Source organism: Streptococcus mitis (assembly GCF_047459985.1).
GTDB classification, from domain to species: Bacteria; Bacillota; Bacilli; order Lactobacillales; family Streptococcaceae; genus Streptococcus; species Streptococcus mitis_DZ.
Genome location: NZ_JASHHD010000005.1, coordinates 56,566 through 104,138, shown reverse-complemented (window position 1 = coordinate 104,138; position 47,573 = coordinate 56,566). Strand labels below are relative to the sequence as shown.

Here is a 47,573-nt window from a genome sequence, read left to right as displayed (position 1 = left end):
AAAGGGTAAGATGTTTATGTTTTGTCATAGTAGACCTCATTTCTAACTCAAACGTCTCATACTTAATTCCACCATAAAAATCCGTTTTAGACTAACTTCCACTTTGGTCAGACAAGTGGAAGTTACTTTGAGAAGTTATCACATTCGAAAAAGCCAGAAACATTTGCCTAGAGCTATTGACAAAAGTGAAAGAATCAGATAGAATAGTAAAGTATGTTTAGTAACTGATCACATTATAGCCGGCTAAACGAATACAAAATCTATGAGGAGGTATTCATCGTGAAACGTACTTATCAACCAAGTAAACTTCGTCGTGCGCGCAAACACGGATTCCGTAACCGTATGTCAACTAAAAACGGTCGTCGCGTATTGGCAGCTCGTCGTCGTAAAGGACGCAAAGTTTTGGCTGCATAATCCAAACAAACCATATCAAAAATCAGTAGGAACTCGAGTCTACTGATTTTTATTTTTGTAAAAAAGTACAAAAAGCTTTATGTTTTTGCTTGAATAGTGTATAATATTTCACATACTGTAAAATTGGAGAATAATCATGAAGAAATCAAAAGTTATGCTTTTTGGAGCTATGGCTTTGACAGCAGGTCTAGCTTTAGCAGCGTGTGGATCATCTCAATCAAGTAATGCAGACAAGACTTACTCTTATATCTTTGTCAATAACCCAGATACCTTGGATTATATTACCTCTACACGAGACTCTACATCTAGTATCACAACCAACTTGATTGATGGTTTGTTGGAAAATGACCAGTATGGCAATCTCATCCCATCTATGGCTGAGTCATGGACAGTGTCAAAAGATGGTTTGACCTACACTTATAAGATCCGTCAGGGAGCTAAATGGTACACTTCTGAAGGAGAAGAGTATGCGGACGTAACAGCTCATGACTTTGTTACTGGTCTCAAGTATGCGGCTGATAAAAAGGCTGAAAACTTGTACTTGGTACAAGACTCTATCAAGGGGCTAGCAGACTATGTTGAAGGGAAATCATCTGATTTTGGAACTGTTGGTGTTAAGGCGGTGGATGATTACACACTACAATACACCCTCAATCAACCAGAGACTTATTGGAACTCTAAAACAACAGCAAGTATCCTTAGTCCGGTAAACGAAGCCTTCTTGAAGTCTAAGGGAGATGACTTTGGAAGTGTGACGCCATCAAGTATCTTGTCAAATGGTCCTTACTTGTTTAAGTCCTTCACATCCAAATCTTTGATTGAATTTGATAAAAACCCTAACTATTGGGATAAGGACAATGTCAAAATCGAGAAAGTGAAGCTCTCTTTCTTTGACGGTTCTGACCAAGATAGTCTTGCAAGAGGATTTTTGGAAGGCAACTACACAGACGGACGTATCTTCCCAACAAGTTCAGTATTTGCTGAACTCAAGAAGGGAAATGAGGACAAGATTACCTATACACCACAAAACTCAGTTACTTTCTACTATCTTTTCAACGTTAATCGTCAAAGCTACAAGCAGACTATGAAACAGTCTGATAAGGAAAAGACAGATTCACGTGCAGCTATGCAAAATAAGGATTTCCGTCAGGCTATCAACTTTGCCTTTGACCGCCATGCCTATGCAGCGCAGACAAATGGTGAAGATGGAGCAGACCGTATTTTGCGTAACACGGTTACACCAAGTAACTTTGTTCAAGTTGGTGATAAGAACTTTGGTGACATTGTCAATGAGAAAATTGTCAACTACGGTAAAGATTGGGCAAATATCAACCTAAACGATGGTAAGCAAGCTTTCTTGAATCCTGAAAAGGCCAAAGAGAAGTTTGCGAAGGCCAAAGAAAGTCTGCAAGCTCAGGGAGTAACCTTCCCAATTCATTTGGATATGCCAGTTGACCAGACTGCTAAGTTAGATGTGCAACAGGCTGGCTCTTTCAAACAAACTGTGGAAGAAACTCTTGGTAAGGATAATGTAGTCATCGATGTTATCCAACTTTCTCCAGATGAAAAAGACCAAGCAACCTACTTTGCAGATACAGCAGAACAAAAAGACTACGATATTGACGTCTCAGGATGGGGTGGAGACTATTCAGATCCTAAGACTTACCTAGCTATCCTTGATCCAGAGACAGGTTCTCAGTTGAAAAACATGGGCTTGTCTGAAGGAAAAGATAAGGAAGTTAAGGACAAGATTGGTCTTTCTGACTATAAGAAACTATTGGATCAGGCAGATGCGGAAATCACAGATACTCAAGCTCGCTATGAAAAATATGCTGAAGCCCAAGCTTGGTTGACAGATAGCGCCCTCTTCCTACCAGTTCAAAGTGGTGGAGCCAACCCAATTTTCCGAAAGACTGTACCATTTACAGGACCATTCTCATTTGTAGGACATAAGGGTAATTCGGATAACTACAAATATGTTGAATTGCAAAAAGAGCCAGTAACTGCTAAACAGTACCAAGAACTCTATGAAAAATGGCTAAAAGAAAAAGCTGAGTCAAATAAAAAAGCTCAGGAAGATTTAGCTAACCACATTCAATAATGTTCCTAGTCATGCTTTTCAGTTAATACTCTTCGAAAATCTCTTCAAACCACGTCAACGTCGCCTTGCCGTAGGTATGGTTACTGACTTCGTCAGTTCTATCTACAACCTCAAAGCAGTGCTTTGAGCAACCTGCGGCTAGTTTCCTAGTTTGCTCTTTGATTTTCATTGAGTATAAGCATAGTGACTGGATTCAGAAAAAAGCCTTACCAGACGATTATTGGTTCTGGTAGGGCCTTTTCTTTATTCTTTTAAGTGATAAGAGTAGCTAGCGACAACGACGTCTTGGTGCCAACGAAGAGCGTATTTGAGTTTGAGACTCATCTGATTGTGTAGGATATTTTGCCAAGGTTTATTAGGGATAAACTGAGGGACGAGGACAGTGACTGTATAGTTCTTTTTCTGAGCTTCCTCGGAAATCCGTTTGACATACTTGACAGTAGGGGTGATGATGTCGCGGTAGCTGGTCTTGATGTTTTTTAGAGTAATGGTTGGGAAGTAATCGGCAAATTCTTGGAGAATTTCTTGATCTTTTTCTGCTGTCTCCTTGGTAGAAATATGCATAGCTAGGACTTCGTCACCGATACTTTGAGCGTAGTTAATGGCTCCGACGCTGACTCGGGTGACATTTCCTACTAGGACCAGAACCAGATTGCCGTCGTAAGTACGTTTTTCGATTCCTTCATAGAGTCGCAGTTGTTGGGCTACTTTTTGGTAGTGACTGTGAATTGCCAAGAAGAGTAGGGTGAGTACGAGAATAATCGGGAAGAAAGGCCAGATATCACTGAGACGGAAAAAGAGCAGGATTAGTACAATCGCATAGCAAATGATTGCCCCAATGATATTAGCAAGAGCAGGTTTTAAGAAGTTGGCCCCTTTTTCCTTTTTCCAATGACGAATCATCCCAGTCTGAGATAGGGCGAAGGGAACGAAGACCCCGATAGTATAAAGAGGAATCAAGCGTTCGGTATTGCCATTAAAAATGAGAAGAAGAATCATAGCCCCAAAAGCCAGAGTTAAAATTCCATTGGAGTAGCCTAGGCGGTCTCCTTTTTCCATAAAGAGATGGGGCATGTATTTGTTTTTAGCCATATTGTAAGCCAGCATAGGGAAGGCCGAAAAGCCAGTATTTGCAGCTACGACCAAAATCAAGGCTGTAGAGAATTGGAAGATATAATACCCAAGGTGGCCTAAGAAGGAAGTGCCAAGGATGCCTTGAGCCATCTGTGAAAGAATAGTTTCTCCGTGTTGAGGCATAATCCCCATCCAGTAGTTTAGGAAGGTGATACCAGCAAAAAGAAAACCTAAAATCAGTGACATAATGGTCAAGGTTTGAGCGGCATTCTTTTCTTTTGGAGCCTTGAAAAAGGGAACAGCATTTGAAATAGCTTCAACCCCTGTCAGAGAGGCAGATCCGCTGGTAAAAGCTCTTAGGATGAGAACGATAGACAGACTCGGAACAGCATGCCCAATAGGTGAAGTTGCCTGATAGCTGAGAGAACCAGTTACTAGTTGAAAGATTCCATAGAGCAAGAGAAAGACAGTGCTGATGATAAAGAGATAGACAGGAATCATCAGTGAACTGGCAGATTCTTTTAAGCCCCGTAAGTTCAAGAGCATGAGCAAGCAAACCAGAAAAATGGAGATGTGGAGGTTGTAAGGGTGAAGAGCAGGAAGAGCTGCTGTGATAGCGTCAGCTCCAGATGCAACGGATACCGCTACGGTCAACATATAGTCAACCAGAAGACTACCTCCAGCTATTAAGCCAAGTTCGGGAGATAGATTTTCTCGAGTAACCATATATGCCCCTCCCCCTTGAGGATAGGCATGGATGATTTGACGGTAGGAAACGGTCAGGCTAGCTAGAAGCAGGAGGACAAAGAGGCCGATAGGAAGGCTCCACCATATAGCTAGAGGAGAGAGACTAGCCAAGACGAGGACTACTTGCTCAGGCCCATAGGCGATGGAGGACAGAGCGTCGCTTGACAACATGGCTAGTGCCTGCATTTTTCCCAGTAATCCCCCTTCGCCTTCAGTTAAGGACTTAAGAGGACGACCGATAAAGGTATATTTTAATTTTGTAAGCATTTTCTTTCCTTTTCTGAAAATTTCAACAAGGGTTATTATACTGCTTTGGAAAAATAGCGTCAAGAGACGACAATGGATTTTCGAATATTTTGTACAGATGAGGAGAGAGTGCAGTTTTTTGGTATAATAGAAGATAGAAAACGAGGTTAGAAGAGATGATTTTTGATACACATACACACTTGAATGTAGAAGAATTTGCAGGTCGTGAGGCAGAAGAAGTTGCCTTAGCTGCTGAGATGGGTGTGACACAGATGAATATTGTTGGTTTTGATAAACCGACCATTGAGCGTGCCTTGGAGTTGGTAGATGAGTATGACCAACTTTACGCGACTATTGGTTGGCATCCGACAGAGGCAGGAACCTACACAGAGGAAGTTGAGAATTACCTGCTAGAAAAACTAAAACATCCAAAAGTTATTGCCTTGGGTGAGATTGGTTTGGACTATCACTGGATGACAGCGCCTAAAGAAGTGCAGGAGCAAGTTTTCCGTCGCCAGATTCAGTTATCTAAGGGCTTGGATTTGCCATTTGTTGTCCATACCCGTGATGCGCTGGAAGATACCTATGAGATTATCAAGAGCGAGGGAGTTGGTCCTCGTGGTGGCATCATGCATTCATTCTCAGGTTCTTTAGAGTGGGCTGAGAAGTTTGTGGAGCTTGGGATGACTATTTCCTTTTCTGGAGTGGTGACCTTCAAGAAGGCGACAGATATTCAGGAAGCAGCTAAAGAGTTACCTTTGGATAAGATTTTGGTAGAGACGGATGCACCTTATTTAGCCCCGGTACCCAAGCGTGGGCGTGAAAATAAGACAGCTTACACGCGCTATGTAGTAGACTTTATTGCGGACTTGCGTGGCATGACGACAGAAGAATTGGCAGCTGTGACAAGTGCTAATGCAGAACGAATCTTTGGATTGGAAAGTAAATCATGAAAGAGAAAATTTCCCAAGTCATCGTAGTCGAAGGGCGTGATGATACGGCTAATTTAAAACGCTACTTTGATGTTGAGACCTATGAGACTCGTGGATCGGCTATCAATGAACAAGATCTTGAACGAATTCAACGTCTACATGAACGTTATGGGGTGATTGTTTTTACTGATCCTGATTTTAATGGGGAACGAATTCGTCGGATGATTATGACTACCATTCCGACAGTTCAACACGCCTTTCTCAAACGTGATGAAGCAGTTCCTAAGTCCAAGACCAAGGGACGTTCCCTGGGAATTGAGCATGCCAGCTATGAAGATCTGAAAACGGCTCTAGCTCAGGTGACAGAACAATTTGAACATGAGAGTCAGTTTGACATTAGTCGTAGCGACTTGATTCGCCTTGGTTTTCTAGCAGGATCAGATAGCCGAAAACGCAGAGAATATCTAGGAGAAAGCCTTCGTATCGGCTATTCCAACGGAAAGCAATTCCTTAAACGCCTAGAGTTGTTTGGGGTTACCTTGGCAGAAGTGGAAGAAGTTATGGAAAGTTATGAGTAGGCGTGAATGTAGTCTATAAAATCACCTGAGTTTCAAAGTGTTTTTTTCGAATAAGGTATAAGAGGAGGTGTAGAATGTCAATTGGTCAAAAAATAAAAGAGACTCGGATAGAAAAAGGAATTAGTCGTCCAGATTTTTGTGGAGATGAGCAAGAACTGACGGTTCGTCAACTAGCCCGAATCGAAAGTGGCGCTTCGCAGCCAAGTCTTCCTAAGTTAGACTATATTGCTCGCCGTTTAGGAGTTCCGGCTTATAGTCTTATGCCAGACTTTACAGCCCTTCCTTCTGGTTACTTGGAGCTGAAATACCAGATTTTACGTGAACCAATCTATGGTAAAGAAGAGGAATATGATAAGAAGGAAGCATGCTTGGAAGAAATAGAGAATTTATTTTATGAGCAACTTCCTAGTGAGGAAAAAGTATGGTTTGATGCTACTAGAGCAACGATAGATGTTATTCGAAGCGGACGATCGGAATATGGGGAAACCGTGCTGGACGACTATTTTAAAATAATTTATGATAAGGAATTGTTTTTGATAAATGAATTAGAGGTTATAAATTTGTATTTTGCTACGGTGCTTACAAAAATAAAACAAGGTCACAATCAGAATTTAGAAATTGACAGAATTCATTCGTTTTTATTTCGTTTGACAAATCACGTAGAATTAATTGCACCAGAATATCTTTTTGCGTTAAGTAATACTTTGTTTTCAGGTCTAGCCTGCTTGGATAATTTATCGTCTTATGATTCGCTATCAACTTATATATCTAGCCTTAATCAGATAATGGAAAAGACACAAGATTTTCAAAAAAACCAATAGTATTAATGTTGGAGTGGAAATTATCTCTGATAATAAAGAAAGATTATGTCTCTGCTGAACAGTTCTATCAAAAATCAAAGATATTTGCTGATATAATAGAGAATTCTTATTTAGTTACCATGTTGGAAAAACAATGGCAAGAAGATTTAAAAAAATATTTATAAAAATAGTGGAATAATGACAAAAATGTCACTGTGGATATGGCAAAACAGTTCTAAAGTTCGTCTTTAGAGCTGTTTTTTTAGATATAAGATAGAAATAAAGCGAAATAGTAAGGTTTTAAGGACATTGATGTCATTGGTGTTTATTGATATAAGTTTTATAATAGATGACATAGAAATAAGGAGGAAATGATGAAACGTTTTTTTATTTTGATTTCAATGGTCTTGGTATCACTTTATATGGTGATAACTTCCGTTGACCATCGAGAAGAGATTTTATTTGGTAACTATTCCTCTGTTGATGTGACAGGAATGGTAATAAATCAACCAGTAGCTAGTCGCGAAGAGGTGACAGAGGCTTTGAGTCACTTGGCAGTAGAGCACAAAAGTCTCATCGCCCGTCGGATTGTTGAGCCAAATGAAGCTGGAGAAACACGCTTTACCTATGCCACTTATGGTCAGGGAGAGCTTCCAGAAGGTCTGACCATTTCCTCCAAGGAGAGTGCAGAAACGAGTGATTTATTAGGTTCTTACTTGATTGTGTCAGGAAGTTTGGATGGAGTGAGCTTACAGACCACCTTGAAAGAACTTGGTTATCAAGGCTTTGTTTCGAATGGAGAAGATCCATTTTCGATAGTCTTACTATTGGCGGCCACCCCTATGGTGCTACTGAGTTTAGCTATTTTTCTGCTGACCTTTATGAGTTTGACTCTGATTTATCGGATCAAGTCCCTTCGTCAAGCAGGGATTCGCTTAATAGCTGGTGAGAGCTTGTTTGGGGTTGCTCTCAGACCGGTGTTAGAAGATGTGAGACAGCTTATTTTCTCGGTACTGGTATCCAGTCTTTTGGGCTTTGGGATTCTCTGGTATCAAGGTGCCTTGTTTATGTCGATGGTGCAACTTGTCATTATTGGTCTTCTGCTTTATGGATTATCTTTGGTAGGGATTTCCATCTTGCTAAGTGTCGTCTATCTATTCGGTTTGCAGGAAAATGGCCTGATGGACTTATTGAAAGGGAAACTCCCTCTCAAACGAATGATGGCATTGATGATGGTGGGGCAACTCTTAGCCGTACTGGTGGTCGGATCGAGTGCGACTGCTCTCCTCCCCCACTACCGTGAGATGCAGGAGATGGAGAGAGCTAGCGACAAGTGGAGCCAGTCCTCAGACCGTTACCGCCTCTCATTTGGATGGTCTAGTGCATTTGCCGATGAAGAAGGGATGCGTAAGGATAATCGCGAGTGGCAGACATTTACTGAAGAACGATTAGCCCATACAGACTCTCTTTACATTATGAGCAATGTTGACAATTTCTCAAATGGAGCAGAAGTGGATCTAGATGGCAATCGTCTCAATGACTACACACCTGCAGGGAATGTCATCTATGTCTCACCGCGCTATCTAATAGAAGAAAAGATTACTGTTTCTTCAGAGTTTATGGACAAGATGCAAAACCTGTCTGAGGGAGAGTTTGGGCTGATCTTGCCTGAGAGTTTGCGAGAGCAGTCTTTCTACTATCAAAATCTCTTTGCGGCATATTTGCAAGGGTTTTCATCGGTCTCGTTTGAGGAGGCAAGCCAGAAAGCCTATAGTCCAAAGATTACAATGGCTTTTACAGAAACAGGACAGGAACGCTTTCTCTATAACGATGGATACAAAACGACCCGTCAATATCTAAAAGATCCGATTATTGTAGTCCTAACGCCACAAGCTACTGGAACAGGTCCTGTTGCAGGGATGTTATGGGGAACTACTGCTAACAGTTCCTTGAAATTAGATCAATATCAAGACAGTATCATAGCTTTAAAAGAGCAAGGTATGTATCACAAGGTCTCTTACTTGATAAAGAGCCAGCTGTTTTTTGCCAAGGTGCTAAATGACAAACGCATGGAGTTCTACTCTCTCCTTATTGGGACAATTTTAACTCTGTCTACGGCAATTTTGTTATTTGATTCCATGAACCTTCTCTATTTTGAGCAGTTCAGACGGGAGATCATGATTAAACGCCTCTCTGGTATGACAATCCATGAGCTTCATGGTAAGTATTTACTGGGGCAAGGTGGAGTTCTATTGCTTGGCCTAATCCTATCTAGTCTTTTGACGGGAGATGGCTTGCTTAGCGCTCTTGTTGTAGCTTTGTTTGCTCTTAATGCCTTGTTGATTTTAGTAAGACAGGATAAAAAAGAAGAGGCTGGCAGTATGGCCGTATTGAAAGGAAAATAAGATGATTGACATTCAAGGATTGGAAAAGAAATTTAATGACCGAGAGATTTTTTCTGGTTTGAATCTTAAACTGGAGAAGGGCAAGGTTTATGCCTTAATCGGAAAGAGTGGGAGCGGAAAGACAACCCTACTTAATATTTTAGGAAAGTTAGAAAAGATTGATGGAGGACGAGTTCTCTATCAAGGGAAAGATTTAAAAACCATTTCTACTCGAGAGTATTTTCGAGACCAGATGGGTTATCTCTTTCAAAATTTTGGCCTCTTAGAAAACCAATCTATCAAAGAAAACTTAGATTTGGGTTTTGTTGGGCAAAAAGTTTCAAAAGCAGAACGTTTGGAAAGGCAAGTGGAGGCTTTAGAGAAGGTTAATCTAGGGTATTTGGATTTAGAACAAAAAATTTATACTTTATCAGGAGGAGAGGCTCAGCGAGTTGCTCTTGCCAAGACCATTTTGAAAAATCCACCCTTAATTTTGGCAGATGAACCAACAGCAGCCCTTGATCCTGAAAATTCAGAGGAGGTTATGAATCTCTTGGTGGATTTGAAAGATGAAAACCGCATTATCATCATTGCGACCCATAATCCCTTGGTTTGGAACAAGGCAGATGAAATTATTGATATGAGGGATCTTGCTCATGTGTGAAAAAATTCGTATCCGCAGGGTGCTTGACTATCCTAGTGTTAGAGGTGGTTTAGAAGACATCCTCATCATGGAAAATATGACCAATCATCTCCTTTTGGTTCAAATCCGAGTGAATGGGTATTTGCTTGATTTTGCTAGCATTGAAGGGCAAAGGCAAAAGCATTATCGTTTGAAAAATTTACCTCAAACGGTTGAACTGACAGTGGACGATGTGGAGGAGGATGTAGATTTGACCCTACCTGAAAATCGAAGTTATCAAGAAGCTGATTTTTTCGAACGTATGTTTCAGGAGAATCAGTAAGTCAGCATTTAAAGATTGCCAAGCACTATCTTCCTTCATGAGGGAAGATAGTTTTTTAGTGTGATTTTCACCCCAAAATACCAAGGGAATATGATACAATAGAAGTAATCATATACTGGTTAACAGGAGATAAAAGGCTACTTGATAGTAAAACTTAGTCAAGAGTATTGACAACATTATTTCTTGCCTAAACTACTATGGAGTAGTAATAACAAGGAGAAAAAAATGGGCATCTTTGACTATTTGAAAAAGACCGAAGCGGAAGAAGAGTCTAAAAGCAATGCATGTGTGGGAGTTTTAGACTTTCTCCCTATGAAGGAAACGAATCAATTATTGATTGTTGGGAGTTTAGAAGGGACTCTCAAGGTTGGGGATCAGTTGCAGTTTTGCAATCCTGACCAAGGAATGGACGCTCTTGGTACTGTAGAGGTTAAAAAACTTAGTAGTCAAAACAAAGATGCAGATAGTCTAACGGATGAAGTTCTTGCGCATCTAGTGGTTGATAGGAATCCTTCTTTGGATAAATTGAAAAAGGGAAGTGTGCTCTTTAGTTCAGGTGTTGATGAAGAGCAAATATTATCTAGCTACTCAGATGCTCTGTATCGTGCTTTTGTAGCCATCCAAGAGGGTCAGTTGACCAATGAAGACTATTTGGCAGCTAGCCTTGATGATAGTGTAGAGATTTTACGTCTCTTTTTATGGAAATGCCGTCAAAATCAGGAGACTGAAAGCGAAGAAAGTTATCAAGCCAACACTCGCAAGTTGGAACGTCTAGCGGAAATCGTCAAAGACAAGTTGTTAGTAGCAGATTCTGTTTATGCAGTGTATTCGGAAAAAACGGGTGAACCTTACCTCTTTTCAACTACTTATGACAGAGGTGAGGAAGGATATCTGTGTACTGATCCTATGATCATGCTTTTGACCCCATCTTGGTATCGCCAATTCAAGGAAACCATTGACAGTCGACCAAATTCAGTCGTAAAACTGATTGAAAATACGGAAGATAAAAAAGGGATTGAAAATTTCCTTGGGACAGCCTTTTACTTAAATGGTGCCCTGGGAGCAATCTTTAATTCCAAGGAAGTCAGCATCAGTGCCTCAGCCTTGGTTCAAAAACCAGATTTTTCTGATTTGCCAGAAATACAAGTGCCTGTCATGAATCCTGACCTAGTGAGATGGATGCTCTTGATGGGGCAGATGGATCAATCGACTACAGAAGAGCAAGAACTAGTTTATGGGCTTTACTACAAGTTCTTCTCTATGGCTATGCCTAAAGCCAAGTTCTTGCTTCCATTAGATGCTACTTCAGGATTCCCCGATAATACTCAAGGAGCCAATTCCTTTGTCTTGAAAGAAGACGCTCGATTCAGCATTCCAGTCAGAGAAGGAAAAGATGGACGAAATTCCGTCCCAGTCTTTACCGATTGGAAACGTCTGAGAATGGTCTTTGATGAAAAGTGGAATGGCATGATTGAAGAAGCAGGAGGCATGATTGAAGGCTTTGACTATGCAATAAACCCAACTGAATACTATGAAGCAGGTGCTTATGTTAGTCTAACAGCTTTCAAAGAAATGCAAGAGCTCAGTTAGGAACTAGAAGGCAGAGCTAAAGATTAGAGAGTTTCTTTACATTAGGAAACTATATAGTTTTATCTACATCCTACTTGAACCACTAACCTTTTTCAAAGATTGTGAAAGGAAACGATATGGCAAATAGAAGTTATATTTACTTAAAAAACGGAGATGAAGCTCGTATCTTAACAGCAGGCATCTACACGATCCCCTATTTTTGGCAATTGTTTTGGAATGAAGAAGATTTAAGAACTCCCATTTCTCTCTGGAAAACAGCAGAAAAACTCGAAGAAGATGAAGAGCAAGCAGAAAAGTTTTACCAAGAGCAGAATTTAGATATCTTACTTCCTATTGCAAAATTCCAGCAGAATGCTCTTCAAAACCGCTCTTTTTTAGAAGAGAATGCCCCGCGCAAGCCTTGCAACTCTATGATGACTTTGTTCGTTATATTCTTGCAAATGTCAAAGACGGTGATGTGCTTGGATTTGATCTTTTGGATGTAGTTTTTATGGACCAAGTGTCTGTAGTCGCTGATAAACTGTTAAAAAATATCCGAGCTATTCAGGAAAATCAACCAAAAGATTTGGATTTTTCTCTAAAGGATAAGAACTTAATTGGCCTTGCTATGGGTTTCCCTGATTATTATGCTTCAGAATTATTACCAGATGACAATATTCTAGATTCGGTTGCCTATCAGGATGAATTGAAGAAAATGAACCCCAAAGAAGATAAAAAAGCACTTGATATGACTGGAGCTGATTCAAAAGGGAACAAACATCGTGTTCTTGCTATATTTTGGATTTTGCTGGTACTAGGATTATGTGGCTTCTATATATTATTTTTAGCTAATAATTAGAAAAGAGAATAGATGAGAATTGCAGATTATAGCGTGACCAAGGCAGTGCTGGAGCGTCACGGTTTTACTTTTAAAAAGTCCTTTGGACAAAATTTTTTGACAGATACCAATATCCTTCAAAAGATTGTCGATACAGCTGAGATTGATGATCAGGTTAATGTTATTGAAATCGGGCCAGGGATTGGTGCCTTGACTGAATTTTTGGCGGAGCGTGCGGCTGAAGTCATGGCCTTTGAGATTGACCACCGTTTGGTACCGATTTTAGCAGATACCCTGCGTGATTTTGACAATGTGACCGTAGTTAACGAGGATATTCTCAAGGTTGATTTGGTGCAGCATATTCAACGTTTCAAAAATCCTGATTTGCCAATCAAGGTAGTAGCCAACTTGCCTTACTATATCACAACCCCTATTCTCATGCACTTGATTGAAAGTGGCATTCCTTTTAGTGAGTTTGTGGTTATGATGCAAAAGGAAGTGGCTGATCGTATCTCCGCTCAACCAAATACCAAGGCTTATGGTAGTTTGTCGATTGCAGTTCAGTATTACATGACAGCTAAGGTTGCCTTTATCGTGCCTCGTACGGTCTTTGTTCCAGCGCCAAATGTGGACTCAGCTATCCTGAAAATGGTGCGCCGTCCAGAGCCAGCGGTTGCGGTAGAAGACGAGAACTTTTTCTTTAAGGTTTCCAAGGCTAGTTTCACTCATCGTCGCAAGACCTTGTGGAATAACTTGACTGGTTACTTTGGGAAGAGTGAGGAAATCAAGGACAAACTGACCAAAGCTTTGGACCAAGCTGGACTGGCACCAAGTGTACGTGGTGAAGCTCTCAGCTTGGCAGAATTTGCCAGTCTAGCAGATGCGCTTAAAGGGCAAGGATTCTAAGATGCAGGGACAAATCATTAAAGCCTTGGCTGGCTTCTACTATGTAGAGAGTGAGGGCAAGGTTTATCAGACACGCGCGCGTGGGAATTTCCGAAAAAAAGGCCATACTCCCTACGTTGGGGATTGGGTAGATTTTTCTGCGGAGGAAAATTCAGAAGGTTACATTCTCAAGATTCACGAACGAAAAAATAGTCTGGTTCGCCCACCCATTGTCAATATTGACCAAGCAGTTGTCATTATGTCAGTTAAAGAGCCTGACTTTAATAGCAATTTATTGGATCGCTTCTTGGTTCTTTTAGAACATAAGGGCATTCATCCCATCGTCTATATTTCTAAAATGGACCTCTTGTCAGATCGAGGAGAACTGGATTTTTACGAGCAGACCTATCGTGTGATTGGCTATGACTTTGTAACCAGTAAAGAGGAACTTTTGCCACTATTAACAAACAAGGTGACAGTCTTTATGGGGCAGACAGGTGTTGGTAAGTCAACCCTTCTCAATAAAATCGCACCTGACCTTAATCTAGAAACGGGAGAAATTTCTGATAGTTTAGGTCGTGGTCGCCATACTACTCGAGCTGTTAGTTTTTACAATCTCAATGGTGGGAAAATCGCAGACACGCCAGGATTTTCATCACTAGATTATGAAGTATCAACGGCGGAAGATCTTAATCAGGCCTTTCCAGAAATTGCCTCTGTTAGCCGAGACTGCAAGTTCCGTACGTGTACTCATACTCATGAGCCATCTTGCGCAGTGAAACCAGCAGTCGAAGAGGGAGCGATTGCGACCTTCCGTTTTGACAACTATTTGCAATTTCTAAGCGAGATTGAAAATCGCAGAGAAACCTATAAAAAAGTCAGCAAAAAAATTCCAAAATAAGGAGAAACCTATGTCTCAATACAAGATTGCTCCGTCAATTCTGGCAGCAGATTATGCCAACTTTGAACGTGAAATTAAACGCCTAGAAGCAACTGGGGCAGAATACGCCCATATCGATATCATGGATGGTCACTTTGTACCACAAATCAGCTTTGGTGCAGGTGTGGTCGAAAGCCTTCGCCCTCATAGCAAGATGGTTTTTGATTGCCACTTGATGGTCTCTAATCCTGAACACCATCTAGAAGACTTTGCGCGTGCAGGTGCAGACATCATTAGTATTCACGTAGAGGCAACACCTCATATCCATGGCGCTCTTCAAAAAATTCGTTCTCTAGGTGTCAAACCATCGGTTGTTATTAATCCTGGGACACCAGTTGAAGCGATTAAGCATGTCCTTCATCTAGTTGATCAAGTTTTGGTCATGACAGTTAACCCTGGTTTTGGTGGGCAAGCTTTCCTACCTGAAACCATGGATAAGATTCGTGAGTTAGTTGTCCTTCGTGAGGAAAAAGGCTTGAACTTTGAGATTGAAGTGGATGGCGGGATTGATGATAAAACGATTGCTCAAGCCAAAGAAGCTGGTGCTACAGTTTTTGTAGCAGGGTCTTATGTCTTTAAGGGAGATGTCAATGAACGAGTGCAAGCTCTCCGAAAACAACTGGACTAGAGTTGCAGTTTTTGCTGGTGGAGACCGTGGTCACTATCGGGCAGATTTTGATTGCTATGTCGGTGTGGATCGAGGCTCGCTTTGGGTACTAGAGAAAAAACTTCCTCTTGCTCTAGCAGTTGGTGATTTTGATTCTGTGACTGCAGAAGAACATCAGTTGATTCAAAAGCGTGCTCGTCACTTTGTCCAAGCCCAGCCAGAAAAAGATGATACCGATTTGGAACTAGCACTGTTAACGATTTTCGAAAAGAATCCTCAAGCTCAGGTGACCATTTTTGGTGCCCTTGGTGGTCGCATTGACCATATGCTGGCCAATGTCTTTCTTCCGAGTAATCCTAAGTTGGTACCTTATATGCGACAGATAGCGATTGAGGATGGGCAAAACTTGATTAGCTATTGCCCGGAAGGTACCAGTCGATTGGAACCGCGTTCGGACTACGATTACCTTGCCTTTATGCCCGTGAGGGACAGTCAGTTAACCATTATCGGAGCCAAGTACGAATTGACTGAGGAGAATTTTTTCTTTAAGAAAGTTTACGCTTCTAACGAATATATAGATAGGGAAGTTTCGGTGACTTGCCCAGATGGCTATGTAGTCGTGTTGCATAGTAAGGACAGGAGATAGGATGGAGATTATATTACTACTGTTATTAATAGCTAACCTAGCTGGCCTTTTTCTTATTTGGCAAAGGCAGGACAAGCAGGAGAAATATCTGACCAAGAGTTTGGAGGATCAGGCAGATAACCTATCAGACCAGCTAGATTATCGATTTGAACAAGCTCGACAAGCTAGTCAGCTGGATCAAAAAAATCTTGAAGTGGCTGTCAGTGACCGTTTGCAGGAGGTGCGGATTGAATTGCACCAAGGCTTAACTCAAGTTCGGCAGGAAATGAATGAGAACCTCCTCCAAACAAGAGATAAGACTGACCAACGCCTCCAAGCTTTGCAGGAGTCAAATGAGCAACGCTTAGAACAGATGCGCCAAACGGTCGAGGAAAAGCTAGAAAAGACCTTGCAGACACGCTTGCAGGCCTCCTTCGAGACGGTTTCTAAACAACTGGAATCTGTCAATCGAGGTCTGGGTGAAATGCAAACTGTTGCGCGAGATGTCGGTGCGCTAAATAAAGTTCTTTCTGGAACCAAGACCCGAGGAATTCTGGGTGAATTACAACTGGGACAGATTATTGAAGATATCATGACACCTGCCCAGTATGAACGAGAATTTGCAACGGTTGAAAATTCGAGTGAGCGAGTCGAGTACGCCATCAAGTTACCTGGGCAAGGTGACCAGGAATATGTTTATCTACCGATTGACTCCAAGTTTCCATTGGCGGATTATTACCGTCTGGAAGAAGCCTATGAAGCAGGTGACAAGGAGGAAATCGAGCGTTGTCGTAAGTCTCTCCTAGCAAGCGTCAAACGTTTTGCTAAGGATATTAAGAGTAAGTACCTGGCGCCACCTCGGACAACCAATTTTGGAGTCTTGTTTGTTCCGACAGAAGGTCTCTATTCGGAAATCGTTCGCAATCCGATTTTCTTTGATGATTTGAGACGGGAGGAGCAAATTATCGTTGCAGGTCCAAGTACCTTATCAGCTTTACTCAATTCTCTATCGGTTGGCTTCAAAACTCTAAATATCCAAAAGAGTGCTGACCATATCAGTAAAACCCTAGCTAGTGTCAAAACAGAATTTGGCAAGTTTGGAGGTATTCTGGTCAAGGCACAAAAACATCTCCAACATGCCTCTGGCAATATTGATGATTTATTAAACCGTCGTACTACAGCTATCGAGCGAACGCTTCGTCACATTGAGTTATCAGAAGGTGAGCCTGCGCTTGATTTGCTCCAATTCCAAGAAGATGAGGAAGAATATGAAGATTAGTCACATGAAAAAAGATGAGCTGTTTGAAGGATTTTACCTAATCAAATCAGCTGACCTGAGACAAACTCGAGCTGGGAAAAACTACCTAGCCTTTACCTTCCAAGATGATAGTGGCGAGATTGAAGGGAAGCTCTGGGATGCCCAACCTCATAACGTTGAGGCCTTTACCGCAGGTAAGGTTGTCCACATGAAAGGGCGCCGAGAAGTTTATAACAATACCCCTCAAGTCAACCAAATTACTCTACGCTTGCCTCAACCCGGTGAACCCAATGATCCAGTTGATTTCAAGGTCAAGTCGACAGTTGATGTCAAGGAAATTCGTGACTACATGTCGCAAATGATTTTCAAAATTGAAAATCCTGTCTGGCAACGGATCGTCCGAAATCTCTACACCAAGTATGACAAGGAATTTTACTCCTATCCAGCTGCCAAGACTAACCACCATGCCTTTGAAACGGGGTTAGCCTATCATACGGCAACCATGGTGCGCTTGTCAGATGCTATTAGTGAAGTTTATCCTCAGCTCAATAAGAGTCTGCTCTATGCAGGGATTATGCTGCATGATTTGGCTAAGGTCATCGAGTTGACGGGACCAGACCAGACCGAGTACACGGTCAGAGGCAATCTTCTTGGGCATATTGCTCTCATTGATAGTGAAATTACTAAGACGGTTATGGAGCTCGGCATCGATGATACCAAGGAAGAAGTCGTTTTGCTTCGTCACGTTATCCTCAGTCACCACGGCTTACTTGAGTATGGAAGCCCAGTCCGTCCACGCATTATGGAAGCAGAGATTATACATATGATTGACAATCTGGATGCAAGCATGATGATGATGTCAACAGCTCTTGCTTTGGTGGATAAAGGAGAGATGACCAATAAAATTTTCGCTATGGACAATCGTTCCTTCTATAAACCAGATTTAGATTAATAATTTAAGAAAACGAGCATTTTTTAGGATAAGAATGTTCGTTTTTTTATGTGAATATGGTATAATAGATAAAATATCAAAATTAAATGAAGTGGGAAATAGAAATGAAATTAAGAAGAAGTGATCGGATGGTTGTCATTTCCAACTATTTGATTAATAATCCTTATAAACTAACTAGTCTCAATACTTTTGCTGAAAAGTACGAATCTGCTAAATCATCCATATCAGAAGATATCGTCATTATCAAACGCGCCTTTGAAGAAATTGAAATTGGCCACATTCAAACAGTAACTGGTGCTGGTGGAGGTGTCATCTTCACACCTTCTATTTCGAGCCATGATGCCGAGGAAATGGTTGAAGACTTGCGTGCCAAGTTGTCAGAAAGTGACCGTATCTTGCCAGGTGGCTACATCTACCTGTCTGATTTGCTTAGCACACCAGCCATCTTGAAAAATATTGGTCGTATTATTGCCAAGAGCTTTATGGACCAAAAAATTGATGCGGTTATGACAGTAGCGACTAAGGGTGTTCCACTTGCAAATGCAGTTGCTAATGTCCTCAATGTTCCTTTTGTTATTGTGCGCCGTGACTTGAAAATTACCGAAGGTTCAACTGTCAGCGTCAACTATGTATCAGGTTCAAGTGGTGACCGTATCGAGAAAATGTTCCTTTCAAAACGCAGTCTCAAGGCAGGTAGCCGTGTCTTGATTGTGGATGATTTCTTGAAAGGTGGCGGAACTGTCAATGGGATGATTAGTCTCTTGCGTGAGTTCGACTCAGAACTGGCAGGTGTTGCAGTCTTTGCGGACAATGCCCAAGAAGAACGTGAAAAGCAGTTTGACTACAAGTCACTCTTGAAGGTAACTAATATTGATGTCAAGAACCAAGCCATCGACGTTGAGGTTGGCAATATCTTTGACGAAGATAAATAAGAGATAGAACTAAAGGTTGGAACGATTGTCCCAGCCTTTCTTTTCAAATAGAATAGAAGGAAGCTTATGAAAACACCATTTATTAACCGTGAGTCCTTAGAAAAAATTGTTGAGGAGTTTCCGACTCCTTTTCACCTCTATGATGAGAAGGGAATCCGCGAGAAAGCACGCGCAGTAAACGAAGCTTTTTCTTGGAATAAGGGCTTTAAAGAATACTTTGCTGTCAAGGCGACTCCGACACCAGCCATCTTGAAAATTCTTCAAGAGGAGGGATGTGGTGTGGACTGCTCTAGTTATGTAGAGCTCTTAATGAGTCATAAACTGGATTTTCCGGGTTCTGAAATCATGTTCTCTTCAAACAACACGCCAGACAAGGAATATGCCTATGCGCGTGAATTAGGAGCGACCATTAACTTGGATGCCTTTGAAGATATTGAACATCTAGAGCGTGCAGCAGGTATTCCAGAAATCATCTCATGTCGTTATAATCCTGGCGGTGTTTTTGAACTGGGGACAGACATTATGGACAATCCTGGAGAAGCCAAGTTTGGCATGACCAAGGACCAGATTTTTGAAGCCTTTGCTATTTTGAAGGAAAAAGGAGCTAAGACATTTGGGATCCATTCCTTCCTAGCGTCCAATACTGTGACCCATCTCTATTATCCAGAATTGGCCCGTCAGCTCTTTGAATTGGCTGTTGAAATCAAGGAAAAGTTGGGCATTTCGCTAGACTTTATCAATCTTTCTGGCGGTATTGGTGTCAATTATCGTCCTGAGCAGGAGCCAAATGATATTGCCTTGATTGGTGAGGGAGTTCGTAAGGTTTATGAAGAGGTTCTGACGCCAGCAGGTCTTGGTCAGGTCAAGATTTTTACCGAATTGGGCCGCTTTATGTTAGCTCCTCATGGGGCTCTAGTCACAAGAGTTACCCATAAGAAGAAAACCTACCGTACTTATCTGGGTGTGGATGCATCAGCAGTCAACCTTATGCGTCCAGCTATGTATGGAGCCTACCACCATATTACCAATCTGACTCATCCAGAAGGACCAGCTGAAGTGGTAGATGTGGTTGGTTCGCTCTGCGAAAATAATGATAAATTTGCAGTGAATCGCGAACTGCCTCATACAGAAATCGGTGATTTGCTGGTCATTCATGATACAGGTGCCCACGGATTTTCAATGGGCTATCAGTACAATGCCAAACTTCGTTCTGCGGAAATCCTCTATACCGAAGAAGGCAAAGCCCGTCAAATCCGCCGTGCAGAGCGTCCTGAGGACTATTTTGCAACCTTGTATGGCTTTGATTTTGAAAAAGAATCTGATAAGTAATTGAAAATGAAATTGAAAAACAGATTGCTTTCTAAAAAATAGGCAAAAATCTTGTTTTTCCTTCAAGTCGTGATATAATAAAACTATAAAACGTTTTCAAGGAAGGTAACGATATGTCTGAAGAAACAATTGATTATGGACAAGTGACAGGAATGGTGCATTCGACAGAAAGTTTTGGGGCGGTAGATGGCCCTGGTATTCGCTTTATTGTCTTTTTGCAGGGCTGTCAGATGCGTTGCCAATATTGCCATAACCCAGATACTTGGGCTATGGAGTCCAATAAATCACGTGAACGGACGGTAGATGATGTCTTGACAGAAGCCTTGCGCTACCGCGGTTTCTGGGGAGATAAGGGAGGAATCACTGTCAGTGGAGGAGAAGCCCTTTTGCAGATTGATTTCTTGATTGCTCTCTTTACCAAGGCAAAAGAAAAAGGGATTCACTGTACTTTGGATACTTGTGCCCTTCCATTCCGTAACAAACCACGCTATCTAGAGAAATTCAACAAGCTCATGGCTGTGACAGACTTGGTTCTCCTTGATATCAAGGAAATCAACGAAGCACAGCACAAGATTGTGACCAGTCAAACCAATAAAAATATCTTAGCTTGTGCTCAGTATCTATCAGATATTGGTAAGCCTGTATGGATTCGTCACGTTCTCGTACCTGGATTGACAGACCGCGATGAAGATTTGATTGAACTTGGGAAGTTCGTAAAAACTCTTAAAAACGTTGATAAGTTTGAAATCTTGCCTTACCACACCATGGGAGAGTTCAAATGGCGTGAACTTGGGATTCCGTATTCTCTTGAAGGAGTTAAACCTCCGACAGCAGAACGCGTCAAGAATGCTAAAAAACTCATGGATACCGAAAGTTATCAAGACTATATGAAACGTGTACATGGATAAAAGAAGCCTGATGGAAACATCGGGCTTTTAAGTTTGCACAAATCTAGATAATTAAATGAAACAAAATTTTAAATCTTTTTTACTCTTTAAATTCTGAAAAAAATCCGAAAAAGAATTTGTACGATATAGTTACTTTCAGAAATATTAAATAGAATAGGAGAACATCTATGGAACAAAGTATTGCCATTAAAAATTTATGTAAGTCATATGGTCAAACTCAAATTTTAAAAGATATTTCTTTTGAAGCAAAAGCAGGTAGAGTGACTGCTTTCCTGGGTCCAAATGGAGCTGGAAAAAGTTCAACCTTACGTATTTTATTAGGATTAGACAAAGCAACATCTGGTTTCACCAAAATTGGAGATCAAACTTATAAGGAATTAAAATGTCCTCTAAAGACTGTAGGAGCTTCATTTGACAGTGTAGGTGCTCCTGATGATCGGACTGTTTATCAGCATTTGAAAATTGTTGCTGCTAGTAATGGGATATCTAGTCAACGAATTGAGCAAGTCTTGGATATGGTGGATATTAGCCATAAGAAAAAATCTAAAATTGGGAAATTATCATTAGGAGAAGGACAACGCTTGGGGATTGCAACAGCTCTATTAGGGAATCCTCAGTATCTGATATTGGATGAACCGACAAATGGTTTGGATCCAAGAGGAATTCGGTGGTTTAGAGAGTTTATAAAAAAACAAGCTCAAGAAGGAAAGACAGTCTTGCTATCATCTCATATATTATCGGAAGTGGAAGCAGTAACGGATGATGTAGTTATCATAAATAAAGGAAAAGTTCTTATAAAAGGGACTTTACAAGAAGTGATGAAAAATCTTTCCTCACTAGAAGAAGTCTTCTTTAGTTTAACAGAGGGAGGAAAGTGACATGGCACTTATTTACTCTCTTCATTCTGAAATATTGAAATTACTTTATAAGAGAGCTACTTATGTTGTACTATTCTTGATACTGGTATTTCAAACGTTTTTAGCAAATATTGGTGCTTCTCAAATTGTTTCAGTTGGTATCCATGCTACACCAGAGACAAATCCAGAATTAGCAGAAGCTATACCTCCTATTGAATTTTTAGGTTTTGATGTCACTTTATTTGGTGTTTTTATTATGATTATCCTAGGCTCAATTTACGGAGCCGAGGAGTATAAATGCTCTGCTATTCGTACAAGCCTCCTCTCTATTACAAATCGAAGTACTTTCCTAGTTTCAAAAACATTAGTTTGGCTTGTATTTGCTTTTTTCATCTCCTTTCTATCAATATTCCTGACGATTAACATGACACATTATGTTTTAGGACAAGATGGTTTATTGCTTTTTTCACTAAATGGGACAGTTTGGTTCTATATATTTTTAGCCAGTATAGCTTGGACTTTGTTAGGACTGTTGGCCTATATTATGGCTTTGACATTTAAAACAGCCATTGTTCCTCTATTATTTTTGCTTCCTCAAGTCTACAATTTAGGAACATTCTTAGCAAACTATATATCGGTTGCAAAATTTCTTCCAGTTGCATTGGGGCAAGGATTGATTGCTACATCTCCTCAAATGTTAGAACATAATAGTTTGCAAAATATTTTATTTTTACTTTGTTGGAACTTCTCATTCTTGGCTATAGCAATTTACCGCTTACTTAAGTCAGATATCGGAGGAGGTGAATAAGTTGAAAGAACAACTTAAAAGTGAGTATCTCAAGTTTATTATGAATCCTTGGCACTGGTTGATTATAGGGGCTCTATTACTGTGTGTTCCGGCGATGGTTGTTTTTTTAAATAGTAAGCCAGACCAGTTGACTCTAGAGTTTGTTTTGGAACAGCTACTGCAAAGTCTCTATTTAGGACAGGCAGGTTTCATTAGTCTAGCGGTCCTATTTATAGGACAAGAATTTACAGGTTCTAGTCTTCGTACCAGTTTTCTTACATGTCCAAATCGTTTGAAATTTATAATATGTAAAGTAGCTATTGTATTATGTATGGAAATTGTATTATTGGTCACTGTAATATCATTGTGCATACTAATCGCCCAAGGATACTACAATATCAATCTTTTGAGCAATATTAAACATGTTCTAACAATTCTATTTCCAGCTTGTATTTCTATTCTAACCTTCGCTCTTTTAAGTGGTATTTTTGTATTTATTTCCCAGTCTTTTATCTTAGTTTTGGGAATAAGTTTATCCCTTTTATTGGGGTTGGGACAAATGTTACTACAATTTAGTTCTTTTTTTAGAAATTTGCCATTACTAGCTAGTATGAATTGTTTTTATACCTATCCATTGTCTCTTTATTATCCAGTGTGGCAAGGCTTAGGTATACAAATAGTTTGGTTATTAATTGTTTTTCTATTTGCTACACTGATACTCATAGGAAGAAATGTACGCTAAAGACAGGGGATATCCTGTCTTTTTCTCAGTTAGTGCTATAATATATTCAGGAGGGTGAGTTATGGCTTATAAAATTTTGGTGGTAGATGATGATCTTGCTATTCTTCGCCTAATAAAAAAAGTACTAGAATATGAAAAATATGAAGTAGTCATACGAAATAAGATAGAAGAGATTGATCTTTGTGATTTCACAGGATTTGACTTGATTTTATTAGATATTATGATGCCTGTTAGTGGTTTAGAAATCTGTCAGATGATTCGCGAGCAGATAACTGTTCCTATCTGTTTTATAACTGCCAAGGATATGGATGAAGATTTAGTAGCTGGAATCAATGCAGGAGCTGATGATTATATTATGAAGCCCTTTAGCATGCCAGAACTTTTAGCACGTGTTAAAATGCACTTACGTCGTGAAGAACGGATTAAAGGAAATGTTCATCAAATAAAGATTGGGAAGCTTATACTATATACGGATAGTAAGGAACTATTTGTAAACGATGATAAGATTGCCCTGACAAGGAGGGAATTTGATATAGTGAATCTTTTAGCAAGCACCCCAAGTAGAATATACTCTGTAGAGGAAATTTATAATTATCTATATCCACAAAGTTCAGAAGCTCTTTTACGTTCGGTTTCAGAGTATATTTATCAAATTCGTCAAAAGCTGAAACCTTATCAATTAAATCCAATTAAAACCTTGTACGGTGGAGGATATCAATGGGTAGAATCAAAAGTTTTAGACAATTAATTCGAGAAACCTGTTGGAGAATTATTTGGCAGTTTAGTCTTGGCTTACTAATGGTCTATCTTATCCCCTTAGCTTCAGTATCTATACAAATAAATGAAGATGGGAAACCTCTAAAAAATAGTGGTCTTCTATCAATTTTTTTCAATGTGTCATCATGGATATATATTTGTGTGTTATTGATTGTTCTAATAAGTTATCACATTGGAAAATTGTTGAAAAAACTGAGTTATGAAATGACTTTGATTTATGAAAATAGTATGTGGTTGGAGAGGGAATGTACAGAAAGTTTAACGGTTAAAGAATTTCGTGAGACAGGAAATCGGATTATTGTGATGCAAGATAGAATTCGACAATTAATAGTTGATGAGAAACAGCAGAAAGAAGATTTGATGTTTCAGGTTTCAGCAGCTTCTCATGATTTAAAGACTCCCTTAACCATTATTAGGGGGAATGTGGAATTTTTGCAGGCGATAACTGAAAACGACCAATCTCAAGAATGCTTAGCAGATATAGAAAGAGCTAGTCAACAGTTACTAGATTATTTCAATCAATTGATTCATTATTCTAAAACCTATTATGACGATGAGACAGGTTGGACGGAGTATTCCTCTTCAGATTTTATCAATGAATTAGAGAAAGAAGTCTCTTTTTTGATAAAAAATCAGATGAAGTTTTCTTTTGAACAAAATGTGAAAGGAACTGAAAACTATTATATAAATCCATCTCTTCTGATTCGTGCAATACAAAATATTTTAACAAATGCTTTGGAGTATGCAGATAAACAGAATCCTAAAATTAAAATTAGGGTAGAGCAAAAGGGGAAAGAATTAAAAATAGGTATATGGAATAATGGTTCTGAATTTCCAGAGGAAGTTTTAAATAATTTTGGAAAGCTCTTTTATCGTATGGATAAAGCTAGATCGGTTAAAGAGCAACATTATGGTATTGGACTTAGTTTTGTATGTAGAGTTGCAAAACTACACAAAGGCCGAGTTGAGCTTAGAAATAGAGACGAGGGAGCAGAAGTTTTAATAACTGTAAATTGTATTAAATCATAGTGATTTACTTGTTAATTTATGATTTAATAGTTTTATACTCTTCGAAAATCTCTTCAAACCACGTCAGCGTCGCCTTGGATTATATATGTGACTGACTTCGTCAGTTCTATCTGCAACCTCAAAGCAGTGCTTTGAGCAACCTACGGCTAGCTTCCTAGTTTGCTCTCTGATTTTCATTGAGTATTAGATGTGAGCTTTTAAACTATTTAACGTTTTTGATTAGTATAAGATGTAACAGTAGATAATAAAAACGAATGATGATATCTAGTTGATGAAAACTATTTATCATTCATTCGTTTTTTAATTATTGGATAAAATACGTAGCTTTATCTCGAACGTTGTTTTCCAGCGTTGCGATTCTTGTGTTTTTTCTTGCTTGTGATAGCAGTTGGTTGTTCAGGGGTAACGTCTTTTCGTCCGTTTGGTGTTGAGAAGGCACTTGCTTTTGGTGGATTCTTGGCTAGTTCTTCACGGACTTTTTTGCGAAGTTTTGGACGAACGATATAGTTGACGATAAACTGTTGGAGAATCATCATGAAACCACCGACAACCCAGTAAAGTGTGACACTGGCTGGTGAGAAGAGGGAGAAGACGACGATCATGAGTGGGCTCATGTAAATCATTTTCTTGATTTGTTCTCTTTGCATTTCATCTTCTACTCCGTGAAGTGAAAGGAGCGATTGAAGATAGTAAAGAACACCGGCGCAGGCAACTAAAATCATACTTGGAGAACCTAGAGGAATTCCTAGGTAGCTTGCTTGAGCAACACCTTCGGTATGTTGGGCAGCAAAGTAGATAGCAGAGAAGAAAGGCATTTGAAGGAGGACAGGGAAACATCCTACACCACCAAACATGCTGATGCCGTGCTCTTTTTGAGCGGCAAAGAGAGCTTGTTGAGCTTCGAGTTTTTCTTCTTGAGTAGTTGCTTCTTTGAGACGAGTCTGATGTGGCTCAAGAACATGCTTGAGGGCGTTCATCTTTTCAGAATGAAGCGTTGCCTTCCATGATTGGTAGATACCAAGTGGCAAGATAATCAAGCGCACGATAATGGTTACGATGATGATACCAACCCCAAAACCAAGTCCCTTGTCATTGGCGAAGTACTTGATAGCTTCAGCCATAGGAGCTCCAATCGTATTCCAAATAAATCCTGTTGGCTGACCTGTGGCTTTATCGACATTGACACAGCCAGTTAAGACTAGCAACATAGCCACTCCCATAGCTGAGAGTGCAAAACGTTTAATAGATTTCACTGTTTTTATTCCTTCTTTAAAAATTATACCTTTCTATTCTACTGTTTTTTTACAAAATATACAATAGTTCTAGAGACCTAATTTGCGATTTTAAAGTCAGGGTAAGGAGGAAAATTGCTTAGTTTGACATCTAAGTAGCTGACTTTTGAAAAAGGTGTGGGTCCTTTGCGGATTTCTTGGATAAATTTTGCCATGATAGCAGATGAGTCTGCTTGGGCTAAGATTTCCACTGTACCATCGTCGTTATTCCATACCCGACCTGTGATGCCACCAATTTCAAGCGCCAAGCTGTAAACACCCCAACGAAAGCCGACTCCCTGCACCCTACCTTGGGCAATCATTCTAACCTTTTGCATACCAAACCCCTTTGATTGTGTTATAATATTTCTATGACTATTATAACCTCAAAAGCCAATTCTGTGGTAAAAAATGCCAAGAAATTACACCAAAAAAAATATCGCAAGTCTGCTTATCTGATTGAAGGCTGGCACTTGTTTGAAGAAGCTGTTCAAGCTGGAGTGACGATTGAGAAAATCTTTGCCCTAGAAAATTACCGAGATCAGTTAGCTGCTTTTCCGCAAACTACCTGGGTGTCAGAGGATATTTTGCTAGATTTGGCGGATTCTCAGACTCCACAGGGAATTGTTGCCGTGGTTCAAAAAGAAGAAGTAGGACAAGCTGATTTGAGTCAGGGCAAGTTCTTGTTTTTGGAAGATGTGCAAGATCCTGGTAATGTGGGAACCATTATTCGGACTGCGGATGCAGCAGGTTTTACTGGAGTGATTGTTTCAGATAAATCGGCAGACATCTACAGTCTCAAGACCTTGCGTTCCATGCAGGGCAGTCATTTCCATCTGCCCATTTATCGGATGTCGAGCCAAGTGCTTCTCGATGAAGCTAAAAAGGCAGCTATCCCTGTGCTAGCAACAACTCTATCTAAAGATTCTGTTGATTACAGAGAACTGCCTCCTATGGAAAATTTTGTACTAGTCATGGGGAATGAAGGTCAAGGAATTAGTCACCTTATGACTGAAAGTGCAGATAAACTAGTTCATATCAGTATGAAGGGACAGGCAGAGAGTCTAAATGTTGCAGTCGCAGCTGGTATTTTGATTTTCCATTTAAGCTAATTTTAACTTTCTTTGTTATAATCAAGGAAAGACATTCATAGAAAAGGAGAAAAGATGAATCACACTATTATTCACGACCGCGCAGGTCTCAATCAATTTTACGCTAAGGTCTATGCCTTTGTTGGTCTGGGAATCGGACTATCCGCTTTGGTATCAGGTCTTATGTTAACTGTATTTCAGCAACAGTTGGTTTACTTTTTGATGCAAGGTCGTCTCTGGTTGACCATTGCCACTGTTGCGGAGTTGGCCTTGGTTTTCGTTGCTAGTAGCATGGCTTCAAGAAATAGTCCAGCGGCTCTTCCAGTATTTTTACTTTACTCAGTTTTAAACGGCTTTACCCTCAGTTTTGTGGTGGCCTTCTATACTCCAGGGACAGTTTTATCTGCCTTTGTATCGAGCGCCCTTCTCTTCTTTGTCATGGCGGCAGTTGGAATATTCACCAAGAAAGACTTGAGTGGGATTGGTCGGGCTATGATAGCGGCTCTTATCGGTTTGATTATTGCTATGATAGTCAATGTTTTCTTGGCTAGTGGCTTCTTTGACTATATGATCAGTGTAGCCATGGTCTTGGTCTTTTCTGGGCTGATTGCTTGGGACAACCAAAGAATTCGCCTTGCCTATGAACAATCACAAGGCCGTGTAGCGACAGGTTGGGTTGTGTCAATGGCTCTCAGTATCTATCTTGATTTTATCAATCTCTTCCTAAGTATTCTACGTATCTTCGGTCGCAATGACTAATACTCTTCGAAAATCTCTTCAAACCACGTCAACGTCGCCTTGCCGTAGATATCATAGGTATATGTAACTGACTTCGTCAGTCTTATCTACAACCTCAAAGCAGTGTTTTGAGCTGACTTCGTCAGTTCTATCTGCAACCTCAAAACAGTGTTTTGAGCAACCTGCGGCTAGTTTCCTAGTTTGCTCTTTGATTTTCATTGAGTATAAAAGGTTTAAGACATCAGTGTTCGAAGGAGCACTGATTTTTTCGTATTTGCTCTTTCCTTTTCTTGGAAATAGGTGTATAATGCTCTTAATTAATTTTTGAGGAGTAGCTTATGAAGAAAAGTTTTATCCACCAACAAGAAGAGATTTCCTTTGTCAAAAACACTTTTACCCAGTATTTGAAAGACAAGTTAGAAGTTGTAGAAGTTCAAGGTCCTATCTTGAGTAGGGTCGGCGATGGTATGCAGGACAACTTATCAGGTGTGGAGAATGCCGTATCGGTCAAGGTTCTCCAAATCCCTGATGCTACTTATGAAGTGGTACATTCACTTGCTAAATGGAAACGTCATACCTTGGCTCGTTTTGGTTTCGGTGAGGGTGAGGGTCTTTTTGTCCACATGAAGGCCCTTCGTCCAGACGAAGATTCGCTTGATGCGACTCACTCTGTTTATGTTGACCAATGGGATTGGGAAAAAGTCATTCCAAATGGACAACGCAACATTGCCTACCTAAAAGAAACAGTTGAGAAGATTTACAAGGCCATTCGCCTGACTGAGCTAGCTGTTGAAGCCCGCTATGATATCGAATCAATCTTGCCAAAACAGATTACTTTCATCCATACAGAAGAGTTGGTAGAACGCTACCCAGACTTGACACCGAAAGAGCGTGAAAATGCTATCTGTAAAGAATTTGGCGCTGTCTTCTTGATTGGTATCGGTGGGGAATTGTCAGACGGTAAACCGCACGATGGACGTGCACCAGACTATGATGACTGGACAAGCGAGTCTGAAAATGGCTACAAGGGTTTAAATGGCGATATTCTTGTCTGGAATGAGTCTCTGGGTGGAGCCTTTGAGTTGTCTTCTATGGGAATCCGTGTAGATGAAGAAACGCTTCGCCGTCAGGTTGCCATTACAGGTGATGAAGACCGCTTGGAATTGGAATGGCACAAGGCTTTGTTGAATGGCCTATTCCCATTGACAATCGGAGGAGGAATTGGACAATCTCGGATGGCCATGTTCCTACTTCGCAAGAAACATATAGGAGAAGTGCAAACAAGTGTTTGGCCTCAAGAAGTCCGCGATACTTACGAAAATATTTTGTAGAGAATCGAACCGCAAGGTTCGGTTTTCTTTCTCTTTTTGCCCATAATTTGGTATAATAAACGGTATGAAAATTGTATCAGGAATCTATGGGGGACGCCTCCTCAAGACACTAGAGGGCAAGACGACAAGACCTACTTCGGATAAGGTTAGGGGAGCCATTTTTAACATGATTGGTCCCTACTTTGAAGAGGGGAGAGTCTTGGACCTTTATGCAGGTAGTGGTGGTTTATCTATCGAGGCAGTATCGCGTGGCATGTCCAGCGCTGTTTTGGTAGAGCGAGACCGTAAGGCTCAGACCATCGTGGCTGAAAATATCCAGATGACCAAGGAAGTTGGGAAATTTCAACTTCTCAAGATGGATGCAGAGAGGGCATTGGAGCAGGTATCTGGGAAATTTGACCTCATTTTCTTAGACCCTCCTTATGCTAAGGAACAAATCGTAGCAGATATTGAAAAAATGGCTGAGAGAGACCTTTTTTCTGAAGATGTCATGGTTGTATGTGAAACGGATAAGGCCGTTGAACTTCCAGAAGAAATTGCCTGTCTGGGCATCTGGAAGGAAAAGATTTATGGAATTAGTAAGGTGACAGTCTATGTCAGATAAGATTGGCTTATTCACAGGCTCATTTGACCCTATGACAAATGGGCATCTGGATATTATTGAGCGAGCTAGCAAACTCTTTGACAAGCTCTATGTCGGTATTTTTTTTAATCCCCACAAACAAGGATTTCTCCCTATCGAAAATCGTAAACGGGGGCTAGAAAAGGCTTTGGAACATTTGGAAAATGTTGAAGTCGTGTCTTCTCATGATGAATTGGTGGTTGATGTTGCAAAAAGACTGGAGGCTACTTTCCTAGTTCGAGGTTTGAGAAATGCAACGGATTTGCAATATGAAGCCAGTTTTGATTACTACAATCATCAGCTGTCTCCTGATATAGAGACCATTTATTTACATAGTCGACCTGAACATCTCTATATCAGTTCATCTGGTGTTCGAGAACTTTTGAAGTTTGGTCAGGATATTGCCTGCTATGTTCCCAATAGTATTTTGGAGGAAATTAAGAAATGAAAAAAAAGATTAGATGGCCCTTATACGTCATTGCGGCCTTGATTGTGACTTTCTTGGCATTTGTAGTGCCCTTGCCCTATTATATAGAGGTTCCGGGTGGTTCGGAAGATATTCGCCAAGTCCTTAAAGTAAATGACACCGAAGATAAGGAAACTGGTGCCTATCAGTTCGTTACGGTTGGTGTCCAACATGCTACTTTAGCCCATATGATTTATGCTTGGTTGACACCTTTTACAGATATTCGTAGTGCTCAGGAGACTACAGGTGGTTCTTCCGATGTTGAATTTATGCGAATCAATCAATTCTACATGCAAACATCGCAAAATATGGCCAAGTATCAAGGGCTAAAAACAGCTGGTAAGGATATTGAACTCAAATACCTTGGGGTTTATGTTTTGAACGTGACAGATAATTCGACCTTTAAAGGGATTCTCAATATCTCTGACACGGTCACAGCAGTCAATGATCAGACCTTTGATAGTTCCAAAGACTTGATTGATTACGTCAATTCTCAAAAATTAGGGGATTCCGTCAAGGTCACCTATGAAGAGGATGGGCAAACCAAGTCTGCAGAAGGTAAGATTATCACCTTGGAAAATGGCAAAAATGGAATTGGAATCGGCTTGATTGACCGTACGGAAGTGACCAGTGATGTCCCTATTCGTTTTTCAACAGCTGGTATCGGCGGTCCAAGTGCGGGTCTCATGTTTAGTCTGGCCATCTATACCCAAATAGCTGACCCTGACCTTCGTAATGGTCGCATTGTTGCCGGTACAGGAACTATTGACCGTGATGGTAATGTGGGTGACATTGGAGGTATTGATAAAAAAGTTGTAGCTTCGGCTAGAGAAGGTGCCGCTATTTTCTTTGCTCCTGATAATCCTGTTAGCGAAGAAGAACAAAAAGCGCATCCAGATGCGAAAAATAATTACCAAACAGCCCTAGAAGCGGCCAAAACAATCAAGACAGATATGAAAATAGTTCCAGTTAAAACCCTACAAGATGCAATTGATTACTTGAAAAACAATCCCTAATTTTTAAGTGAGGTTTCCAAACTAGCGAACAAACAGAGAAGATGGTATAATAGTCAAATGGTTCAATTATTATTCACTCTAAGCAGTCACATGCTCTTTATTTATGTGAGTTTTTACCTTTTAAAGGATCTTGTTAGATGGGACAAGGTTTTAAAAGTGACAGCTGAGAATACAAGAAAAGTCCGTTTATTGATAGCTCTTTTTAGCATTGTAATGGGCTATATTTTGAGTTCATTCTTTATTAGCCTGTATCAGTTGTGGCAAGAAGCGCTTAGAGGATTATTATAAAATCAAATGTAAAGGAAATAAGTATGGAAAAAATTGTAGTTCAAGGTGGCGATAATCGTCTGGTAGGAAGTGTTACGATCGAAGGAGCAAAGAATGCAGTCTTGCCATTGTTGGCGGCGACTATTCTAGCAAGTGAAGGAAAAACTGTTTTGCAGAACGTTCCTATCTTGTCAGATGTTTTCACCATGAATCAGGTGGTTCGTGGTTTGAATGCTAAGGTGGATTTTGATGAAGAAGCCCATCTTGTCGAGGTGGACGCGACTGGCGATATCACTGAAGAAGCCCCTTACAAGTATGTTAGCAAGATGCGTGCATCCATCGTTGTCTTGGGGCCAATTCTTGCCCGTGTAGGTCATGCCAAGGTATCCATGCCGGGAGGTTGTACGATTGGTAGCCGCCCAATTGATCTTCATTTGAAAGGTCTGGAAGCTATGGGGGCTAAGATTAGCCAGACAGCTGGTTATATCGAAGCCAAGGCTGACCGCTTACACGGGGCTCATATCTATATGGACTTCCCAAGTGTTGGTGCGACGCAGAACTTGATGATGGCGGCGACTCTAGCTGATGGAGTTACAGTGATTGAAAATGCTGCGCGTGAGCCTGAGATTGTGGACTTAGCTATTCTCCTAAATGAAATGGGAGCCAAGGTTAAAGGTGCTGGTACAGAGACCATTACCATTACCGGTGTTGAGAAACTTCATGGTACGACTCACAATGTAGTCCAAGACCGTATCGAAGCAGGAACCTTTATGGTGGCTGCTGCCATGACTGGTGGTGATGTCTTGATTAAAGACGCTGTTTGGGAGCACAATCGTCCCTTGATTGCTAAATTGCTTGAAATGGGAGTGGAAGTGACAGAGGAGACTGAAGGAATTCGAATTCGCTCTCAACTCGAAAAGCTAAAAGCTGTGCATGTGAAAACCTTGCCCCACCCAGGATTTCCAACAGATATGCAGGCTCAATTTACAGCCTTGATGACCGTCGCAAAAGGCGAATCAAGCATGGTGGAGACAGTTTTCGAGAATCGTTTCCAACACCTAGAAGAAATGCGTCGCATGGGCTTGCATTCTGAAATTATCCGTGATACAGCTCGTATTGTTGGTGGACAACCTTTGCAGGGAGCAGAAGTTCTATCTACTGACCTTCGTGCTAGTGCAGCCTTGATTTTGACAGGTTTGGTAGCACAAGGAGAAACTGTGGTCGGTAAATTGGTTCACTTGGATAGAGGTTACTACCGTTTCCATGAGAAGTTGGCGCAGCTAGGTGCTAAGATTCAGCGGATTGAGGCAAATGATGAAGATGAATAGGAAATCAAGCTACGTAATCAAGCGTTTACTTCTAGTCATTTTGGTACTATTTTTAGGTGCTTTAGCCCTAGGTATTGGCTTAATGGTAGGTTATGGAATCTTGGGCAAGGGTCAAGATCCATGGGCTATCTTGTCTCCAGCCAAATGGCAGGAATTGATTCATAAATTTACAGGAAATTAGGCTGGAGAACCAGCCTTTTTCTAAAGATAAGGAGAAATATGAACAAAAAAACAAGACAGACACTGATCGGACTGCTAGTGTTATTACTCTTATCTGCGGGAAGCTATTATATCAAGCAGCTGCAGTCGACAGCTAATAGTCCCAAAACCAAGCTTAGTCAGAAAAAACAGGCTTCTGAAGCTCCTAGTCAAGAATTGGCAGAAAGTGTCTTAACAGATGCAGTCAAGAGTCAAATAAAAGGGAGTCTGGAGTGGAATGGCTCAGGTGCTTTTATCGTCAATGGTAATAAAACAAATCTAGATGCCAAGGTTTCAAGTAAGCCCTACGCTGATAACAAAACAAAGACAGTGGGCAAGGAAACAGTGCCAACCGTGGCTAATGCCCTCTTGTCTAAGGCTACTCGCCAGTACAAGAATCGTGAAGAAACTGGGAATGGTTCGACTTCGTGGACTCCTCCAGGCTGGCATCAGGTCAAGAATCTAAAGGGTTCCTATACTCATGCGGTTGATAGAGGTCACTTGTTAGGCTATGCCTTAATCGGCGGCTTGGATGGTTTTGATGCCTCGACAAGTAATCCTAAAAACATTGCTGTTCAGACAGCCTGGGCAAATCAGGCACAGGCCGAGGATTCGACTGGTCAAAACTACTATGAAAGCATGGTGCGTAAAGCTTTGGACCAAAACAAGCGTGTCCGTTACCGTGTAACCCTATACTACGCTTCAAACGAGGACTTAGTTCCTTCAGCTTCACAGATTGAAGCCAAGTCTTCAGACGGAGAATTGGAATTTAATGTCCTAGTTCCCAATGTTCAAAAGGGGCTTCAACTGGATTACCGAACTGGAGAAGTCACTGTTAGTCAGTAAAAGATAAAATAAACTCCTATGTCACTTGTGGATGTAGGAGTTCTTTTTTACTAGTTTAAGCAGGGATACAATAGACACTGCTACTCAATGAAAATCAAAGTGCAAACTAGGAAGCTAGTCGCAGGCTGCTCAAAGCACTGCTTTGAGGTTGCAGATAAGAGTGACGAAGTCAGCTCAAAACACTGTTTTGAGGTTGTGGATAGAACTGACGAAGTCAGTTACATATATCTACACCAAGGTGAAGCTGACGTGGTTTGAAGAGATTTTCGAAGAGTATGAGAAAAAATAATATGTACTGGACTATATTTTGTGATATAATAAAGGATAAGATACTATTTTAGGAGAAGAACTATGGAAGACCCAAGTAGTCAGAATTTGTTGCTACAATTTGTTTTATTGTTTATCTTGACGGTGTTAAATGCTTTTTTCTCAGCCACAGAAATGGCCATGGTTTCTCTTAACCGTGCGCGGGTTGAACAAAAGGCAGAAGAGGGAGATAGACGCTATATCCGTCTGCTGAAGGTATTAGAGAATCCTAACCATTTTTTATCAACTATTCAAGTAGGGATTACCCTGATTACGATCTTATCAGGGGCGAGTTTAGCTGATACTCTAGGACGTGTGATTGCATCTTGGCTTGGAAATGGCGAAACAGCTTATGCCGTTTCAAGTTTTCTATCTTTAGCATTTTTGACTTATATTTCCATCGTTTTTGGGGAATTGTATCCTAAGAGAATTGCTCTTAATCTAAAGGATGCTTTGGCAATTCGTACAGCGCCAGTTATTATTGGGCTGGGGAAACTAGTTAGTCCCTTTGTTTGGCTCTTGTCTGCATCTACCAATCTATTGAGTCGCTTGACTCCTATGTCATTTGATGATGCGGATGAAAAGATGACCCGTGATGAAATTGCCTATATGCTGACTAATAGTGAAGAAACACTAGATGCTGACGAAATTGAAATGTTGCAGGGGATTTTCTCACTAGACGAGCTCATGGCACGTGAAGTCATGGTTCCTCGAACAGATGCCTTTATGGTCGATATTCAGGATGATACTCAAACCATCATCCAAAGTATCTTGAAACAGAACTTTTCTCGTATTCCTGTTTATGATGGAGACAAGGACAATGTCATTGGTTTGGTTCACACCAAGAGCCTCCTTAAAGAAGCCTTTGTCAGTGGGTTTGACAATATCGTCTGGAAGCGAATCTTGCAAGATCCACTCTTTGTACCTGAGACGATTTTTGTAGATGATTTATTAAAAGAGTTCAGAAATACTCAAAGACAGATGGCTATCCTTCTGGATGAGTATGGTGGTATGGCAGGTCTAGTTACACTAGAGGATCTTCTTGAGGAGATTGTCGGAGAGATTGACGACGAAACTGACCGTGCTGAGGTTTACGTTCATACTATTGGTGAGAATACCTACATTGTTCAAGGTACGATGAACTTGAACGACTTCAATAGTTATTTCGATGTTGAGCTTGAAAGTGATGATGTAGATACAATCGCTGGTTATTATTTGACTGGTGTAGGGACTATTCCAACAACTGAAAAGCTTAGCTATGAATTGATCAGTCAAAACAAACAGCTTATCCTAACCAATGATAAGGTGAAAAATGGACGTGTGACCAAGGTAAGAGTCCAAATCACAGAAGTCGAAATTGAAGAAGAAACAGAGTAAACTAGAGGCTTTTGTCACCATGCGTGACGAAGCTTTTTTCAGTTGATTTCAAAAGGGAGTTGTGTCCTTGAAAAAACTCAGCCCCAAACTCACCCCAAAAGTTCTTTAAATCTATCTTTAATTATCTGAAAAAAAATAAAAAAGCCCTATTTTACGGGCTTTTTGTCTTGATAAATTCCGATAAATTCGGTATTGAAAGGCGGTAGACGGATTTGAACCGACGATCAAGCTTTTGCAGAGCCGTGCCTTACCACTTGGCTATACCGCCTTAACTTTTATTATTATACCTTGAAAATGATTTTCAGTCAATAGCTTTTTCAGATTTTTTGTATCAATAATCCTAAATATTCTGAAAATTCGTTTACTTTTCTTGAAATCTATGATATAATTGATGATAACCTATACTTTATAAGAGGAGTAAATAAATGAAAAAAAGTCAAGTGCTTGCTGTAGCGGGAGCTACCTTATTAACGTCAGGAGTTCTAGCTGCGTGTTCAAACACTAGTTCAAATAATGCTAAACTAGCAAAAGATTACCAATATGTTTATCAAACAGATCCAGAAACCTTGGATTATGTCGTTAGCAATATCGATTCAACGTCATTCATCACAACAAATGCCGTAGATGGTTTGTTGGCTAACGATAAATATGGTAATCTGGTTCCTTCTATCGCTGAATCATGGACAGTTTCAAAAGATGGTTTGACTTATACCTATAAAATCCGTAAGGATGCTAAATGGGTGACAGCAGAGGGAGAAGAATACGCTCCTGTAACTGCTAAAGACTTCGTTACTGGTTTGAAACATGCTGTAGATGGAAAATCAAAAGGACTTTCAATCGTTAGCTCTTCTATTAAGGGATTAGAAGCATATATCAAGGGTGAAACAAGCGAATTTTCAACCGTTGGTGTAAAGGCACTTGATGACCAAACACTAGAATATACCTTGAACCAGCCAGAAACTTTCTGGAATGACAAGACTACTAGTGGTGTTTTGATGCCAGTTAATGAAGAATTCTTAACTTCAAAAGGGGAAGGTTTTGGTGCCCCAACTGATGCCAACTCTATTCTTTATAACGGTCCATTTGTCTTAAAATCTGTAACTCCTAAATCATCTATCGAGATGGCTAAAAATGACGCTTACTGGGACAAAGAAAATGTAAAAATTGAGAACGTTAAGTTCACTTTCTGGGATGGTAAGGACCAAGATGTGATTGCTAAAGGTTTTGCCGATGGTCAATATAGCAAGGCTCGTATCTTCCCTACAAGTTCTACATATGAAAAATATGCAGCTGACTTCAAAGATAACATTTACTTTAATGAACCAGGTGCGGGTGTTGCAACTGTCAGCTTGAACTATGGCCGTACAACCTATAACCACACTGCCAAAACAAGTGATGCCCAAAAGACATCTACTCAGAAAGCATTGCTAAATAAAGAATTCCGTCAAGCCTTGAACTTTGCAGTCGATCGCAATTCTTATTCAGCTCAAACAAATGGTACTGATGGAGCTGCAGTAGCCATCCGTAATACATTTGCACCTTATAACCTTCAAGTTGGTAAGAAAACATTTGGTGAATTGGTACAAGATAGCTTGGCTAAGACAAATTCTTCTACTTGGTCAAACGTGTCTCTAGCAGATTCTCAAAATGGACTTTACAATGAAGAAAAAGCTAAAGAAGTCTTTGCTAAAGCTAAATCAAGCCTGCAAGTTGAGGGTGTTGAATTCCCAATCCACTTGGATGCCTTGGTTATCCAAGAATCAACAGCGGTTGTAAACCGTGTTCAATCATTGAAACAATCAATTGAAAAAGTATTGGGTTCAGATAATGTTGTTGTAGACTTGCAACAAATGACTCAAGCAGAAGCTTTACCAATTTCATTTAGCGCTCCAACAGCTAAAGAACAAGACTGGGATATCCATACCTTGACAGGATGGAACCCTGACTATCAAGATCCTTCTACTTTCTTGGATCAGTTCGTCATTAAGGGAGGAAATACTCGCCTTTATCTTGGTATTGACAAAAATACAGATGCATCAGTAGTAAGCAAACTTGGTTTAGTTGACTATGGAAAATTACTTGATGACGCAAACAGTGAAAACCAAGATGTTCAAAAACGTTATGAAAAATACGCAGTAGCACAAGCTTGGTTGACTGACAATGCTTTGACAATTCCAGTAATGGCTTCTCCTAAAGAAACAGCCGTTTCATTTGTTTCAAAAGTTCTACCATTTAGCTCTTCATATTCTGTAGCCGGCCTTAAAGGTGAAAATTCAGGATACTTGAAGTACACTGAAGTTGGTGAAAAAGCAATCACCAAAGAAGAGTATGAAAAAGCTCGTGAAAAATGGTTGAAAGAAAAGACTGAGTCAAACGAGAAAGCTCAAAAAGAATTGGCAAGTCATGTGAAGTAAATAATTTTCAATAGAACTTTCTCTCCATGAGGAGAAGGTTCTTTTGGGATTTTTAAAGGAAATGATATGAAAAAATATATTTTTATGCGTGTTTTGCGGTCATTGGTTTCTATCTTCTTAGTAACAACCTTGACTTACACGATTATCTATACAATGGTTCCTCGAAAATTGATTTTCAAACAGGATACCAACTATAACAAGATTGCGACAACTGCTGATAAACGTGATAACTATGAGAATACCGTTTATGAGCGTATGGGTTATATCGAGTACTACGATACCAAAGAGTTGCAAGAAAAAGCTAGCCAGATGGACGCCTCTGTAACCGTTGAAGCTAATGATACCAACAAGGCTATCTATGAAAAATACATCAAACAAATCGGTCATGGTTGGACCTTGGGAGAATTTACTGAAAGTGGCCAATTCTATGCGACTCGTGAAATCCCAATTTTTGAACGTGTTTTCAAATTCTATGCTAACTTGATTGACATTGACCATACAAATAAAATTCAAGACCCTGAAAACCCAGACTTGAAACGTTACCTTCGTTTCGAAAACGATCCAGCTATCGGATGGTCATTGGTCGGTTCAGGAACAAAACACAAATATCTCTTGTACTTTAACAGTCAGTTCCCGTTTGTACATCAAAACTTTGTGAACATTAATTTAGGTGATTCTTATCCAACCTATGCTAATAGCCCTGTATTACAGGTTATTACTCAGGGACAAGGTCAAACAAAAACCTCTCAAGTTCAGTTCCCAACGGGTAAGAAAACTTCTTCTGTAAATATTTACTCAAGAACTTATAAATCACCTAGTCAGGCTGATTCTCGTGAAGTAGCCAACTACGGAAAAGATGATCCTTATACAGCTACTGAAAGTAACTACCAATATCCTTCTATGATTGCCAGCTCTGCTGTCGTTGGATTGATTGGTTTGGTGATTTCTTATGCGATTGCCGTGCCACTTGGTTCAGCTATGGCTCGCTTCAAGAACACTTGGATTGATAGTTTCTCAACAGGGGCTTTGACCTTCTTGATGGCTCTCCCAACCATTGCCTTGGTTTATATCATCCGTTTGGCTGGTTCTTCAATCGGCTTGCCAGATTCATTCCCTATATTGGGTGCTGGTGATTGGCGTTCGTATGTTTTACCAGCAGTTATCCTTGGTTTGTTGGGTGCTCCTGGTACAGCGATTTGGATTCGTCGTTACATGATTGACTTGCAATCACAAGACTTTGTTCGTTTTGCTCGTGCAAAAGGTTTGTCTGAAAAAGAAATTTCAAACAAACACATCTTTAAAAATGCCATGGTTCCGCTGGTTTCAGGAATTCCTGGTGCCGTTATCGGGGTTATCGGTGGTGCAACCCTTACTGAAACAGTCTTCGCCTTCCCAGGTATGGGTAAAATGTTGATTGACTCTGTAAAAGCATCTAATAACTCTATGGTCGTTGGTCTTGTCTTCATCTTTACATGTATTTCTATCTTCTCACTTCTTTTGGGAGATATTTGGATGACAATTATTGACCCACGTATTAAATTGACTGAGAAAGGAGGCAAATAATGTCTACAATCGATAAAGAAAAATTTCAGTTCGTAAAACGTGACGATTTTGCCTCTGAAGTCATTGATGCGCCAGCTTATTCATACTGGGGTTCAGTGTTTAGACAATTTATGAAGAAAAAATCAACTGTAGTCATGTTGGGAATCTTGGTAGCCATCATTTTGATGAGTTTCATCTACCCAATGTTTTCTAAGTTTGATTTCAATGATGTCAGCAAGGTAAACGACTTTAGTGCTCGTTATATCAAGCCAAATGCTGAGCATTGGTTCGGTACTGACAGTAACGGTAAATCTCTCTTTGACGGTGTTTGGTTCGGAGCTCGTAACTCTATCCTCATATCTGTTATTGCGACAGTGATTAACTTGGTTATCGGTGTCTTTGTCGGTGGTATTTGGGGAATTTCAAAATCAGTTGACCGTGTGATGATGGAAGTTTATAACGTCATCTCAAACATCCCCTCTCTTTTGATTGTCATTGTCTTGACTTACTCAATCGGAGCTGGATTCTGGAATCTGATTTTTGCCATGAGTGTAACAACATGGATTGGAATTGCCTTCATGATCCGTGTGCAAATCTTGCGTTATCGTGACTTGGAATACAACTTGGCGTCACGTACTTTGGGAACACCAACCTTGAAGATTGTTGCCAAAAATATCATGCCTCAATTGGTATCTGTTATTGTAACAACCATGACTCAAATGCTTCCAAGCTTTATCTCATACGAAGCATTCTTATCTTTCTTCGGTCTTGGATTACCGATTACAGTACCAAGTTTGGGTCGTTTGATTTCGGATTATTCACAAAACGTTACGACCAACGCTTACTTGTTCTGGATTCCATTGACAACTCTTGTCTTGGTATCCTTGTCTCTTTTCGTAGTTGGTCAAAACTTAGCGGATGCTAGTGATCCACGTACACATAGATAGGAGTAGAAATGACAAAAGAAAAAAATGTAATTTTGACTGCTCGCGATATTGTCGTGGAATTTGACGTTCGTGACAAAGTATTGACAGCCATTCGCGGTGTTTCCCTTGAACTAGTTGAGGGAGAAGTATTAGCCTTGGTAGGTGAGTCAGGATCAGGGAAATCTGTTTTGACTAAGACTTTCACAGGTATGCTTGAAGAAAATGGTCGCATTGCTCAAGGAAGCATTGACTACCGTGGTCAGGATTTGACAGCTCTATCGTCTCACAAGGATTGGGAACAAATTCGTGGTGCTAAGATTGCGACTATCTTCCAAGACCCAATGACTAGTTTGGACCCAATTAAAACAATTGGTAGCCAGATTACAGAAGTTATTGTAAAACACCAAGGAAAAACAGCTAAAGAAGCGAAAGAATTGGCAATTGACTACATGAATAAGGTTGGGATTCCAGATGCAGATAGACGTTTTGATGAATACCCATTCCAATATTCTGGAGGAATGCGTCAACGTATCGTTATTGCGATTGCCCTTGCCTGCCGACCTGATGTCTTGATCTGTGATGAGCCAACGACTGCCTTGGATGTAACCATCCAAGCACAGATTATTGATTTGCTAAAATCTTTACAAAACGAGTACCATTTCACAACAATCTTTATCACCCACGACCTTGGTGTGGTAGCAAGCATTGCGGATAAGGTAGCGGTTATGTATGCAGGAGAAATCGTTGAGTATGGAACTGTTGAGGAAGTCTTCTATGACCCTCGCCATCCGTATACATGGAGTCTCTTGTCTAGCTTGCCTCAGCTTGCTGATGATAAAGGGGATCTTTACTCAATCCCAGGAACACCTCCGTCACTTTATACTGACCTGAAAGGGGATGCTTTTGCCTTGCGTTCTGACTATGCAATGCAGATTGACTTCGAACAAAAAGCCCCTCAATTCTCAGTATCAGAGACACATTGGGCTAAAACTTGGCTTCTTCATGAGGATGCTCCAAAAGTAGAAAAACCAGCTGTGATTGCAAATCTCCACGATAAGATCCGTGAAAAAATGGGGTTTGCCCATCTGGCAGACTAGGAGGAAGGAAATGTCTGAAAAATTAGTAGAAATCAAAGATTTAGAAATTTCCTTCGGTGAAGGAAGTAAGAAGTTTGTCGCTGTTAAAAATGCTAACTTCTTTATCAACAAGGGAGAAACTTTCTCGCTTGTAGGTGAGTCAGGAAGTGGGAAAACAACTATTGGTCGTGCCATCATCGGTTTAAATGACACAAGTAATGGGGATATCATTTTTGAAGGTCAAAAGATTAATGGTAAGAAATCGCGTGAACAAGCTGCGGAATTGATTCGTCGTATTCAGATGATTTTCCAAGACCCTGCTGCAAGTTTGAATGAACGTGCGACTGTTGATTATATTATTTCTGAAGGTCTTTACAATCATCGTTTATTTAAGGATGAAGAAGAACGTAAAGAGAAAGTTCAAAATATTATCCGTGAAGTAGGTCTTCTTGCTGAGCACTTGACTCGTTACCCTCATGAATTCTCAGGTGGTCAACGTCAACGTATCGGTATTGCCCGTGCCTTGGTCATGCAACCAGACTTTGTTATTGCGGATGAGCCAATTTCAGCCTTGGACGTTTCTGTACGTGCCCAAGTCTTGAACTTGCTCAAAAAATTCCAAAAAGAACTTGGTTTGACCTATCTCTTCATCGCTCATGATTTGTCTGTCGTTCGTTTTATTTCAGATCGTATCGCAGTTATTTACAAGGGTGTTATTGTAGAGGTTGCAGAAACAGAAGAGTTGTTTAACAATCCAATTCATCCATATACTCAAGCCTTGCTTTCAGCGGTACCGATTCCAGATCCAATCTTGGAACGTAAGAAGGTCTTGAAGGTTTACGACCCAAGTCAACACGACTATGAGACTGATAAACCATCCATGGTTGAAATCCGTCCAGGTCACTATGTTTGGGCTAACCAAGCCGAATTGGCACGTTATCAAAAAGGACTAAACTAATAATGGTTTTATAATTTCCATGTTAATTTTGTGGAAATTATAAACCTTTTTTTGTTGGACTGATTTGAAAGGCTTTTGAAAGCGCCCTGAAAGAATTTTCGAAAAATTTTAAAAAATTCTGAAATATTCTTGACAGCTAATGAAAAAGGTGGTAAGATAGGAAACATCAAAAAAGAAAGCAGAAAAAGAAATGAATAAGAGACAAGCTGTAACGATGAATCAAAACTTTTACTTTAGCTACTTTAGATAGTGTTTGTAGACATGTCACCATGGATGCAAACAGTTCAAGCAATTTGTTTGTATCTATGTGGCTAAGATTTTTGATTGTGGTCCATATAGATGAATATCTAAATGGACTAGCTAAGTTGTAACTTGTTAGATTATTTTAAGCATCCGTTTAGATAGTATCTAGGCGGTTTTTTGTTTTATCTTTTCTGAGAAGGAGTTTCATTATGAAAGTTGTTCGAAAATTACTAGCACCCCTCTTGGTAGTGGGGATTCTCTTGACCTCTCTGATCAGTTTGCATCAGTTGAAGGCAGATAAGAAAAAAGATGTGTTTCGTATCGGTATTTCGCAATTTATTACTCATCAATCTTTGGACGCTACTAGAGAAGGGTTTGTGGATGAGCTGGCCAAGCAAGGCTATGTTGAGGGGAAAAATATTGAGATTGATTTGCAAAATGCACAGGGAGAACAAAGAAATCTAAAAACCATTTCCCAGCAACTAGCAGAATCTAGTGATGTCGTTTTAGCTATCGCAACGCCTTCTGCTCAGAGCTTGGCCAATACAACACAAACGACACCTGTTATCTTTTCAGCGGTAACAGATCCTGTCAGTGCTAAGTTAGTTGAGTCAAGAGAGTATCCTGGAGGCAATGTAACTGGGACAAGCGACCAGTCATCAGATGCCATTTCAACTCAAATCAATTTGATAAAGAAAGTGTTGCCAAAGGCTAAAACGATTGGAATCCTCTATACTCAGAGCGAGCCAAACTCAGTTGTCCAAAAGGATGAAGCTAAGCGCCTTCTGGAAGAAAAAGGCTTTTCCGTTGTTGAAAAAACAATCTTGGACAGTAATAACGTCAAGGCTGCAGCAGAAAGCTTGATGGCAGAGGTAGATATGGTTTTTGTACCAACAGATAATATCATTTCATCAACCATGGAAACAGTCAAGCAGGTTTCTATTAAACACAAGGTTCCAGTATTCGGTGGTTCAACAGAAATGGTTGTGGTTGGTGGCTTGTATAACTACGGTACCAATTATGAAGAATTGGGACGTCAGACAGCTCGCATGCTGGTTCGTGTTTTAAAAGGTGAGAAGCCAGAAAATATAGCAGTTGAGTTGCCTGAAAAACTGGAATTGCATACTAATCAAGAAATGGCAGTTGCACTAGGAATTGATATTAGTAAGTTAGAAGGCAAGGAATAAGGAGATTTAAGATGAATTTTGTATTATCTAGTTTATCAGAAGGTTTGTTGTGGTCGATTATGGCGATTGGGGTCTACTTGACTTTCCGTATTTTGGATATTGCGGATATGACTGCTGAGGGAGCATTTCCTATGGGGGCGGCTGTCGTTGTATCACAGATACAGGCAGGGACAAATCCTTGGATTGCGACCTTACTAGCTTTGCTGGCAGGTATGGTAGCAGGTCTTGTATCAGGAATGCTTCACACCAAGATGAAAATTCCAGCTCTCTTGACAGGTATTGTGACCTTGACAGGGCTTTATTCCATCAATATTAAAATCATGGGAAGCGTGCCTAATCTTTCCTTGGGAGATTCTTCAACCGTCTTTAAACAATTAGCGAACTTTGGTCTGACAAATGAAGAAGCTGTGTACTCACTCAGTTTAGCCTGTCTCTTACTTGTTTGTTTGGTTTTGACCCTTTTGATGAAAACGGAGCTTGGTTTGGTCTTGCGTTCGACTGGGGATAATATTCCGATGAGTGAGGCAAATGGAGTCAATGTAGACACCATGAAGATTGTTGGTTATATGATTTCAAACGGTTTGATTGCCCTATGTGGTTCTTTATTCGCTCAAAATGATGGATTTTCAGATGTAACTTCTGGGACAGGAACTATTGTTGTTGGTTTGAGTGCGGTGATTATTGCGGAAGTCTTGATACACGACTTGACCATTGGAGGCCGCTTATTATCCATCGGAATTGGTGCTATTGTATACCGTTTGATTATTTTAAATATCTATGAAATTCCAAATCTAGATCAAAACCTGGTTCGTCTCTTTAATGCGATTTTGTTAGCCTTGGTTTTATTTGCACCAGAATTGCAAAAGAGATTAAATATTCGTGGTTTGAAACTGAGAAATGAATAGGAGGAGAAAGTTATGGCAAGTTTATTAACACTTGAAAATATTCACAAGACATTTGAAGCAGGGACGGTCAATGAGAACCATGTCCTCAAAGGATTAGATTTAGAGGTTGAAGAGGGGGATTTTATCTCTGTGATCGGTGGAAATGGAGCTGGTAAATCCACTTTGATGAATATCTTGGCTGGCAATCTATCGGTGGATGAAGGGGATCTGTTACTGGCAGGCAAATCCATTAAAAATCTGAGTGTAAGAAAGAGAGCCAAGGATATTGCCCGTGTTTTTCAAGATCCTAAGATGGGAACAGCTTCTCGTTTGACGATTGAGGAGAATATGGCTATTGCCTTGAGACGCGGGAAGAAGAGAGGGCTTGGTTGGGGCGTGAAGGAGAAGGATAGAATTCAGTTCCAAGAAGCCTTGAAAGAGTTGAATATTGGCCTTGAAAACCGCTTGAAAGTGGATACCCAATACCTCTCAGGAGGACAAAGACAGGCCTTGACCCTAGTCATGGCAGCCTTGGTGAAACCCAAACTCTTGCTTTTGGATGAACATACTGCGGCACTTGATCCGAAAACAAGTCAAATGGTGATGGACTTGACGCAAAAGATTGTGGAACACCATCAGTTGACGACTTTGATGATTACCCATGATATGAACCATGCGATTGAGTACGGAAATCGTCTCATTATGCTCTATCAAGGCAAGATAGTGGTGGATGTCAAAGGAGAGGAGAAAAAGCATTTGACGGTTGAAGATCTCATGCATCTCTTCCAGAAAAATAGTGGGCAAAGTCTAGTTAGTGATGAATTGGTTTTGGGATAAAGAAAAAGGCTGAGATAGTGCTCAATAACTTTTATGCCACAGAAGTGGAAATCGATTTACCTCTAGTCTACCAAAATGGACAGATTTTGCTTTCAAACTATGAAGATGTAGAAGTGTCTGAAAAAATTCTACTCAAACCTTCTCAAACACTGGCTATTTATGTAAATATAAAAGAGGAGGCTGGGACAAAAGTCCGACCTAAAATATAAAAAGCGAACAAAACTAGTTTTCTGGTAATCAGAATTCTAATTTGTTCGCTTTTCACATTTAATTATAGATTTGAAGGGGTTAATAATTAAGGTTTTTAAAAATTGAAATCTTTTTGTCCCAAACTCCTTTTACTGGCGATTTTAAACATTTATTAAGTCAGTCAAGTTGATTTCGGGATTAAGAGACACTAAATGATAGTGGACATGTGCTTCAGGGTCGGAAATAGGTATCATTACTCGGTCGTCCTGAATCTTTTCCCTTTCTTGGCTGAGATTGGTCGTAAACCGAGGAAGTGTAGAATTGTAGGCTAATTCTTCAAACTCAAAACGGTTGGACTGAATGAGAAATTTTGAAGCTGGCATTTTTTCTTGAACCAATTCATTCCAAAATCCAATTTGATCCATTAGGAGAAAGTTATAATCATTGATTGCCTCGAAGCTAACGGCATCTAGACGAGCCAAATCATGACCCGTAGTGACTGCAATGGCAAGTTCCTCCTGTAGATAGGGCAGACAGGTCGTTTGATTCTGGTCATATGCAAATGGGAGAACAGCTAGATCAATGGTTTCTTCCTCAATAGCTTCCATTACCTTGTGGATAGAGCAAATTTGATGGCTAATTTGTTTGTTAGGGTAGAGGGATGCTAGTTGCGGTAGCAAAGACCAAAGTGGTGCAGGAGCGACTGAAGCAATCGTAATGGTCTTGAGGCTTTGCTCAAACTGTCTGACTTCTTTGATGCCTTGCTGACTAGTACTTAAAATTCTGCGTGCAACTTCGACAGCACGTTCTCCTGTTTTATTTAACGAAATCCGATTAGCACTGCGGTCAAAAAGGGGAACACCAAAATCCTCTTCCAAGTGCTGCATGGAACGTGATAAGGAAGGTGTCGAAATGAGTAATTTCTCTGCAACTTTAGAGAGTGTCCCTAATTCTTTAAAAGCGACGAGTTGTTCGAGTTCTTCTAGGTTAAGCATGTTTACCTCCTTTTTACTTTTCGTTTTATGAAAACTAGTTTGCTTTATTAATAGTGTACAAAATTTTCAAGTGGGTGAAAACTAGAAGCATCAAAAGAAATAAGGAGATACAGAATATGTTTTACAAAACTTTAAATAACAAGGTTAAAATGCCACAATTAGGATTTGGAGTTTACCAAACACCGGTAG

Annotated in this window: 46 protein-coding genes, 1 tRNA gene and 4 pseudogenes (1 of these 51 running past the window's edge); 45 read left to right on the top strand and 6 right to left on the bottom strand. The window is 40.2% G+C overall.

Annotated features, from left to right (window positions below):
* The first annotated feature begins 279 nt into the window (after positions 1–279).
* Together rpmH and QM959_RS04905 are read left to right on the top strand one after the other, a co-directional pair.
* Positions 280–414 (top strand): 50S ribosomal protein L34, encoded by a 135-nt coding sequence (rpmH, locus tag QM959_RS04910; RefSeq protein WP_000831905.1) that lies wholly within the window; start codon positions 280–282, stop codon positions 412–414.
* A 136-nt stretch (positions 415–550) separates the two neighbouring features.
* Entirely contained in the window at positions 551–2,515 is a 1,965-nt protein-coding gene (locus QM959_RS04905) for a peptide ABC transporter substrate-binding protein (RefSeq protein WP_414371767.1), read from the top strand.
* Positions 2,516–2,537: 22 nt separating this feature from the next.
* On the opposite strand, the gene QM959_RS04900 is transcribed toward QM959_RS04905, so the two are convergent.
* Both QM959_RS04900 and QM959_RS04895 read right to left on the bottom strand, forming a co-directional pair.
* Positions 2,538–2,684, bottom strand: a complete 147-nt coding sequence (locus tag QM959_RS04900) for a hypothetical protein (protein ID WP_023941542.1) — start codon at positions 2,682–2,684, stop codon at positions 2,538–2,540.
* Positions 2,685–2,758: 74 nt separating this feature from the next.
* Positions 2,759–4,603: an APC family permease gene (locus QM959_RS04895; protein WP_414371764.1), complete on the bottom strand. Its 1,845-nt coding sequence runs from the start codon at positions 4,601–4,603 to the stop codon at positions 2,759–2,761.
* A gap of 155 nt (positions 4,604–4,758) precedes the next feature.
* Here QM959_RS04895 and QM959_RS04890 point away from each other — a divergent pair, with 155 nt between their 5' ends.
* The 22 genes and pseudogenes from QM959_RS04890 to QM959_RS04785 all read left to right on the top strand — a co-directional run bounded on the left by QM959_RS04890 (position 4,759) and on the right by QM959_RS04785 (position 25,276).
* Positions 4,759–5,535 carry a TatD family hydrolase gene (locus QM959_RS04890; RefSeq protein ID WP_414371762.1) on the top strand — a complete coding sequence of 259 codons (777 nt, stop codon included), beginning with the start codon at positions 4,759–4,761 and terminating at the stop codon, positions 5,533–5,535.
* The gene (gene rnmV / locus QM959_RS04885) at positions 5,532–6,092 is read left to right on the top strand and encodes a ribonuclease M5 (RefSeq protein WP_414371760.1); all 561 of its coding nucleotides are present in this window, start codon (positions 5,532–5,534) and stop codon (positions 6,090–6,092) included. The genes QM959_RS04890 and rnmV overlap by 4 nt, the downstream gene beginning before the upstream one ends.
* A 74-nt stretch (positions 6,093–6,166) precedes the next feature.
* A pseudogene (locus QM959_RS04880) lies at positions 6,167–7,077 on the top strand (XRE family transcriptional regulator).
* A gap of 189 nt (positions 7,078–7,266) precedes the next feature.
* Positions 7,267–9,297, top strand: a complete 2,031-nt coding sequence (locus QM959_RS04875) for a bacteriocin-associated integral membrane family protein (RefSeq protein ID WP_414371758.1) — start codon at positions 7,267–7,269, stop codon at positions 9,295–9,297.
* Position 9,298: 1 nt separating this feature from the next.
* Positions 9,299–9,940 carry an ABC transporter ATP-binding protein gene (locus QM959_RS04870; protein WP_414371757.1) on the top strand — a complete coding sequence of 214 codons (642 nt, stop codon included), beginning with the start codon at positions 9,299–9,301 and terminating at the stop codon, positions 9,938–9,940.
* Positions 9,933–10,241 carry a hypothetical protein gene (locus QM959_RS04865; RefSeq protein ID WP_414371755.1) on the top strand — a complete coding sequence of 103 codons (309 nt, stop codon included), beginning with the start codon at positions 9,933–9,935 and terminating at the stop codon, positions 10,239–10,241. The genes QM959_RS04870 and QM959_RS04865 overlap by 8 nt, the downstream gene beginning before the upstream one ends.
* A gap of 225 nt (positions 10,242–10,466) precedes the next feature.
* Positions 10,467–11,831 (top strand): SseB family protein, encoded by a 1,365-nt coding sequence (locus QM959_RS04860; protein WP_414371753.1) that lies wholly within the window; start codon positions 10,467–10,469, stop codon positions 11,829–11,831.
* Between the two features lie 116 nt (positions 11,832–11,947).
* Positions 11,948–12,662, top strand: a pseudogene (locus QM959_RS04855) (dimethyladenosine transferase).
* A gap of 19 nt (positions 12,663–12,681) precedes the next feature.
* Positions 12,682–13,554, top strand: coding sequence for a 16S rRNA (adenine(1518)-N(6)/adenine(1519)-N(6))-dimethyltransferase RsmA (gene rsmA, locus QM959_RS04850; protein ID WP_414371751.1), 873 nt, complete (start codon positions 12,682–12,684; stop codon positions 13,552–13,554).
* A gap of 1 nt (position 13,555) precedes the next feature.
* Positions 13,556–14,434, top strand: a complete 879-nt coding sequence (gene rsgA, locus QM959_RS04845; RefSeq protein WP_414371749.1) for a ribosome small subunit-dependent GTPase A — start codon at positions 13,556–13,558, stop codon at positions 14,432–14,434.
* A gap of 10 nt (positions 14,435–14,444) precedes the next feature.
* On the top strand, positions 14,445–15,101 hold the full coding sequence (rpe, locus tag QM959_RS04840; RefSeq protein WP_414371748.1) for a ribulose-phosphate 3-epimerase: 657 nt from the start codon (positions 14,445–14,447) through the stop codon (positions 15,099–15,101).
* Positions 15,064–15,726 carry a thiamine diphosphokinase gene (locus QM959_RS04835; RefSeq protein WP_414371746.1) on the top strand — a complete coding sequence of 221 codons (663 nt, stop codon included), beginning with the start codon at positions 15,064–15,066 and terminating at the stop codon, positions 15,724–15,726. Before rpe ends, QM959_RS04835 begins: the two co-directional genes overlap by 38 nt.
* Position 15,727: 1 nt before the next feature.
* Entirely contained in the window at positions 15,728–16,984 is a 1,257-nt protein-coding gene (gene rmuC / locus QM959_RS04830) for a DNA recombination protein RmuC (RefSeq protein WP_414371745.1), read from the top strand.
* The gene (locus QM959_RS04825; protein ID WP_414371743.1) at positions 16,974–17,915 is read left to right on the top strand and encodes a 3'-5' exoribonuclease YhaM family protein; all 942 of its coding nucleotides are present in this window, start codon (positions 16,974–16,976) and stop codon (positions 17,913–17,915) included. Before rmuC ends, QM959_RS04825 begins: the two co-directional genes overlap by 11 nt.
* A gap of 104 nt (positions 17,916–18,019) precedes the next feature.
* Entirely contained in the window at positions 18,020–18,847 is an 828-nt protein-coding gene (gene purR, locus QM959_RS04820; protein WP_261233818.1) for a pur operon repressor, read from the top strand.
* Positions 18,848–18,913: 66 nt separating this feature from the next.
* The gene (locus QM959_RS04815) at positions 18,914–20,176 is read left to right on the top strand and encodes a diaminopimelate decarboxylase (RefSeq protein WP_414371741.1); all 1,263 of its coding nucleotides are present in this window, start codon (positions 18,914–18,916) and stop codon (positions 20,174–20,176) included.
* Between the two features lie 113 nt (positions 20,177–20,289).
* Complete coding sequence (pflA, locus tag QM959_RS04810; RefSeq protein WP_414371739.1) at positions 20,290–21,084, top strand: pyruvate formate-lyase-activating protein; 795 nt, start codon at positions 20,290–20,292, stop codon at positions 21,082–21,084.
* A 167-nt stretch (positions 21,085–21,251) separates the two neighbouring features.
* Positions 21,252–21,962, top strand: a complete 711-nt coding sequence (locus tag QM959_RS04805) for an ABC transporter ATP-binding protein (protein ID WP_414371737.1) — start codon at positions 21,252–21,254, stop codon at positions 21,960–21,962.
* A 1-nt stretch (position 21,963) separates the two neighbouring features.
* Positions 21,964–22,749 (top strand): ABC transporter permease, encoded by a 786-nt coding sequence (locus QM959_RS04800; protein ID WP_414371735.1) that lies wholly within the window; start codon positions 21,964–21,966, stop codon positions 22,747–22,749.
* Between the two features lies 1 nt (position 22,750).
* A complete protein-coding gene (locus QM959_RS04795) occupies positions 22,751–23,470 on the top strand; it encodes an ABC transporter permease (protein ID WP_414371733.1) in 720 nt (239 codons plus the stop codon).
* A 61-nt stretch (positions 23,471–23,531) separates the two neighbouring features.
* Entirely contained in the window at positions 23,532–24,218 is a 687-nt protein-coding gene (locus QM959_RS04790; protein WP_414371731.1) for a response regulator transcription factor, read from the top strand.
* Positions 24,188–25,276, top strand: a complete 1,089-nt coding sequence (locus QM959_RS04785; protein WP_414371729.1) for a sensor histidine kinase — start codon at positions 24,188–24,190, stop codon at positions 25,274–25,276. Before QM959_RS04790 ends, QM959_RS04785 begins: the two co-directional genes overlap by 31 nt.
* A 326-nt stretch (positions 25,277–25,602) precedes the next feature.
* Here QM959_RS04785 and yidC read toward each other — a convergent pair whose 3' ends face one another.
* Entirely contained in the window at positions 25,603–26,529 is a 927-nt protein-coding gene (yidC, locus tag QM959_RS04780; RefSeq protein ID WP_414371727.1) for a membrane protein insertase YidC, read from the bottom strand.
* Positions 26,530–26,606: 77 nt separating this feature from the next.
* Positions 26,607–26,885, bottom strand: coding sequence for an acylphosphatase (locus QM959_RS04775; protein WP_001174612.1), 279 nt, complete (start codon positions 26,883–26,885; stop codon positions 26,607–26,609).
* Between the two features lie 33 nt (positions 26,886–26,918).
* On the opposite strand from QM959_RS04775, the gene QM959_RS04770 reads away from it, so the two are divergent.
* The 11 genes and pseudogenes from QM959_RS04770 to QM959_RS04720 all read left to right on the top strand — a co-directional run bounded on the left by QM959_RS04770 (position 26,919) and on the right by QM959_RS04720 (position 36,133).
* Positions 26,919–27,659 (top strand): TrmH family RNA methyltransferase, encoded by a 741-nt coding sequence (locus QM959_RS04770; RefSeq protein WP_414371725.1) that lies wholly within the window; start codon positions 26,919–26,921, stop codon positions 27,657–27,659.
* A 54-nt stretch (positions 27,660–27,713) separates the two neighbouring features.
* Positions 27,714–28,397, top strand: a complete 684-nt coding sequence (locus QM959_RS04765; RefSeq protein ID WP_414371724.1) for a Bax inhibitor-1 family protein — start codon at positions 27,714–27,716, stop codon at positions 28,395–28,397.
* Positions 28,398–28,714: 317 nt separating this feature from the next.
* Positions 28,715–29,707 (top strand): aspartate--ammonia ligase, encoded by a 993-nt coding sequence (gene asnA / locus QM959_RS04760; RefSeq protein ID WP_261077987.1) that lies wholly within the window; start codon positions 28,715–28,717, stop codon positions 29,705–29,707.
* A gap of 64 nt (positions 29,708–29,771) precedes the next feature.
* Complete coding sequence (gene rsmD / locus QM959_RS04755) at positions 29,772–30,311, top strand: 16S rRNA (guanine(966)-N(2))-methyltransferase RsmD (RefSeq protein ID WP_414371722.1); 540 nt, start codon at positions 29,772–29,774, stop codon at positions 30,309–30,311.
* A pseudogene (locus QM959_RS04750) lies at positions 30,301–31,811 on the top strand (SepM family pheromone-processing serine protease). The gene rsmD and the pseudogene QM959_RS04750 overlap by 11 nt, the downstream one beginning before the upstream one ends.
* A 57-nt stretch (positions 31,812–31,868) precedes the next feature.
* Positions 31,869–32,099, top strand: coding sequence for a DUF1146 family protein (locus QM959_RS04745; protein WP_414371720.1), 231 nt, complete (start codon positions 31,869–31,871; stop codon positions 32,097–32,099).
* Positions 32,100–32,122: 23 nt separating this feature from the next.
* Positions 32,123–33,406: a UDP-N-acetylglucosamine 1-carboxyvinyltransferase gene (gene murA / locus QM959_RS04740; protein ID WP_414371718.1), complete on the top strand. Its 1,284-nt coding sequence runs from the start codon at positions 32,123–32,125 to the stop codon at positions 33,404–33,406.
* A complete protein-coding gene (locus QM959_RS04735; RefSeq protein ID WP_247934993.1) occupies positions 33,399–33,587 on the top strand; it encodes a DNA-directed RNA polymerase subunit beta in 189 nt (62 codons plus the stop codon). Before murA ends, QM959_RS04735 begins: the two co-directional genes overlap by 8 nt.
* 38 nt (positions 33,588–33,625) lie before the next feature.
* On the top strand, positions 33,626–34,450 hold the full coding sequence (gene endA / locus QM959_RS04730) for a DNA-entry nuclease EndA (protein WP_414371716.1): 825 nt from the start codon (positions 33,626–33,628) through the stop codon (positions 34,448–34,450).
* An 87-nt stretch (positions 34,451–34,537) separates the two neighbouring features.
* On the top strand, positions 34,538–34,708 hold the full coding sequence (locus QM959_RS04725) for a hypothetical protein (RefSeq protein ID WP_414371714.1): 171 nt from the start codon (positions 34,538–34,540) through the stop codon (positions 34,706–34,708).
* 93 nt (positions 34,709–34,801) lie between these two features.
* Positions 34,802–36,133, top strand: coding sequence for a hemolysin family protein (locus QM959_RS04720; protein ID WP_414371712.1), 1,332 nt, complete (start codon positions 34,802–34,804; stop codon positions 36,131–36,133).
* A gap of 197 nt (positions 36,134–36,330) precedes the next feature.
* Here QM959_RS04720 and QM959_RS04715 read toward each other — a convergent pair.
* Positions 36,331–36,401 (bottom strand) — tRNA-Cys (locus QM959_RS04715).
* Between the two features lie 157 nt (positions 36,402–36,558).
* On the opposite strand from QM959_RS04715, the gene QM959_RS04710 reads away from it, so the two are divergent.
* From QM959_RS04710 to QM959_RS04670, 9 genes and pseudogenes are all read left to right on the top strand, one after another.
* Positions 36,559–38,547 (top strand): peptide ABC transporter substrate-binding protein, encoded by a 1,989-nt coding sequence (locus QM959_RS04710; RefSeq protein WP_414371710.1) that lies wholly within the window; start codon positions 36,559–36,561, stop codon positions 38,545–38,547.
* Between the two features lie 66 nt (positions 38,548–38,613).
* Positions 38,614–40,110 carry an ABC transporter permease gene (locus tag QM959_RS04705; RefSeq protein ID WP_004260571.1) on the top strand — a complete coding sequence of 499 codons (1,497 nt, stop codon included), beginning with the start codon at positions 38,614–38,616 and terminating at the stop codon, positions 40,108–40,110.
* Positions 40,110–41,036: an oligopeptide ABC transporter permease OppC gene (oppC, locus tag QM959_RS04700; RefSeq protein WP_261036292.1), complete on the top strand. Its 927-nt coding sequence runs from the start codon at positions 40,110–40,112 to the stop codon at positions 41,034–41,036. Before QM959_RS04705 ends, oppC begins: the two co-directional genes overlap by 1 nt.
* An 8-nt stretch (positions 41,037–41,044) precedes the next feature.
* The gene (locus QM959_RS04695) at positions 41,045–42,112 is read left to right on the top strand and encodes an ABC transporter ATP-binding protein (RefSeq protein WP_000159550.1); all 1,068 of its coding nucleotides are present in this window, start codon (positions 41,045–41,047) and stop codon (positions 42,110–42,112) included.
* Between the two features lie 10 nt (positions 42,113–42,122).
* The gene (locus tag QM959_RS04690; RefSeq protein WP_101514805.1) at positions 42,123–43,049 is read left to right on the top strand and encodes an ATP-binding cassette domain-containing protein; all 927 of its coding nucleotides are present in this window, start codon (positions 42,123–42,125) and stop codon (positions 43,047–43,049) included.
* Between the two features lie 452 nt (positions 43,050–43,501).
* Positions 43,502–44,479 (top strand): ABC transporter substrate binding protein, encoded by a 978-nt coding sequence (locus tag QM959_RS04685; protein WP_414371707.1) that lies wholly within the window; start codon positions 43,502–43,504, stop codon positions 44,477–44,479.
* An 11-nt stretch (positions 44,480–44,490) separates the two neighbouring features.
* Entirely contained in the window at positions 44,491–45,384 is an 894-nt protein-coding gene (locus QM959_RS04680) for an ABC transporter permease (protein ID WP_414371705.1), read from the top strand.
* A gap of 12 nt (positions 45,385–45,396) precedes the next feature.
* Positions 45,397–46,200, top strand: a complete 804-nt coding sequence (locus QM959_RS04675) for an ATP-binding cassette domain-containing protein (protein ID WP_261036290.1) — start codon at positions 45,397–45,399, stop codon at positions 46,198–46,200.
* 14 nt (positions 46,201–46,214) lie between these two features.
* Positions 46,215–46,409 (top strand): annotated as a pseudogene (locus tag QM959_RS04670) (hypothetical protein); the annotation flags it as partial.
* A gap of 141 nt (positions 46,410–46,550) precedes the next feature.
* Here the strand turns inward: QM959_RS04670 and QM959_RS04665 are convergent.
* Positions 46,551–47,384: a LysR family transcriptional regulator gene (locus QM959_RS04665; protein WP_414371703.1), complete on the bottom strand. Its 834-nt coding sequence runs from the start codon at positions 47,382–47,384 to the stop codon at positions 46,551–46,553.
* 116 nt (positions 47,385–47,500) lie between these two features.
* Here QM959_RS04665 and QM959_RS04660 point away from each other — a divergent pair, with 116 nt between their 5' ends.
* Positions 47,501–47,573, top strand: partial view of an aldo/keto reductase gene (locus tag QM959_RS04660; protein WP_247934983.1) — the start only. It continues 773 nt past the right edge of the window; the window shows 73 of its 846 coding nt (coding positions 1–73); its start codon is at positions 47,501–47,503; its stop codon lies beyond the right edge, outside the window.

What these genes read in the sequence shown, in the direction of transcription:
- QM959_RS04905 (WP_414371767.1), top strand. Translation starts at nt 551, where the DNA reads ATGAAGAAATCAAAAGTTATGCTTTTTGGAGCTATGGCTTTGACAGCA.
- QM959_RS04900 (WP_023941542.1), bottom strand. Translation starts at nt 2,684, where the DNA reads ATGAAAATCAAAGAGCAAACTAGGAAACTAGCCGCAGGTTGCTCAAAG.
- QM959_RS04895 (WP_414371764.1), bottom strand. Translation starts at nt 4,603, where the DNA reads ATGCTTACAAAATTAAAATATACCTTTATCGGTCGTCCTCTTAAGTCC.
- QM959_RS04890 (WP_414371762.1), top strand. Translation starts at nt 4,759, where the DNA reads ATGATTTTTGATACACATACACACTTGAATGTAGAAGAATTTGCAGGT.
- rnmV (WP_414371760.1), top strand. Translation starts at nt 5,532, where the DNA reads ATGAAAGAGAAAATTTCCCAAGTCATCGTAGTCGAAGGGCGTGATGAT.
- QM959_RS04875 (WP_414371758.1), top strand. Translation starts at nt 7,267, where the DNA reads ATGAAACGTTTTTTTATTTTGATTTCAATGGTCTTGGTATCACTTTAT.
- QM959_RS04870 (WP_414371757.1), top strand. Translation starts at nt 9,299, where the DNA reads ATGATTGACATTCAAGGATTGGAAAAGAAATTTAATGACCGAGAGATT.
- QM959_RS04865 (WP_414371755.1), top strand. Translation starts at nt 9,933, where the DNA reads ATGTGTGAAAAAATTCGTATCCGCAGGGTGCTTGACTATCCTAGTGTT.
- QM959_RS04860 (WP_414371753.1), top strand. Translation starts at nt 10,467, where the DNA reads ATGGGCATCTTTGACTATTTGAAAAAGACCGAAGCGGAAGAAGAGTCT.
- rsmA (WP_414371751.1), top strand. Translation starts at nt 12,682, where the DNA reads ATGAGAATTGCAGATTATAGCGTGACCAAGGCAGTGCTGGAGCGTCAC.
- rsgA (WP_414371749.1), top strand. Translation starts at nt 13,556, where the DNA reads ATGCAGGGACAAATCATTAAAGCCTTGGCTGGCTTCTACTATGTAGAG.
- rpe (WP_414371748.1), top strand. Translation starts at nt 14,445, where the DNA reads ATGTCTCAATACAAGATTGCTCCGTCAATTCTGGCAGCAGATTATGCC.
- QM959_RS04835 (WP_414371746.1), top strand. Translation starts at nt 15,064, where the DNA reads ATGAACGAGTGCAAGCTCTCCGAAAACAACTGGACTAGAGTTGCAGTT.
- rmuC (WP_414371745.1), top strand. Translation starts at nt 15,728, where the DNA reads ATGGAGATTATATTACTACTGTTATTAATAGCTAACCTAGCTGGCCTT.
- QM959_RS04825 (WP_414371743.1), top strand. Translation starts at nt 16,974, where the DNA reads ATGAAGATTAGTCACATGAAAAAAGATGAGCTGTTTGAAGGATTTTAC.
- purR (WP_261233818.1), top strand. Translation starts at nt 18,020, where the DNA reads ATGAAATTAAGAAGAAGTGATCGGATGGTTGTCATTTCCAACTATTTG.
- QM959_RS04815 (WP_414371741.1), top strand. Translation starts at nt 18,914, where the DNA reads ATGAAAACACCATTTATTAACCGTGAGTCCTTAGAAAAAATTGTTGAG.
- pflA (WP_414371739.1), top strand. Translation starts at nt 20,290, where the DNA reads ATGTCTGAAGAAACAATTGATTATGGACAAGTGACAGGAATGGTGCAT.
- QM959_RS04805 (WP_414371737.1), top strand. Translation starts at nt 21,252, where the DNA reads ATGGAACAAAGTATTGCCATTAAAAATTTATGTAAGTCATATGGTCAA.
- QM959_RS04800 (WP_414371735.1), top strand. Translation starts at nt 21,964, where the DNA reads ATGGCACTTATTTACTCTCTTCATTCTGAAATATTGAAATTACTTTAT.
- QM959_RS04790 (WP_414371731.1), top strand. Translation starts at nt 23,532, where the DNA reads ATGGCTTATAAAATTTTGGTGGTAGATGATGATCTTGCTATTCTTCGC.
- QM959_RS04785 (WP_414371729.1), top strand. Translation starts at nt 24,188, where the DNA reads ATGGGTAGAATCAAAAGTTTTAGACAATTAATTCGAGAAACCTGTTGG.
- QM959_RS04775 (WP_001174612.1), bottom strand. Translation starts at nt 26,885, where the DNA reads ATGCAAAAGGTTAGAATGATTGCCCAAGGTAGGGTGCAGGGAGTCGGC.
- QM959_RS04770 (WP_414371725.1), top strand. Translation starts at nt 26,919, where the DNA reads ATGACTATTATAACCTCAAAAGCCAATTCTGTGGTAAAAAATGCCAAG.
- QM959_RS04765 (WP_414371724.1), top strand. Translation starts at nt 27,714, where the DNA reads ATGAATCACACTATTATTCACGACCGCGCAGGTCTCAATCAATTTTAC.
- asnA (WP_261077987.1), top strand. Translation starts at nt 28,715, where the DNA reads ATGAAGAAAAGTTTTATCCACCAACAAGAAGAGATTTCCTTTGTCAAA.
- rsmD (WP_414371722.1), top strand. Translation starts at nt 29,772, where the DNA reads ATGAAAATTGTATCAGGAATCTATGGGGGACGCCTCCTCAAGACACTA.
- QM959_RS04745 (WP_414371720.1), top strand. Translation starts at nt 31,869, where the DNA reads ATGGTTCAATTATTATTCACTCTAAGCAGTCACATGCTCTTTATTTAT.
- murA (WP_414371718.1), top strand. Translation starts at nt 32,123, where the DNA reads ATGGAAAAAATTGTAGTTCAAGGTGGCGATAATCGTCTGGTAGGAAGT.
- QM959_RS04735 (WP_247934993.1), top strand. Translation starts at nt 33,399, where the DNA reads ATGAATAGGAAATCAAGCTACGTAATCAAGCGTTTACTTCTAGTCATT.
- endA (WP_414371716.1), top strand. Translation starts at nt 33,626, where the DNA reads ATGAACAAAAAAACAAGACAGACACTGATCGGACTGCTAGTGTTATTA.
- QM959_RS04725 (WP_414371714.1), top strand. Translation starts at nt 34,538, where the DNA reads ATGAAAATCAAAGTGCAAACTAGGAAGCTAGTCGCAGGCTGCTCAAAG.
- QM959_RS04720 (WP_414371712.1), top strand. Translation starts at nt 34,802, where the DNA reads ATGGAAGACCCAAGTAGTCAGAATTTGTTGCTACAATTTGTTTTATTG.
- QM959_RS04710 (WP_414371710.1), top strand. Translation starts at nt 36,559, where the DNA reads ATGAAAAAAAGTCAAGTGCTTGCTGTAGCGGGAGCTACCTTATTAACG.
- QM959_RS04705 (WP_004260571.1), top strand. Translation starts at nt 38,614, where the DNA reads ATGAAAAAATATATTTTTATGCGTGTTTTGCGGTCATTGGTTTCTATC.
- oppC (WP_261036292.1), top strand. Translation starts at nt 40,110, where the DNA reads ATGTCTACAATCGATAAAGAAAAATTTCAGTTCGTAAAACGTGACGAT.
- QM959_RS04695 (WP_000159550.1), top strand. Translation starts at nt 41,045, where the DNA reads ATGACAAAAGAAAAAAATGTAATTTTGACTGCTCGCGATATTGTCGTG.
- QM959_RS04690 (WP_101514805.1), top strand. Translation starts at nt 42,123, where the DNA reads ATGTCTGAAAAATTAGTAGAAATCAAAGATTTAGAAATTTCCTTCGGT.
- QM959_RS04685 (WP_414371707.1), top strand. Translation starts at nt 43,502, where the DNA reads ATGAAAGTTGTTCGAAAATTACTAGCACCCCTCTTGGTAGTGGGGATT.
- QM959_RS04680 (WP_414371705.1), top strand. Translation starts at nt 44,491, where the DNA reads ATGAATTTTGTATTATCTAGTTTATCAGAAGGTTTGTTGTGGTCGATT.
- QM959_RS04675 (WP_261036290.1), top strand. Translation starts at nt 45,397, where the DNA reads ATGGCAAGTTTATTAACACTTGAAAATATTCACAAGACATTTGAAGCA.
- QM959_RS04665 (WP_414371703.1), bottom strand. Translation starts at nt 47,384, where the DNA reads ATGCTTAACCTAGAAGAACTCGAACAACTCGTCGCTTTTAAAGAATTA.